This window comes from Ruminococcoides sp., from assembly GCF_057037865.1.
The window spans coordinates 1-57,671 of the sequence record NZ_DBLZMS010000005.1; the positions used below are offsets into that span (position 1 = coordinate 1).

48 protein-coding genes and 1 pseudogene (1 of these 49 running past the window's edge) are annotated in these 57,671 nt (G+C 43.2%); 42 read left to right on the forward strand and 7 right to left on the reverse strand.

The genetic code is table 11. The annotated features are described in order from the left end of the window. Positions 1-534: 534 nt before the first annotated feature. From AC2HW8_RS05530 to tenpIN, 4 genes are all read left to right on the forward strand, one after another. Entirely contained in the window at positions 535-1,800 is a 1,266-nt protein-coding gene (locus AC2HW8_RS05530; protein WP_021883226.1) for a replication-associated recombination protein A, read from the forward strand. Between the two features lie 278 nt (positions 1,801-2,078). Next, on the forward strand, positions 2,079-3,725 hold the full coding sequence (locus AC2HW8_RS05535) for a starch-binding protein (protein ID WP_484327260.1): 1,647 nt from the start codon (positions 2,079-2,081) through the stop codon (positions 3,723-3,725). Between the two features lie 38 nt (positions 3,726-3,763). Then, positions 3,764-6,178 (forward strand): alpha-amylase family glycosyl hydrolase, encoded by a 2,415-nt coding sequence (locus AC2HW8_RS05540; RefSeq protein WP_296666412.1) that lies wholly within the window; start codon positions 3,764-3,766, stop codon positions 6,176-6,178. Positions 6,179-6,659: 481 nt separating this feature from the next. Then, positions 6,660-7,133, forward strand: coding sequence for a type III toxin-antitoxin system TenpIN family toxin (tenpIN, locus tag AC2HW8_RS05545; RefSeq protein WP_484327261.1), 474 nt, complete (start codon positions 6,660-6,662; stop codon positions 7,131-7,133). A gap of 66 nt (positions 7,134-7,199) precedes the next feature. Here tenpIN and AC2HW8_RS05550 read toward each other — a convergent pair whose 3' ends face one another. Further along, the gene (locus AC2HW8_RS05550; protein WP_484327262.1) at positions 7,200-7,667 is read right to left on the reverse strand and encodes a GNAT family N-acetyltransferase; all 468 of its coding nucleotides are present in this window, start codon (positions 7,665-7,667) and stop codon (positions 7,200-7,202) included. Positions 7,668-7,977: 310 nt separating this feature from the next. After that, positions 7,978-8,331, reverse strand: coding sequence for a helix-turn-helix domain-containing protein (locus tag AC2HW8_RS05555; RefSeq protein WP_484327263.1), 354 nt, complete (start codon positions 8,329-8,331; stop codon positions 7,978-7,980). A 721-nt stretch (positions 8,332-9,052) separates the two neighbouring features. Here AC2HW8_RS05555 and AC2HW8_RS05560 point away from each other — a divergent pair. The 19 genes from AC2HW8_RS05560 to AC2HW8_RS05650 all read left to right on the forward strand — a co-directional run bounded on the left by AC2HW8_RS05560 (position 9,053) and on the right by AC2HW8_RS05650 (position 20,347). Beyond that, positions 9,053-9,253, forward strand: coding sequence for a ferredoxin-thioredoxin reductase catalytic domain-containing protein (locus AC2HW8_RS05560; RefSeq protein ID WP_015522873.1), 201 nt, complete (start codon positions 9,053-9,055; stop codon positions 9,251-9,253). A 23-nt stretch (positions 9,254-9,276) separates the two neighbouring features. Then, positions 9,277-9,585, forward strand: coding sequence for a thioredoxin (gene trxA, locus AC2HW8_RS05565; protein ID WP_015522872.1), 309 nt, complete (start codon positions 9,277-9,279; stop codon positions 9,583-9,585). A gap of 249 nt (positions 9,586-9,834) precedes the next feature. Continuing rightward, positions 9,835-10,314: a terminase small subunit gene (locus AC2HW8_RS05570; RefSeq protein ID WP_117519333.1), complete on the forward strand. Its 480-nt coding sequence runs from the start codon at positions 9,835-9,837 to the stop codon at positions 10,312-10,314. Then, positions 10,304-11,563, forward strand: a complete 1,260-nt coding sequence (locus AC2HW8_RS05575; protein ID WP_215639488.1) for a PBSX family phage terminase large subunit — start codon at positions 10,304-10,306, stop codon at positions 11,561-11,563. The genes AC2HW8_RS05570 and AC2HW8_RS05575 overlap by 11 nt, the downstream gene beginning before the upstream one ends. Continuing rightward, on the forward strand, positions 11,560-12,714 hold the full coding sequence (locus AC2HW8_RS05580) for a phage portal family protein (protein ID WP_118102215.1): 1,155 nt from the start codon (positions 11,560-11,562) through the stop codon (positions 12,712-12,714). The genes AC2HW8_RS05575 and AC2HW8_RS05580 overlap by 4 nt, the downstream gene beginning before the upstream one ends. Next, a complete protein-coding gene (locus AC2HW8_RS05585) occupies positions 12,704-13,699 on the forward strand; it encodes a hypothetical protein (protein WP_118099860.1) in 996 nt (331 codons plus the stop codon). The genes AC2HW8_RS05580 and AC2HW8_RS05585 overlap by 11 nt, the downstream gene beginning before the upstream one ends. Before the next feature lie 13 nt (positions 13,700-13,712). Next, positions 13,713-14,048 carry a hypothetical protein gene (locus tag AC2HW8_RS05590; RefSeq protein WP_118128615.1) on the forward strand — a complete coding sequence of 112 codons (336 nt, stop codon included), beginning with the start codon at positions 13,713-13,715 and terminating at the stop codon, positions 14,046-14,048. A gap of 18 nt (positions 14,049-14,066) precedes the next feature. Beyond that, positions 14,067-15,074, forward strand: a complete 1,008-nt coding sequence (locus AC2HW8_RS05595; RefSeq protein WP_015522868.1) for a phage major capsid protein — start codon at positions 14,067-14,069, stop codon at positions 15,072-15,074. A 12-nt stretch (positions 15,075-15,086) separates the two neighbouring features. Then, entirely contained in the window at positions 15,087-15,440 is a 354-nt protein-coding gene (locus AC2HW8_RS05600) for a hypothetical protein (protein WP_484327264.1), read from the forward strand. Next, complete coding sequence (locus AC2HW8_RS05605) at positions 15,437-15,796, forward strand: hypothetical protein (protein WP_147321861.1); 360 nt, start codon at positions 15,437-15,439, stop codon at positions 15,794-15,796. Before AC2HW8_RS05600 ends, AC2HW8_RS05605 begins: the two co-directional genes overlap by 4 nt. Further along, positions 15,783-16,214 carry a hypothetical protein gene (locus tag AC2HW8_RS05610; RefSeq protein WP_337806477.1) on the forward strand — a complete coding sequence of 144 codons (432 nt, stop codon included), beginning with the start codon at positions 15,783-15,785 and terminating at the stop codon, positions 16,212-16,214. The genes AC2HW8_RS05605 and AC2HW8_RS05610 overlap by 14 nt, the downstream gene beginning before the upstream one ends. Beyond that, on the forward strand, positions 16,215-16,580 hold the full coding sequence (locus AC2HW8_RS05615; protein WP_303688817.1) for a hypothetical protein: 366 nt from the start codon (positions 16,215-16,217) through the stop codon (positions 16,578-16,580). Then, positions 16,577-16,726 (forward strand): hypothetical protein, encoded by a 150-nt coding sequence (locus AC2HW8_RS05620; RefSeq protein ID WP_015522864.1) that lies wholly within the window; start codon positions 16,577-16,579, stop codon positions 16,724-16,726. Before AC2HW8_RS05615 ends, AC2HW8_RS05620 begins: the two co-directional genes overlap by 4 nt. Next, positions 16,723-17,238: a LysM peptidoglycan-binding domain-containing protein gene (locus tag AC2HW8_RS05625; RefSeq protein ID WP_101070197.1), complete on the forward strand. Its 516-nt coding sequence runs from the start codon at positions 16,723-16,725 to the stop codon at positions 17,236-17,238. Before AC2HW8_RS05620 ends, AC2HW8_RS05625 begins: the two co-directional genes overlap by 4 nt. Beyond that, positions 17,232-18,188, forward strand: coding sequence for a hypothetical protein (locus AC2HW8_RS05630; protein WP_484327265.1), 957 nt, complete (start codon positions 17,232-17,234; stop codon positions 18,186-18,188). Before AC2HW8_RS05625 ends, AC2HW8_RS05630 begins: the two co-directional genes overlap by 7 nt. Beyond that, the gene (locus AC2HW8_RS05635) at positions 18,172-18,492 is read left to right on the forward strand and encodes a phage baseplate assembly protein (protein ID WP_173019045.1); all 321 of its coding nucleotides are present in this window, start codon (positions 18,172-18,174) and stop codon (positions 18,490-18,492) included. The genes AC2HW8_RS05630 and AC2HW8_RS05635 overlap by 17 nt, the downstream gene beginning before the upstream one ends. 1 nt (position 18,493) lies before the next feature. Continuing rightward, positions 18,494-18,823, forward strand: coding sequence for a hypothetical protein (locus tag AC2HW8_RS05640; protein ID WP_117967152.1), 330 nt, complete (start codon positions 18,494-18,496; stop codon positions 18,821-18,823). Further along, entirely contained in the window at positions 18,810-19,868 is a 1,059-nt protein-coding gene (locus AC2HW8_RS05645) for a baseplate J/gp47 family protein (RefSeq protein ID WP_215639487.1), read from the forward strand. The genes AC2HW8_RS05640 and AC2HW8_RS05645 overlap by 14 nt, the downstream gene beginning before the upstream one ends. Continuing rightward, positions 19,868-20,347 (forward strand): hypothetical protein, encoded by a 480-nt coding sequence (locus AC2HW8_RS05650; RefSeq protein WP_117519348.1) that lies wholly within the window; start codon positions 19,868-19,870, stop codon positions 20,345-20,347. The genes AC2HW8_RS05645 and AC2HW8_RS05650 overlap by 1 nt, the downstream gene beginning before the upstream one ends. A gap of 246 nt (positions 20,348-20,593) precedes the next feature. Here AC2HW8_RS05650 and AC2HW8_RS05655 read toward each other — a convergent pair whose 3' ends face one another. Further along, on the reverse strand, positions 20,594-22,045 hold the full coding sequence (locus AC2HW8_RS05655) for an ATP-binding protein (RefSeq protein ID WP_484327266.1): 1,452 nt from the start codon (positions 22,043-22,045) through the stop codon (positions 20,594-20,596). 256 nt (positions 22,046-22,301) lie between these two features. Continuing rightward, positions 22,302-24,929 (reverse strand): pyruvate, phosphate dikinase, encoded by a 2,628-nt coding sequence (gene ppdK / locus AC2HW8_RS05660; protein WP_303670976.1) that lies wholly within the window; start codon positions 24,927-24,929, stop codon positions 22,302-22,304. A 329-nt stretch (positions 24,930-25,258) separates the two neighbouring features. Here ppdK and AC2HW8_RS05665 point away from each other — a divergent pair, with 329 nt between their 5' ends. The 7 genes from AC2HW8_RS05665 to AC2HW8_RS05695 all read left to right on the forward strand — a co-directional run bounded on the left by AC2HW8_RS05665 (position 25,259) and on the right by AC2HW8_RS05695 (position 34,885). Then, on the forward strand, positions 25,259-26,008 hold the full coding sequence (locus tag AC2HW8_RS05665) for a sugar phosphate nucleotidyltransferase (RefSeq protein ID WP_021883153.1): 750 nt from the start codon (positions 25,259-25,261) through the stop codon (positions 26,006-26,008). Between the two features lie 62 nt (positions 26,009-26,070). Beyond that, a complete protein-coding gene (locus AC2HW8_RS05670) occupies positions 26,071-27,030 on the forward strand; it encodes a ribose-phosphate diphosphokinase (protein WP_021883152.1) in 960 nt (319 codons plus the stop codon). Positions 27,031-27,148: 118 nt separating this feature from the next. Then, positions 27,149-28,429, forward strand: a complete 1,281-nt coding sequence (locus tag AC2HW8_RS05675) for a hypothetical protein (RefSeq protein ID WP_484327267.1) — start codon at positions 27,149-27,151, stop codon at positions 28,427-28,429. 45 nt (positions 28,430-28,474) lie between these two features. Further along, entirely contained in the window at positions 28,475-29,068 is a 594-nt protein-coding gene (gene pth, locus AC2HW8_RS05680; protein WP_046433105.1) for an aminoacyl-tRNA hydrolase, read from the forward strand. A gap of 14 nt (positions 29,069-29,082) precedes the next feature. Then, positions 29,083-32,541, forward strand: coding sequence for a transcription-repair coupling factor (mfd, locus tag AC2HW8_RS05685; protein WP_484327268.1), 3,459 nt, complete (start codon positions 29,083-29,085; stop codon positions 32,539-32,541). A gap of 205 nt (positions 32,542-32,746) precedes the next feature. Next, positions 32,747-33,943, forward strand: a complete 1,197-nt coding sequence (locus AC2HW8_RS05690; protein ID WP_021883148.1) for a hypothetical protein — start codon at positions 32,747-32,749, stop codon at positions 33,941-33,943. Between the two features lie 57 nt (positions 33,944-34,000). After that, positions 34,001-34,885: a hypothetical protein gene (locus AC2HW8_RS05695; RefSeq protein ID WP_021883147.1), complete on the forward strand. Its 885-nt coding sequence runs from the start codon at positions 34,001-34,003 to the stop codon at positions 34,883-34,885. A 101-nt stretch (positions 34,886-34,986) separates the two neighbouring features. Here AC2HW8_RS05695 and AC2HW8_RS05700 read toward each other — a convergent pair whose 3' ends face one another. Then, entirely contained in the window at positions 34,987-35,211 is a 225-nt protein-coding gene (locus AC2HW8_RS05700; RefSeq protein WP_015522848.1) for a DUF896 domain-containing protein, read from the reverse strand. Between the two features lie 171 nt (positions 35,212-35,382). Between AC2HW8_RS05700 and AC2HW8_RS05705 the strand changes: the two genes are divergently transcribed. Further along, positions 35,383-37,104, forward strand: coding sequence for a MutS-related protein (locus AC2HW8_RS05705; protein WP_021883146.1), 1,722 nt, complete (start codon positions 35,383-35,385; stop codon positions 37,102-37,104). A 734-nt stretch (positions 37,105-37,838) separates the two neighbouring features. Here AC2HW8_RS05705 and AC2HW8_RS05710 read toward each other — a convergent pair. Then, the gene (locus tag AC2HW8_RS05710) at positions 37,839-38,777 is read right to left on the reverse strand and encodes an AEC family transporter (protein WP_484327269.1); all 939 of its coding nucleotides are present in this window, start codon (positions 38,775-38,777) and stop codon (positions 37,839-37,841) included. Between the two features lie 149 nt (positions 38,778-38,926). On the opposite strand from AC2HW8_RS05710, the gene AC2HW8_RS05715 reads away from it, so the two are divergent. Together AC2HW8_RS05715 and AC2HW8_RS05720 are read left to right on the forward strand one after the other, a co-directional pair. Then, positions 38,927-39,307, forward strand: a complete 381-nt coding sequence (locus AC2HW8_RS05715) for a hypothetical protein (protein ID WP_021882622.1) — start codon at positions 38,927-38,929, stop codon at positions 39,305-39,307. A 66-nt stretch (positions 39,308-39,373) separates the two neighbouring features. After that, positions 39,374-39,598: a DUF378 domain-containing protein gene (locus AC2HW8_RS05720; RefSeq protein ID WP_021882621.1), complete on the forward strand. Its 225-nt coding sequence runs from the start codon at positions 39,374-39,376 to the stop codon at positions 39,596-39,598. Positions 39,599-39,782: 184 nt separating this feature from the next. Here the strand turns inward: AC2HW8_RS05720 and AC2HW8_RS05725 are convergent, their stop codons facing one another. Next, a complete protein-coding gene (locus AC2HW8_RS05725; protein ID WP_021882620.1) occupies positions 39,783-40,991 on the reverse strand; it encodes an acetate/propionate family kinase in 1,209 nt (402 codons plus the stop codon). Positions 40,992-41,195: 204 nt separating this feature from the next. Here AC2HW8_RS05725 and AC2HW8_RS05730 point away from each other — a divergent pair, with 204 nt between their 5' ends. From AC2HW8_RS05730 to rpoC, 9 genes and pseudogenes are all read left to right on the forward strand, one after another. Next, a complete protein-coding gene (locus AC2HW8_RS05730; protein ID WP_484327270.1) occupies positions 41,196-42,332 on the forward strand; it encodes a tRNA(Met) cytidine acetate ligase in 1,137 nt (378 codons plus the stop codon). A 279-nt stretch (positions 42,333-42,611) separates the two neighbouring features. Beyond that, positions 42,612-43,403 carry a leucine-rich repeat domain-containing protein gene (locus tag AC2HW8_RS05735; protein WP_303786596.1) on the forward strand — a complete coding sequence of 264 codons (792 nt, stop codon included), beginning with the start codon at positions 42,612-42,614 and terminating at the stop codon, positions 43,401-43,403. A gap of 76 nt (positions 43,404-43,479) precedes the next feature. Further along, positions 43,480-46,101: a bifunctional acetaldehyde-CoA/alcohol dehydrogenase gene (adhE, locus tag AC2HW8_RS05740; protein ID WP_015522840.1), complete on the forward strand. Its 2,622-nt coding sequence runs from the start codon at positions 43,480-43,482 to the stop codon at positions 46,099-46,101. Between the two features lie 420 nt (positions 46,102-46,521). Then, the gene (locus tag AC2HW8_RS05745) at positions 46,522-47,271 is read left to right on the forward strand and encodes a phosphotransferase (RefSeq protein WP_021882616.1); all 750 of its coding nucleotides are present in this window, start codon (positions 46,522-46,524) and stop codon (positions 47,269-47,271) included. A gap of 496 nt (positions 47,272-47,767) precedes the next feature. Continuing rightward, entirely contained in the window at positions 47,768-49,360 is a 1,593-nt protein-coding gene (locus tag AC2HW8_RS05750; RefSeq protein ID WP_443951103.1) for a peptidoglycan-binding protein, read from the forward strand. 365 nt (positions 49,361-49,725) lie between these two features. Continuing rightward, a complete protein-coding gene (locus tag AC2HW8_RS05755) occupies positions 49,726-51,369 on the forward strand; it encodes a PP2C family protein-serine/threonine phosphatase (RefSeq protein WP_484327271.1) in 1,644 nt (547 codons plus the stop codon). 10 nt (positions 51,370-51,379) lie between these two features. Beyond that, entirely contained in the window at positions 51,380-52,534 is a 1,155-nt protein-coding gene (locus AC2HW8_RS05760; protein WP_484327272.1) for a PP-loop family protein, read from the forward strand. Between the two features lie 795 nt (positions 52,535-53,329). Continuing rightward, entirely contained in the window at positions 53,330-57,055 is a 3,726-nt protein-coding gene (gene rpoB / locus AC2HW8_RS05765) for a DNA-directed RNA polymerase subunit beta (RefSeq protein WP_046433009.1), read from the forward strand. A gap of 12 nt (positions 57,056-57,067) precedes the next feature. After that, a pseudogene (rpoC, locus tag AC2HW8_RS05770) lies at positions 57,068-57,671 on the forward strand (DNA-directed RNA polymerase subunit beta'); its annotated part runs 2,880 nt beyond the window's last position; the annotation flags it as partial.

Sequence of the window (57,671 nt, forward strand, 5' to 3'; positions counted from 1 at the left end):
AGCTCCTTCATTTGCTATTTTCTTGCCATTTATTTTATCATAAAACTGTATACTATGTCTTTGCACTGTTGTATACTATGTTACTACACTGCACACATCGGCCGCCCGCCTTGATGAAATATTTTGCTTAATCACATATGTTTTGATGTGATTATAATTGTGTATTGAACCTTGCACGCATTGCGTGCAATCGTATGCGTTGCATACGAACGGGCGAACATGGTTAGCTCCTACAAAATAGCGGTAACTTTGTGATATTTATACAGTTTATTTCTATCACAATGTTTGTGTCTTTACTTGCGGGCGTCCAATGAACGCCCCTACTGGATTGTGGGAACAATTACAATACTACGCTCGGGCATAATATGTTTTTTTGACATTACAAACTATCTGCACGAACATAAAAAGTCGGCTCGCCGTGCGGACTGTAACTTTTGCTTGACAAATCACCCGAACAAATGTACTATATTAGAAGAGCCGAGAACAACGAGGCTTGACATAAAATACGCAACTTGAAGTCATGGGAGAAAAATTATGAACAAACCGCTTGCGGACAGGATTCGTCCAAAGACAATTGATGACATTGTGGGACAAAAGCATCTTATTGCGCCCGACAGACCTTTGCGTAAAATTATTGAAAGCGGAGATATTCCGAATCTTATTTTCTACGGTCCTTCGGGGGTTGGAAAAACTACGCTTGCCACATATATTGCCAAAAAGACAAACCGTACACTCAAAAAGCTTAACGGCACAACGGCTTCAACTGCCGACATAAAGGAGATTGTTGCACAGCTTAACACTTTTTCGGGGCTTAACGGAATTCTGCTCTATCTTGACGAAATTCAGTATTTTAATAAAAAGCAACAGCAGACTTTGCTCGAATACATTGAAAACGGCAGCATCACGCTGATTGCCTCAACAACCGAAAATCCGTATTTTTATGTATATAACGCAATTCTGAGCCGTTCGACTGTTTTTGAATTTAAGCCGGTTGAGCCGGATGAGGTTGAAAAGGCGGTTTACCGTGCAAGTGATTTTCTTGCCGAGGAGAGCGGTACGGATATTGAAATGCCCGAAGAATGTGCAAAGAAAATAGCATCGGGTTGCGGAGGAGATGTTCGCAAGGCTATGAATGCCGTTGAGCTTTCCGTGATTGCAACAGATGAAATTGACGGAAAAAAGGTTGTAAGACTTGAAACCGTTGAACAGCTTGTGCAGAAAAGTGCGGTCAGATATGACCGTGAGGGCGATGAGCATTACGATATTATTTCGGCTTATCAGAAAAGTATGCGTGGAAGCGATCCCGATGCCGCACTTCACTATCTTGCAAGACTGCTTGAGGCAGGCGATCTGCCGAGTGCGTGTCGCAGACTTATGGTGTGTGCGAGCGAGGATGTGGGACTTGCGTATCCACAGCTTTTGCCGATTGTAAAGTCGTGCGTTGATATAGCACAGGCTGTCGGACTTCCCGAGGCGAGAATTCCGCTTGCCGATGCCGTGGTTATGGTGTGCAATGCCCCAAAATCCAACTCGGCATATATGGGTATAAACAGAGCTTTGGCTGACATAAGAACGGGTAACTCGGGTCCTGTACCCAGACAATTGCAGAACAAGCACTGTGACGGAGATGACAATCCAAACAAGGGACAGTTCTATCTTTATCCCCACGACTTTCCAAACCATTATGTTGAGCAACAATATCTGCCCGATGCCCTAAAGGACAAGAAGTATTACGAATACGGCAGGAATAAAAACGAGCAGGCGTTCAAAGCCTATTGGGACAAAATCAAAAAGAAGTAATCAAATGAAAATTTTTTGACATGAAACTGTAAATAAAGTCAGATGTTGCTAACCGAACATCTGACTATTTGCTTTTATTATCCTGTTTTTTTGCTAATTATTGTTTCATTGTCTATTATGCACAATTTGAATGTGAATAATTTGTGACGCAAGAAATTTTATTATTCTTTAAAGGAAAATTATTAGCGGTTCAATAATGTAGAATTAAAGAGTAATTGTGGAGTAGTGTTGAGTAGCTTCACACGTGCAACAAAAAAATAATTCTGGAGGAAATCAAAATGGTAAAAAGACAACACAAAATCATGTGCCTTGTGCTTTGCCTTATGCTGGCGGTTTCAACCGTATTCGTCGGTGTAGTCAGTGCTTCTGCTGCAACAGGCGATACTGTTTACGTTAAGGTAAACAACGGCTGGTCAAATGTTAACTGCTATATGTGGACTGACGGCCTCGGCAACAACGCATCTTGGCCGGGCAAGGCAATGACAAAGGTTGAAGACGGCGTATATTCCTACACTCTTGACAAGGATTATACAAAGGTAATCTTCAACGACGGCTCAAATCAGACAAAAGACCTTACATACCCGGGTCACGGCAAAATCTATGACCTTTCAAAGGGTACATGGTCGGATTATGCAGGTGCTCCTTCACAGGGTCCAACTGTTCAGACACCTACAAGCGCAACAACAGCAACAACTGCTACAACAGCAACAACTCCCAGCGGTGAAGGCACAACTGTTTACCTCAACAACGAGGCAGGTTGGGCAACACCGGTAGTTTATATGTGGAACGGCAGTACTGACAGCAACGGCTCATGGCCGGGCGTAAAGATGACAAGCATCGGCGGCAACATCTATCAGTACACCGCATCAAAGTCATATGCAAAATGCATCTTCAGCAACAGCGGTCAGTCACAGACATCAGACCTTACTGCAAAGGACGGCTATATATACAACAACAAGACTAATCAATGGTCTGTTTACGATACAAGCCCTCTCCAGGTTAAGGAATTCACTGCTGATCCTGCATCAAACATCTACACAGGTACAGATGTACAGCTTTCTGCAACTGCTGCCAATAAGAGCGGCGCAGCAGTAAGCTACAAGTTCTCTGTTACTAACGCACAGGGCGGAACATCAACACTTTCCGACTTCTCTTCTGCTAAGTCAGTAACATGGACTCCTACAGTTGCAGGTGAATACACAATTACATTTGACTTTAAGGACACAGACGGCAACACAAACAACCGTACAATGACTCTTGAAGTTAAGGACGACTCAGCACTTGTTAAGCCAATCATCAAGAGCGTTACTCCTGCAAACCTTAACCTTATCAAGGTTAACTCAACTGCTACTGTAACAGTTAAGGCAGGCGGCGGTAAGACAGGTACTAACCTTCTTTTCTACAAGTATGTTGTAACTGATCCTAACGGTGCTCAGAACACACCTTACTACACACTCAACAACATTTACACATTCGTTCCTAAAATGAAGGGTGAATACAAGGTTAATGTTTATGTACAGAGTTCTGACAACAGCACAATAAACAAGACTTATGCTTACACAGCTGCAGACGATGTTACTGAGCCTACAACAGTTGTTGTTCCTACAACTGCTCCTCAGCCAACAACAGTTCAGCCTACAACTGCTAAGCCTACAACTCCACAGCCCACAACTGTTAAACCTACAACTCCTCAGCCAACAACAGTTCAGCCTACAACAGCTCCCGAAAGACTCCGTGGCGATGTTGACGGTGACGGAGATGTAACTGTTGTGGACACAACATATCTTCAGAAGTCAATTGTAGGACTTCCGGATGTTCCGGCTCTCGAAACACTTGACCTCAAAATTTGCGACCTTGACGGTGACGGTGCAATCAGTGTTAAGGATGCAACAATCATTCAGAAAATCGTTGTAAACCTTGAATAATCCAAACATTAAGTAAAAGAAAGATTGGAGATATACCTATGACAAGAATAAAGAAGCTGTGCGCACTTGTTCTTGCTGTGATGATGGTTGTAACCGCAGGAGTAATTTCTGTAAATGCAGCTCAGAGTTCCGACTCTGACGCTGTATCTGCGGATACAACAGAAACAGGCATCACAATTCATGTAAGAATGAGTGACGGTACACAGCCATATGTATATTTGTGGAACTCGCTCCCCACAAACAGCGCCATGTCAAAGTCTTACCCCGGTGAGAAAATGACAAAGGGTGACAAGTGGTATAACTACCATGTAGCAGATGTTACAAAGGTAAATGCCATTGTTACAGACGCTGACGGCAAGCAGTATTCTTCGGAGAAAAAACTTGAATCTGCTGCAAGCGCAGACTGGTACTGTGAAAACGGTAAATGGTCAAAATACAACCCTGACGAGCCGGATCCGGTTGGCAGCGTTGATATGCGTGAAGAAACAATTTACTTCGTTATGACAACACGTTTCTATGACGGCGATACAGGCAACGATGTTCACTGCTGGGATGACGGCACAGCCGGCAACGGTGATGACGACCCTGCATGGCGTGGTGACTTCAAGGGTCTTGGCGAAAAGCTCGACTACATCAAGGCTCTCGGCTTCAGCGCAATCTGGGTAACACCTGTTGTTACAAACGGATCAGGCTATGACTACCACGGCTATCATGCTATGGATTTGTCAACAGTTGATGCTCGTTATGAAAGCTCAGACTACACATACGAAGATCTTATTCATGATGCTCACCAGAAGGGCATGAAGATTATTCAGGACGTAGTTCTTCAGCACACAGGTAACTTTGGTGAAGCACACTTCTGTGATCTTTTCACAAAGGATACAACTAAAGACCTTGGCAACCTTCAGGAGTCATTGATTCCTACACAGTATCTTCTTGATACATACGGCCTTAAGTCACCTGAGGAATACTGGGCTCAGAAGCCGGGTGTTCAGTATCAGCAGAGACTTAATCTTATGAAGAATGTTACTTACTCAGGCGACAACGGTAACTCAACCGGTCCTCAGCCTGCAGCTCAGGACTTCTCTATGAATAAGATTTCACAGAGTGATACTTACAACCCGAACAACTACTATCATACAGGCTATTTCCAGAGTCCTAACTATGATGACTGGACAACAAAGTTCAGCCAGATTGCAGGCGACTGCGTTGACCTTAACACAGAGAACCCTGCAGTTGCGGAATATGTTGTAGATTCATATTCAAAGTATATGGATATGGGCGTTGACGGCTTCCGTGTTGATACTGTTCGTCACATTCCGAGAGTATCTCTCAACATTATGTTCAATGATCAGCTTATGGACGCTGCTAAGGCAGCAGGCAAGCCTAACTTCTATATGTTCGGCGAAATCTGCACAAGATACACATCAGTTTGGTATCGTGGCCATGCCGAGGAGTCAACTCCTTACTACACATGGAAAGAGTCTAACTCTAAGTGGGCAGACAGCTGGAACTGGGGCACATCAGCTTCAGAAATCAACGACAACATGAACCTCGTTCTTCAGCATTATCTTGAAGAAGATAATTACAACGGTGATATGGATTCTACACAGCCAAAGAGCGACAACGCTTTCCTTGACGGTATTACATATCACGGTTCCGACCGTTCTATGGCATCAGGCATGGATGCAATTGACTTCCAGATGCACAGAATGTTCGGTAGCGCTAAGAACGCTTATAACTTCGCTGTTAACAACGACCAGTATTACAATGATGCAACATACAGCGTAATGTATGTTGATTCACACGACTATGCTCCTGAACAGCCGGATGAAACAACTCGTTTCACAGGCGGTACACAGACATGGGCAGAGAATATGGATCTTATGTTCACATTCCGTGGTATTCCTTGCGTATACTATGGTTCGGAAGTTGAGTTCAAGAAGGGTGAGCTTATTGATAAGGGTACACTTATTTCTCTTGAAAACTCAGGTCGTGCATACTTCGGTGATTATCTTGAGGGTACTGTAAAAGCTACTGACTTCAGTGAGTACACAGCATCAGGCACTGTTGCTGACACTCTTGCAAGCCCGCTCAGTAAGCACCTTTCAAAGGTTAATGCTATTCGTCGTGCTATCCCCGCTCTCCAGAAGGGACAGTACACAGCATCAAGCACATATGTAACAGGTGGCGATATGTCTTATGTTCGCCGTTATACTGACGACAACACAGACAGCCTTGCACTCGTTTCAATTTCTTCAGGTGCAACATTCAAGAACATTCCTAACGGCAAGTATGTTGACGCTGTTACAGGTGATGTTAAGTATGTTACTGACGGTACACTTACAGTTCCGGAACTTGCTAAGGCTAACATGAGAGTTTATGTATGCTGCGCAAGCGGATTTACAGGTATCGACGGTCAGATCGGCGGAGATTCTGCTTACGCTAAATAATGCGGAATATTCCACACTCAACACGATTCTGATTCTGTAATCAAAATTAATTACGGCACTCCGAGTAAAATCGGGGTGCCGTTTTTTTGTTATTTTATTTGTTCGTAATATTTTAAAAAAATATGCTTATAATAAAAGTGTATCCGAAGTGTTATGTCAGCATAAAAATGCTTGACAAAAAACTATATTTCGGATAAAATAATAATAGAAAAACCGATATGGCTTTTCGTTTGATGACGAGTGACGGTTCTGACTCGTGACTAAATAAAAATGACCGATTGACGATGATGTGTGACGGTTCTGACACATCGGTAAAATAAAAATTGACCGAGCGATGATTTGGAGCAGACATCTTGCGGTGTCTGCTCTTTTTTCAATAGTGGGTTAGCCCTTTAGCGTTTAGTGGAAATTTATAACTTCAACTGAGATTCTAAAATATTTTTGACATCTTAGATGTGGTCAGGTATAGGGGAATTTTAAAGTGATATTCAGCGTTATTTATCTGTCAAAACAATTTATAGCAGACTATCCTCAGTCGCATTACAGAGAATTGATGTTAAAAGACAAGCGCCCATATGGATGTTTGTTAATTGAAACTCATAATGATTATTATATTTGTGTTCCGTTTAGGTCGCATATTCATCATAAAAATGCGTTCCTGTTTAAAAATACAGAAAGGTCAAAAGCCGATTCATCGGGGCTTGATTATTCAAAAACGGTTCTTATCAGACCTGAGGATTATGATAAATATTTAATTGAAAATGCAGTCGTTGATACAGATGAATATAAGGCTGTCAGAATGAATATTTATAAAATTGAAAAACAGATTTCAAAATACATAGAGGGCTATGTCAAATCGGTTTCAGATTTTGAAAACGCTGACAAAAAATCTTTTGAACGAAAATACAAATATTCCACGCTTAAATATTTCCATGATGTTCTTGGTATAGAATAACAATCGGGTAGCAGAAGTTTACATTCAGTAAATCTGTTACCCGATTGTTCTCTTATATTTTTATTGTTATAATCTGCACTCAAAAATTTCGTTGGTGTCGGAAAACCCATGAGATTTATACCATTCTGTCGAATTTTCGCTTGGCCATGCAAAGACAAGTTCGCAGTTGATTGACGAAAGATAGTTCTTTACATAATCGAGCAGTCGAGTGCCGATGCCCTTGCCACGATATTCTTCAAGCGTGAACACCTTTGTGAGATACGCAATAAATTCACGCTTTGCATTCGGGGTGGGAATTGTCGGAATAAGATATACAAACATTGCGGAAAGAATTTTCGCATTCTCATCTTCCGCAACGAAGATTTTATATTCCTTGTTTGTGTATAAAAAGGCAATGAACTCCTCGATAAATACCGATTTTGTTACACCGTCGGTGTTGTGTTCACCGTAAGTTTCGTCGTCCTCAACAGCATGTGTCCATCTCATTTCCGCAAGCTGAACGAAATCTCTGTCCTGAACCTCTCTTATTACCATGCTATCACCTCATCAAATTATTTTCAACTTAAGTATAACACAGATTTCTGCAATTACAAGGATGCAATTCGTCAGTATTCGCTCTCAATTCCACTCATCGCAGTTATTAATTTGGTATTGTTCCTTGGGTATTTTTCTCTTAGTCTTTTTCTATGGGTATTATTAGGCTTCAAATTCTGAAGGGGACGGGTTCAAATTCTGAAGGGGGGAGGTGTAAATTCTGAACCCCATGGGTGTAATATTTGAAGCAGGGGGGTGCAGTATTTTGCATGGGGTATGAGGTGATATTCGCAGAGTGTGTTGTTGCAGATTATGAGGTGGCAGAGTTTTCGTTTTTGTAATATTCGACAAGGTTGTTCCTGCCGAAACCTTCGTCATAAAAATTCGGGTTGAGCGAGAACAGATAGGACGATGACTGAATCTTGCCGTATTTGCCGACCGTGAAACCGCCCGATTTGGTAATGATTTTTCTTTTGCAAAGGAATTTTATGCTTTCCCTAACGGTGTTGTCGGAGATTGCACAGGCCTCTGCAATGGTGTGTATGGACGGATAACAGGTGTTCGATTCGTCACAGCATTTGAGTATGTAGCATAAAACAGCGAACTGTTGCGGTTTTAGATTGAGGTCAAACACCTCGTTTGGTACCATAAAAAAGTTAGTCATAAAATCGCCTCCGCTTATAAGCACAAAAGGCGAAAAAATGTATATTTTAATGCATTTTTTGAAAAATTTAACAGAGTTTTTTTATACGGCAAATAATAAAGATAATTTTAGTTACTGTTTTCACAATTCAGTAGGTGCTCCGATGAACACTTGCAAGTAACGGTACAAATTTTATGGTAAATTAAATTATATAAATGTCGGAAATTTACCGTTATACCGTAGTGGCGAACATCGTTCGCCAATCAATTCGTGTGCAAGCACGAATTGAATAAAAGCTAATTTCAATTTGACATTATAATTTTTTGAAAAAAATAGATTGTGTGTTTGTTCGTTTTGGTTTTGTAACCAAAACGATTGGCGAACACTGTTCGCCGCTACATTGAATGGTGCAGAAGGTGGCAATGTTACGCTCGGGCATAATATGTTTTGCATTACAGAAACTATCTTCACGAACAGAGAGCGATTAGCACAAAGCAAATCTCGGGACTTATAGTTTTTACTATATCAGACTGTCTACACGAACAGGGTGCGAGGCACTCGTATGCATAGGGTAATATTAGCACAAAGCAAATCTCGGGAGTAGCAGTATTGACTGTTTCAAACTATCTACACGAATTGAGAGCGAGGCACTCGCATGCTTGACAATTTTAAGGTTGCGATATATAGTATAGTCAAGGGAAGAGATTAACGGCAAACACCGTAAAAATTGTGGGGTGAGCAGATGAAAATAACACTTAATCCCGACAAAGAAACAGTAAAGACAGTTAAAGAGGGCTTGAAGAGGACAGGCGGTTACTGCCCGTGCAGAATTCAGCGTACAGAGGAATACAAGTGTATGTGCAAGGAATTCAAAGAGCAGATTGCCGATCCTGATTTTGAGGGCTTTTGTCATTGTATGCTTTACTACAAATCTAAAGATTAAAATAACCGAACAGGAGGATTGTTATGGAAATAGAGCTTTACAAAGAAACTTTTGAGCAGGAGGTTTTGCAGTCGGATATCCCTGTGCTTGTAGACTTTTGGGCAACATGGTGCGGTCCGTGCAAGATGATTGCCCCGATTGTGAAAGAAATCGCTGACGAATATGACGGCAAAATTCTTGTCGGCAAGGTTAATGTTGATGAAGAACCCGACCTTACAATGCAGTACAATGTGTCGAGTATCCCGACTCTTATGGTGTTCAAAAACGGTCAGCTTGTCAACAAGGCAGTAGGCTATCGCGAAAAGGACGAAATCCTTAAAATGCTCAAGTAAATATACCGACTATAACACAAAACCGTGTGTACAGAAAAAGTACACACGGTTTTTTTATTATCTGATTTGGAAAAGCCGGTTTTTTTGAGGGGGGGCAGGCGGATATCTTTGACTATTGATTTTTGGTTGTGAATAATTATTTTTAAAAATATTTTTGAAAAATGCATTAAAGTATGCAATTTTTTTGAATTTTGCAGGTATAAGTGAGGGGCGTTGATAAAGCCTCTCGAAAAACGGAGGTGACGAGATATCAGAAAATTAACAGGTAGGGAAAAGAAGTTTTGCAGTTTATTTCTCGGTTCGGGAAATTCCGAGCTTGCCGCAGAAAAGGCAGGCTACACGGGGGATTGTGAGCAGAAGGGGGAAGAGCTTATCTGCCGTCCCGAAATTTCAGCCGAGCTTGAACGGCTGTCACGGTTAAGAGAAAAATCCCTTGCCAACATGGCGGCGGCAGGGTATCAGCGGTTGGCTTTCGGGAGCATTTGCGATGCAATTTCTTTGCTTTACAAAAGTGATCCGAGCAAGGAGGATCTTGAAGGCATGGATTTGTTCCTTGTGTCGGAGATTAAAAGACCAAAGGACGGTTCAATGGAAATCAAGTTTTTTGACAGGCTAAAGGCACTTGAAAAACTCGGTGCAGGCGGTGAGCATGAAACAGGCGCCAAACAACTTTTTGACGCCATTTCAAACAGCGCAAGGGCGGTGAATGACAAGGAAAATGGAAATTAAAGCTTTTTCTAAAAAACAGCTTACCGTGCTTTCGTGGTGGAACAGGGAGTCGGCTTTTCGTGACAGGGACGCAATCATCTGTGACGGTGCTGTGCGCAGCGGTAAGACATTTTGCATGTCGCTGTCTTTTATTCTGTGGAGCTTTTACGATTTTGCAAATTCGGACTTTGCACTTTGCGGAAAGACAATCCGTTCTTTAAGGCGAAATATGATTACGCCCGTGATTCCGATTTTGAAATCACTCGGTTTTAAGTGTGAAGAAAAGCTGTCGCAGAATATTTTGACCGTGAGCGTTAACGGAGTGATGAACAGGTTTTATCTTTTCGGAGGCAAGGACGAGTCATCCGCATCGCTCATTCAGGGCATGACGCTTTCGGGTGTGCTTTTTGACGAGGTTGCGTTGATGCCGAGGTCGTTCGTTGAACAGGCATTGGCGAGATGTTCCGTGTCGGGTTCAAGATTTTGGTTTAACTGCAATCCCGAATTTCCTGAGCATTGGTTCTACCGTGAGTGGATTAAAAAGTGCGGTGACAAAAATGCGTTGTATCTGCACTTTACAATGCAGGACAATCCGTCTTTGAAGCCCGAGGTTATCAAGAGGTATGAAAGTCTGTATTCGGGTGTGTTTTACGAGAGGTTCGTAAAAGGCAGATGGGTAGCCGTTTTCGGTGCGGTTTATCCGTTTATGGACAATGAAAGGATGTACTGCGATATTCCGTCAGACATTGAAAGCTGGGCGGTATCGTGCGATTACGGTACTGTAAATCCCGCATCATTCGGTTTGTGGGGCAGAAAAAACGGTGTGTGGTACAGGGTTGACGAATACTACTTCAACTCACGCACTCAGGGCTTTCAAAAGACCGATGAGGAGCATTATGACGGACTTGAAAAGCTGATTGACGGGCGGAAAATCGAATGTGTGATTGTCGATCCGTCTGCCGCAAGCTTTATTGAGGTTATAAGACGGCACGGAAAATACACGGTTGTGTCGGCTGAAAACAATGTTATCAACGGCATAAGACAGACTTCGCAGGCTTTGAAGGACAGAAAAATCAGAATCTGCAAAAATTGCAGAGCCGCAAGAAGAGAATTTTCGCTTTACCGTTGGGACGGTTCGGGGCGCAGTGACGCACCTGTTAAGGAAAACGATCATGCAATGGACGACATAAGATATTTTGTCGCTACGAAAATTTACGGTTGTGACGGATTCTTTGCCGTTGCAACCAAAAGACAGGAGGAAACAGCTTGAGGCTTGGCAGAAAAAATAAAAAGACCGAGAGCATAAAGACGGTGCAGACCGTTTTGAGAGAAACGAGAAATAATTCGCCGATTTTCTCACGATTTGCCGTTCAGACAAGAACGGAAAGGCAGTTGTACACAACTTTGCGTGAGTCTGTGCCGATTATTGATGCGGCACTCTGCAAAATTATCAGACTTATCGGCGGGTTCAAAATTGTGACTTCATCGGCTGAAAGTCAGAAGATTGCCGACAGCTTTGTTAAAAATGTCCGCACAAACGGTGAAATGATGGGGCTTGAAAGTTTTGTGCTTTGCTATCTTGATTCGCTTCTCACCTACGGACAGGCGGTTGGTGAGATTGTTCCCGATAGTGACGGTGAAGGAATTTGCGCATTGTACAATGCAAGCCTTGACGATGTTGAAATCAGAGCGGATTCTTCTCCGCTGAAGCTTGCGGTTTACACACTCGGCAACGGTACAGCCGAAGAACCTAAGCATCCGGAAAGGATTTTTGCAACCCTGCTTAATCCCAAGCCGGGTACGGTGTGCGGTACTTCCATACTCAGCGGTCTGCCGTTTGTCAGCTCAATACTTTTGAGGATTTTTGAGTCGGTAAAAACAAACTGGGAGAGGGTTGGCGATATCCGTTTTGCGGTTACTCTCAATCCCGATTCAAACGGTTCGGCTGTGAGCAGAGAAAATGCACAGGCGGTTGCCGATGAGTGGAAAAAGGCGATGAGAAGCGACAGCGTGTGTGATTTTGTGTCGGTCGGCGATGTCAGCATTAAGGTTATCGGTGCTGAAAGCGATATGCCCGACTGCGACATTCCCGTAAGGCATATTCTTGAACAGATTATCGCAAAGCTTGGTATTCCGCCGTTTTTGCTCGGTATTTCGTGGTCGAGTACGGAGAGAATGAGCGAACAGCAGGCGGATATTCTCACAAGCGAGCTTGCCTACTACCGCACAGTGCTTGAACCCGTGATTACAAAAATTGTGTCGGCTCATCTTAAAATGTGCGGTTATAACGACAGCTTTAAGATTGAGTGGGACAAGATTAATCTTCAGGATGCGGTTGAGCTTTCTCAGGCAAGACTTAACAATGCAAATGCGATGAACATTGAAAGACAGATTGGAGCGGAGGTGCAGAATGAAGGATAACAAACTTATTAAAAGCGGTGTTTCGGGCGTTGTTGACGGTGAAAATCAGACTGTCGGTGATGATGAACTCGAACTGATTAACCGTTTTACAAGGCGAAATCTTGCAAAAAATGAGGTGTATGCGTTTTCGGTTGTGTTGTGTGACAACGATGTTGACCGTGACGGCGAACGCTTTACAACAGATTCGCTTTATGAGCTTGAAAAGCTTTTTGTCGGCAAGACAGGAATTATTGACCACAATCCGAGTGCCAAAAATCAGACGGCAAGAATTTTCAGCTGTAAGGTTGAGAAAATTGACGGTCAGAAAACGGCTTTGGGTGACGATTACTACAGGCTCAAGGCAAGGGCGTATCTTCCCGTTTGTGAGAGCAACAGGGATATTATCCTTGCGATTGACAGCGGAATTATCAAGGAAGTAAGCGTTGGCTGTGCCGTTGGCAGGGTTGTGTGCAATGTGTGCGGTGAGGATATCTCAATGTGTACTCACAAAAAGGGCGAGGTTTACGGCTCAAAGCTTTGTTGCGGTGAACTTGTGAACCCGTATGACGCATACGAATGGAGCTTTGTTGCCGTGCCGTCACAAAAGAGGGCAGGCATTACGAAAGGTCACAAAATTTTTGGAAAGGAAAATGATATGGAGAAAATTCTTAAAGCCATTGAAAACAAAAAGGCTTTTGCACTTGATGAGAGCGACAGCAGAAAGCTGTGCGAATATATTGACGGGCTTAAAAAGTCGGCTAAGGACGGTGTGTTGTACCGTGAAAGCCTTACCCGTGATGTTGTGGGACTTGCCGCTTTTGTTCAGCCTGACATTTCGGGTGAAACAATGGAGAGCGTTGCAAAGAGCATGACAATTGAACAGCTCAGAGAATTTAAGTCAGCATTTGAAAAGAAAAAGAAAGCAGCTTTTGAGCCTGTTCCGCAGCTTTACTGCAAGCAGGACAAGAGAAATAACACCGTGGAAAACGGTCAGTTCAGTATTTAACGGAGGTATTATTATGAATGTAAATTTTAACGGATTCGGCGAAAATGCCGCAACATTTATTGCAGACAAAACAATTACGGAGGCAGGCGTGCCTGTTAAGATGAAGGACAACGGCACTGTTGCAAAATGTGACGCAAGCGAGAACTTTTGCGGTGTGTGCGTAAGCGTGAGAGGCGGTTATGCGGTTGTTCAGCTTTCGGGCTATGTAAAGGTTAAGAGCGACAAGAAAATCGCCGTCGGCTACAAAAAGCTTTCTGCAACGGCAGTCGGCGGCGTGTCGGTTACAACAACCGGCAGAGAGTACCTTGTGCTTGACTCAACAGACACATCAGTCGGATTTATTCTTTGATAAGGGGAGGAAGATATTATGGCAAATTTTGAAAATATTACAATTGAAAAGGGTATGTATCAGACAAAGGGCGGAATTTCGGGCGCACTTGAAAAGCTTGATCCGTCAGAAAATTACAGAGGTACTGCACTTGAGGGACTTGACGCATTTTCCCGTCAGCTCAAACGCTTTGACATTAAGGTTAAGGGCAGAAACAGCGACTGTGTTGAAAAGTTTTTTCAGAGTTCAAACTCTGCGGCACTTTTCCCCGAATATGTGAGCAGAGCCGTTATGCAGGGCATGGAGAGAGCGGATATTCTCCCAAATCTTGTGGCAACCGTGACAGATATTGAGGGTATGGATTACCGCAGTATTGCATCTGTTCCGAGTGAGGATGACAAGAGTCTTAAACTCGTCGGCGAGGGTGCAAAGATTCCGCAGACTGAGGTTAAGACAAGAGAAAACCTTGTTAAGCTTCACAAGCGCGGCAGAATGCTTGTTGCATCATATGAGGCACTTCGCTTCCAGCGTCTTGACCTCTTTACCGTAACACTCAATCAGATTGGCGCATATATTGCAAGAGCACAGCTTAAAGATGCGATTGATGTGCTTGTGAACGGTGACGGCAATGAAAATCCCGCCGGCACACTTAATGTTGCAACAGGCGGCAAGGTTACATATGAGGACCTTTTAAAGCTCTGGACGGAGCTTGCCCCGTATGAACTCAACACAATTCTTGCGTCAACTCCCGAAATGCAGAAGATTCTTTCGCTTTCTCAGCTTCAGGATTCAAACGCAGGTCTTGATTTTCAGGCTACGGGCAGAATGATTACACCTCTCGGTGCAAGCCTTCTTCACACTCCCGAGCTTGAGGGCGGTAAGATTATCGGTCTTGACAAAAACTGTGCGCTTGAAATGGTTCAGGCAGGCGGTGTTGTTACAGATTACGACAAGCTTATTGACCGTCAGCTTGAAAGAGCCGCAGTTACCTGTACCGCCGGTTTTTCAAAAATCTTTACAGAGGCGTCAAAGGTGATGAGCTGTTAAGGAGGGATTGCCTTGAACATTGCAAACATTACAAAGCGTTTTGCATTATACAGCGGTATTGACGGTGCTGAAGCATACAAATGGAAAAGCATTATTGACGATGCCGTGGTGTATGTTAATTCGATTGTTACGAAGGAAAATCTTTCGGAAGATGACGAATTAAGACTTGAAAACCTGTGTGCCGTTTACGCTTTTAGGTTGTATTCCCTTTGCAATGATGACAGCATTTCTTCTTTTTCCGCAGGTGATTTGAAAATTTCATCATCTGCGGACGGCGAAAGCCGTGCCGAAAAGCTGTGGAGGGAATATGCCGACAAGTCGCAGGATCTTATCGGCAGAGAAAAATTTTTGCTTGGGGTGATATGATGAATATTTCACCGTCTATCGGGAAAATATTAAACAGATACGGCTGTGATGTTACCGTTAAAAACGGCGGTAAATCGGTTAGGACAAAGGCCTTTATTTCACCTTTGAGATATAACTATAATCAAAACTCCGACAATGTACGGCATAAACTGGGTATGAGAAAAACGAAGCTGTTTTTATTTATTGCACCGCCCGATGTTCTGCTTGATTCGGAAAAAAGCGTAATAGAAAGTGAAAACGGTAAATATACTGTTAAAAGGTGCGAAAAATATTATGTGAAGGACAATCCGATTTATGTAAGGGCTGTTCTGTGTGCATACAGAGAAGAAACGAGGGATGATTTTGAATCGAATTGAGAAACAGGTTGACCGTATTATTGCAGGATTAAAGTTAAATGAGGCTTTGAAAAATGTCAGATTTATAAGAGAATACGGCTCTGATGAAGCACCGTCACCCGTGAACGGAATGATTGCCGTTGTGTCGGTGAGAGATATGTCAACGGAGAAAAGTTATATCGGCGGATACCTTTCGCCGTCTATCAAGGGTGAAAGCTACAATGCAGGAGTTGAAATCAGGGTGTATGCTCCTGCAACCGAGAACGGAAGCGGTCTTTCGGAAGTGGTAAGTGAAATTCTTCTCGGACTTAAAACTGCCGATGCGGAAAAGACGATTACCCACAGCGAGGCGGCGTCAATTGAATTTGATCCCGATATGAACGCAATTTACAGAACGGTGAGTTTTAATATGGAATTCTGTCTTTGCGAGGAGGTTTAAATGGACGGCTTTGAATTTGAAAATTGCGGAAATGCCGTGTTGAAATGTGAGGGGAAAATTCTCGGCGGCGTTGAAAAGGCAACCTGTACAAGAAAGAACTCCTTCACGGAAATCAAGGAATTTTTCAATGACAAGCCCGTTGAAAGGATTGTTTCAAATGAATGGGAACTTACCTTTGTGATGAAGATTACGGATAAAACTCCGTTTTTGGAGCGTGACAGCTTTAAGAGTCTTGAACTTGACCTTGCAAAGAAGAAAATCATTTACACGGATTGCAAAGTGCTTGAATTTTCAAGCGTTACTCAGGGCAGCGGAAGTATTCTTGCAACCGTGAAAATCAGTGCCGACGAGAGGAAAATTATATGAATGATAAAAATTCAGACGAACTTTACAGGCTTGCGGAGTCTGAGAACGGCGGTAAAGATACCGAAATGTTCGGTGAATTCCTTGAAAGGGAAAGCCGTCGTTACAGTCGCAGACTTGACGAAGAAGAGGAGGCGAAAAGCCTATGAAACCGGTGCCGATGAAATTCGGTGAATATGTGTGGCATCACAATCCGCAGAATATCAGCTTTGAATGTGACAGGAGCGTTGCAGAAATGAAAAGTCCGTTCGGCGAATCTTCCGTTCAGGATATGGGGCGGAAGAATATGAAAATCAGCGGTTCGGGACAGCTGTACGGCGAGGATTGTGCAGAACAGTTTGAAAGGCTGTTTGAGGTGTTCAGAAACAGCGGAAAAGAAGTGCTCTCCGTGCCAAACCTGCCGAGCATTTATGCTGTGTTTGAAAAGCTTGAAATAAAGGGCGAGCCAAAGCCGAATGTGCTTGAATACAGCTTTGTGTTCCGTGAGGTTATGGAGAAAAAGCAGAAAACGGTAATTACATATTTTGACTGTGAAAACGGACAAACCCTGTGGGACATTGCATACAAAACAGGGGTAAAAATTGACGAGCTTGTGCGACTGAATCCCGATGTTAAGTTCCCCGATGAAAACCTCGGAACAAGGAGGGTTAAGCTGTGCTGACTTACTTTTTTACTGATAAAAACGGCAAAAGGTGTGAAATTAAAAATGTTCTCACGGCAGAAATTTCGGCAGATGTCGATGTGCCTGCCGATGAGCTTGTGATGACTGTGCCGTATGACGAGAAGTTCGGAAATGCCGATATGCTTGAGGCTTATGACGGCAAGTCGCTTGTGTTTGTGGGACAGGCTGACGAGATTGTCAGCATTGTGAGAACCGACGGTGCGATTGTAAGGCTGAGTGCAAGAAGTCTTGCCGGAAGGCTTCTCGATAATGAGGCAGAGCCTGTTACATATGTGAACCCGGCGGCAAAGTTCATTTTTGAAAGGCATTTAAAGCCGTTCGGAATTGTCGGATATGACGGTGACGAACATCCGTTTATGGGCACAATCAAAATTGAAAAGGGCATGACCGAGTGGCAGGTGCTTGAAAAATTCTGCAACGGCAGATACGGGAAAAGTCCGAGAATTACGGGTGCGGGATTTGCTTTGATGTGCGGAACTTACGGCGGTGCAAAGCCGATTGTGTTCGGCAGAAACGGAGTAGGTTATACATCTCTCCGTGAGTACATAAAGCCGTGCAAGGTGATTTCGCAGGTGAAACTACGCACCGAGGAATACGGCGGTTACAAGAGCGTTATAAGCAACAAATGCGTTGCCGACAGGATTAAAAGGGTGAGATATGTAAACGCTTTTCTCGACAACAATGCGGTAAAAACAGCCGACAGAATGATTGAAAACGGCAACAGGCAGAGCTTTGAAATAATGCTTGAATGTGCAGAATGTCTGTGCGGAGTTGTCGGCAGAAGGGCTGTGATTGACGACTCTCTCATCGGAAAAAGAGAGGGCTTGATTGTGAAAAGCATTAAATATTTACTTGGGAAAAACGGTGAAAGCACAACGGTTGTGCTTGGAAAGGAGAACGGCGATGTGGCTGATGAATTACATAACTAAAAATTCGATTACCGCCCCGAAAGCCGAAAAGGGCGGTGTGAAAAGTTCGGGAAACACGGTTTCGGTGGATTCCTCGGAAGAACACAGGGGGATAAAATGTTGCGTGCCGTATGGCTTTGCAAGCGTTGTTCCCGTGGGAGAGTCGGCGGTTGTCTTGCCGCTTGCTAACGGTGAAGTGAGCCTTGGCGTGCTTGCAAAAAATGTTGAACTTGATGAGGGCGAGGTTATGCTCTCGTCAAAGGGCGGAGCGAGTATTGTGTTGAAAAATGACGGCAGGGTTCTTATCAACGGCAAGGCGGTGTAGTATGAGGGATACGATGATTAAAAACGGTGATATCGTTATCGGCTCTTCGGGCAATACGGTATTGCTTGAGGGGAGTGACGCAAAATTCCAACAGGCTGTGCTTTGCATTTCGGCAAAACTCGGCGGATTTGTCTATGACAGAAATTTAGGTTCAAAGGTGCTTTTGCAGGACAAAACACTCTCGGCAAAGCAGACTGAACTGCTTGCCAATGAATCGCTTGCAAAAATGAAAAATACCTATGCAAGCGTTAAGTCGGTTGGCAGACAGATTACGATTGACCTTACGGTTGACGATATTACAAGGAAGGTGCAGATAAATGGAAACCTATGATGAAATTTACGGCAGAATGAAGAATGCCTATGAGCATGAAACGGGTGACAGCTTTAACGAGGTGAGCGACATTGCAATCAGGCTCAAGGTGCTTGCCGGCGAGATTTTTAAGCTGCAGACGAATCTTGAGTGGTGGAAAAGACAGATGTTTGCAGTGAGCGCAAGCGGTGAATGCCTTGACAAACTCGCATCGCAGAGAGGTATTGAACGCAAAAAGGCGATGAAGTCAACGGGCGAAATTACCTTCAATATTTCTCAGCCGTGTAGTCACGATATTGTAATTCCAAAGGGGTGCGTTGTGGCTACTGCCGACCTTGTGCCGATACGATTTGTTACGACCGAGGATGAAGAAATCAGTGCCGGAAACACGCTTGTGAGTGTTTATGCCGAGGCTGAACAGGCGGGGAGTAACGGTAATATCGGGCTTAGCTGTGCGGTTGTTCCCGTGAGTGTGCCTACAGAGATTGAAACGGTTACAAACCGTGAGAAATTTACGGGCGGTTGCGATGCCGAAACGGACGATGAACTTCGCAAACGTATAAGAGATACATATATAAACACCTCCAACGGCACGAATGCGGCATATTACGAACAGCTTGCACTCACGGTTGACGGTGTTGCAAAGGCGAGTGCCGTCGGCAAAGTGAGGGGCGTAGGTACGGTTAATGTCTATGTTACGGGTGCGGATGCATCATTGGGTACGAATGTTGTTGCAAAGGTTCAGTCGCTTTTGGAAAAGCAGAGAGAGCTTAATGTTGATGTTATTGTGGCGAATGCCCAGCGTACCGCTTGCAATATGAGTGTTGTTGCCTATGCGGAGGACGGATATTCTTCAGGTGAAGTCAAGGAGTTGCTCAAAAATGCCTTTGCGGAATATGTGAATTCAATCCCTATCGGCGGAACTTTCAGATTGTCGGAACTCGGCGCAAAACTGATTGACACGGGTTGTATAACCAACTACAACTGGAACACGGATATGCAGGATGTGACGGTGGCAAAGTCGCAATGTTTTACTGTCGGTACAGTTACGATTGGGGTGAAGTGATGAACAGCTTTGATTCGATGAAAACCAAATTAGAAAGTACGGGGCTTTACAAAGTTACGGCAAAATCAAATATCAGAGCGGAACTTTTGGCATATGCAGAGGGTTTGAACACGGAATTTGATATGCTTGAAACTATGGAACGGGAGTTGTTTATTGACACAGCGGAAAACTGCGGAATTACCGAAAGGGAAAGATTTGTCGGTAAAATCAATGCCGATTATCCGCTTGAAAAACGAAGGGAAATGCTTAAAATATCTGAGCAGAAGGTTGGCGGAAAATGCACTCCCGACGATTTCAAAAGAATTGTCAGAGGTTACGGTGTGGAAAATTTTACAATTGCTGAAGCTCCCACAAGAAACCGTGTGGACATTAAAATTTCGGATACAAAAACAGACGCAGAGAAGAAGCTCATAGAAAAGCGTGTGAAAGCAGATTTTCCGTTACATCTTAATGTGATAATTTCTTATGTAAATGCATAAAATCCTGATTAAAATTTTAATCAAGCTATGTTAATAAATTTTGCAGCTTTGCAAAACCATTCAAATAATTAAATAACCATGACCAAAAATAAAAATGACAAGTTGAAAAATCTCAGCTTGTCATTTTTCTGTGTGAATATAAATCCTTATAAAAAGCACTCTGCAAACGCTTAGGCTTAATTATATTTTTTGCTATTATTATACCTCATATTCGAGAGCGGTTTTTAGGTTAATTCAAAATATATGTCAACTGTAATTGACAATTTGTTCAATGGAAAAGAGAAGTGTGCCACTTGATTTTGTATCGGCTTTTATCTTTTCATCAAAACCGTTTTCAGAGAACAGTGCATAATAAAACTGTGTCTTTTCCTTCAATGGTGTTAATTTTGCAAGTGTGTTCAGATATTCTGCATAGGTAAATGCTTCTTTTTTGAATTTGCATTCCCCAACTAAATAATTTTCTGCTTTTTGGTCGATACATAAAATATCTATTTCTGTTTCTCCGATTCTAAGTCCGTTTGCTGTGTTTTTATCCCTTATTGTTGTCTTTCCTGTCCACCGTCCCATTTTGGAATATCGGAACGGCAGTTCGTTATTTTTCTGCATTTTCCGAACAAACTCACGGCATACATCTTCAAATGCGACTGATGCAAATTTATGGAGTTCGGGCTTTACAATATATTCGTAAACGCCGTCAACATCGCCGTCCTCAAGCTGTGAAAAATTTGCAAAACCGAATGCATACCAGAATCGGAAGAAGTTATCTGTTAATTTATATGTTCCTCTGTTACCGTTTGCCTGTTCTTTTATCTTTGCATCAACAGAAAATTCTCGTTCCACAATGCCTAGTTCAATCAGATTTTTTAAATAAACGCTTGTTTTGGAAGTATCCTCAATGAGTGACTTTTGACTGATATTGTTTAAAGTTGTATTTCCAAGTGCTACCGCTTCAATGATAGAGTTATATACAGGCGTTTCCCGAAGTTCCTGATGAAGAAGAAAATCAACCTCGCTGTATAGAACACAACCTTTGGTCAAAATGTTTTGTTTAATATTTTCTTCAATAGTTAGTTTCGGATTCCATTGCCTTAAATAGTGGGGAATACCGCCAAGAACAGAATAAGCAATAACTTTGTCCCGTTCGGAATATGCGGTAAAGAATTTAGCTGCATCGTAAAATCCCATTTCTTTCATTTTGAAAATTCCGGTAGCACGACCGTAGAGCGGATTTTTTTCGGCAAGAATTTCCTTTTCAATAAAACTCATTGCACTGCCGCACAAAACAATCATAACATTTGAATCCCGAAGTTGTGTATCCCACAAATTTTGCAGAATAGAAGGAATGCTCTTGTTCCCTTTGCACATATACGGGAATTCATCTATGATAAAGAGTTTCTTTTTATCCCCATACGGCAAATCGAGAACAGCGCCGAAAGCTTTTTCCCAATCGGCAAATTCGGTAATGTAATTTTTTGCGGGAATGTTTTCTTTTAATATTTGTTTTGAAAATTTTTGAAGTTGCACCCTGTCGGTTGTCTGAGTACAGGAAAAGAATACATGTGGTTTTTCTTTGCAAAATTCTCTTAAGGTTTCCGTTTTGCCGACACGCCGTCTGCCATACAAAACTACAAGCTGTCCGCCATCTGAATTGTATTTATCGTTCAGAAATTTTAGCTCGGTTTCTCTGCCTATAAACATAAAAACACCTCTTATGCTATCTAATCTTGATTTACTAAATCGTGATTTGGTATTATTATACCCAAGAACAAATGTAAAATCAATAGATTTTGCAAAAACAATAAAAATTTTCAAAATACGCCGTTATATAAATTGTGGGAAACCTTTAAAGATTTTTATAAGACATAAAAAGACCTTGCAGAGTAAAATCTGCAAGGTCAATTTTATATCAGAAATAAACTTGTATTAAGTTACCTGTCAATACATCCTGTGTGGATTACTTGTTTGCGATAGCAGCCTGAGCAGCAGCAAGACGAGCAATCGGAACACGGAACGGTGAACATGATACATAGTCAAGACCGATCTTGTGGCAGAACTCAACAGAAGAAGGATCGCCGCCGTGCTCACCGCAGATACCAACATGGAGCTTGTTGTTTACAGGCTTACCGAGTTTGATAGCTGTTTCCATGAGCTTGCCAACGCCTGTCTGGTCAAGCTTAGCGAACGGATCGTTCTCGAAGATCTTAGCATCATAGTAAGCGTTGAGGAACTTACCTGCGTCATCTCTTGAGAAGCCGTATGTCATCTGTGTAAGGTCGTTAGTACCGAAGCAGAAGAAGTCAGCTTCCTTAGCAATCTCATCAGCTGTAAGAGCAGCTCTTGGGATTTCGATCATTGTACCAACTTCGTACTTGAGGTCGATGCCTGCAGCAGCGATTTCAGCGTCAGCTGTTTCAACAACAACCTTCTTAACGAACTTGAGTTCCTTAACATCGCATACGAGCGGAATCATGATTTCAGGCTCAACTGTCCAGTCTGCGTGTGCCTTCTGAACATTGATAGCAGCACGGATAACTGCCTTTGTCTGCATCTTTGCAATTTCAGGATATGTTACTGCAAGACGGCAACCACGGTGACCCATCATTGGGTTGAACTCGTGGAGTGAAGCGATGATTGTCTTAATGTCTTCAACGCTCTTACCCTGAGCAGCTGCGAGCTTCTCAATGTCAGCTTCCTCTGTAGGAACGAACTCGTGAAGCGGCGGATCAAGGAATCTGATTGTTACAGGATTGCCTTCGAGTGCCTCATAAAGAGCCTCAAAGTCGCCCTGCTGATAAGGAAGAATCTTGTTAAGAGCAGCTTCTCTTTCTTCAACTGTATCTGAGCAGATCATCTCTCTGAATGCAGCGATTCTGTCCTCTTCAAAGAACATATGCTCTGTACGGCAAAGACCGATACCTTCAGCACCGAGCTCACGAGCCTTCTTAGCGTCAGCAGGTGTATCAGCGTTTGTTCTAACCTTAAGAGTTCTGTACTTGTCAGCCCAAGCCATGATTCTGCCGAACTCACCTGCGATTGTAGCGTCAACTGTTGGGATAACGCCGTCGTAGATGTTACCTGTAGAACCGTCGATTGAAATGTAGTCACCCTCGTGGAATTCCTTGCCAGCGAGTGTGAACTTCTTGTTAGCTTCGTCCATTGCGATGTCGCCGCAACCAGATACGCAGCATGTACCCATACCACGAGCAACAACGGCAGCGTGTGATGTCATACCGCCACGAACTGTGAGGATACCCTGTGAAGCCTTCATACCTGTGATGTCCTCAGGTGAAGTTTCAAGACGAACGAGAACAACCTTTTCGCCCTTAGCGTTCCAGTTTTCAGCATCTTCGGCTGTGAATACGATCTTACCGCAAGCAGCACCAGGAGAAGCGCCGAGGCCCTTACCGATTGGTGTAGCAGCCTTAAGAGCAGCAGCATCGAACTGTGGGTGAAGAAGTGTGTCAAGGTTACGAGGATCAATCATTGCAACAGCTTCTTCTTCTGTTCTCATGCCCTCGTCAACGAGGTCACAAGCAATTTTAAGAGCAGCCTGAGCTGTTCTCTTACCGTTTCTTGTCTGGAGCATATAGAGCTTCTTGTTTTCAACAGTGAACTCCATGTCCTGCATATCTCTGTAGTGGTTTTCGAGTGTCTGACAAACATTCTGGAACTGCTCGAAAGCTTCCGGGAACTCTTCAGCCATCTTAGCGATTGGCATAGGAGTACGAACACCTGCAACTACGTCTTCGCCCTGTGCGTTGATGAGGAACTCACCCATGAGCTTCTTCTCACCTGTAGCAGGATCTCTTGTAAATGCAACACCTGTACCGCAATCGTCGCCCATGTTACCGAATGCCATTGACTGTACGTTAACGGCAGTACCCCATGAATAAGGGATATCGTTGTCACGACGGTAAACGTTTGCACGAGGGTTGTCCCATGAACGGAATACAGCCTTAACTGCGCCCATGAGCTGTTCCTTAGGATCGTCAGGGAAGTCCTGACCGATTTTTTCTTTGTATTCAGTCTTAAACTGGCCTGCAAGCTCCTTAAGATCGTCAGCTGTAAGCTCTACATCATAAGTAACGCCTCTCTCAGCCTTCATCTTGTCGATGAGCTCTTCAAAATATTTCTTACCTACTTCCATAACTACATCGGAATACATCTGAATGAATCTTCTGTAGCAGTCCCAAGCCCAACGAGGGTTGTTTGACTTCTTAGCGATAACTTCAACAACATCTTCGTTAAGACCGAGGTTAAGGATTGTATCCATCATACCCGGCATTGAAGCACGAGCACCTGAACGAACTGAAACGAGGAGGGGGTTCTCCTTGTCGCCGAACTTCTTGCCTGTGATCTCTTCCATCTTCTCGATGTACTCGTTGATCTGAGCCTGAATTTCAGCGTTGATTTCTCTGCCGTCCTCATAATACTGAGTACAAGCTTCTGTTGTAATTGTGAAGCCCTGTGGTACAGGAAGTCCAAGACCTGTCATTTCTGCAAGGTTGGCACCCTTACCGCCGAGGAGCTCACGCATGTTAGCATTACCTTCTGTAAAAAGGTAAACCCATTTGTTTGCCATAACTGGTAATCCTCCTAAAAATAAATTAAGATATACGGCTGTGGCAGACTTACCCCTTGGTAAAACCTGCCTGCTTGTATAAGCCTATCGAATATTATAACAAACTTTGGTCAAAATAGCTATATTTTTTCAAACTTTTTTCTTATAAAAAACGAGTTTTATTTTCGACAATATTGTATAAATCGTTTAAAATGCCTTTTTTTGCCCGATTTTTGTAATTTTCTCTTGAAATTTGTGATTTTTGTGAGATAATATTATGGTATGAACGAGTGCCTTGTGACAGGACTGTCTGCATCTTTGTTGTTTTGTCACAGATAAAAGGAGAAAAAATGAAGAATTGTGCCGTTATCCTCGCAGGCGGCGAGGGCAAAAGAATGAAATCCGACAAACCGAAAACATTGTCGGAGGTGCTCGGCAGACCGATGCTCTGCTGGGTTATGTCGGCTTTAAGGAAAGCCGGTATTGACGACATCTGTGTTGTCAAGGGCTTTAAAAAAGAGTGTGTCGAAGAGTATCTTTCAACCCTCGATTTTTCCGTTGAAAGCGTGTTTCAGGCTGAAAGACTCGGAACAGGTCACGCTGTGATGATGGCAAAGGATTTCCTTAAAAAGCACAGCGGCAATGTTGTTATTCTCAACGGTGACGCTCCGTTTATGGACAGCAAGACTATTGAGGATTCCCTGAAGGCTCATATTGAGAACGATTGTGCTGCAACGGTTATTTCCGCAAAGGTTGACGATCCGACAGGTTACGGCAGAATTGTCCGTGACGAAAACGGAAATCTGCGTGCAATTGTTGAGCAGAAAGACGCCGATGAGGAAACTCTCAAAATAAATGAAGTAAACTCGGGCGGATTCTGGTTTGACTGTCAGCTTCTTCTTTCGGTTCTCGACAGAATCAAGTCGGATAACAGTGCAAAGGAATATTATCTTCCCGACGCAATCAAGCTTTTGCTTGAGGACGGAAGAAAGGTCGGAGCATTCACGGCTCAGTGCAGTGATACGGTTCTGGGTGCAAATGATCCGGCTCAGCTTGAACAGCTTAACGAAATTGCAAGGGCAAAGGGTTACAGCTGTTAATTGCTCGGTTAATCATTGGTAAACATATACTACACACATTAAAATTCAAAGGAGTTATTGCAATGAATTTTCACGGTAAGGACATTAAAATTTTCACCGGCAGTTCAAATGTTGATGTAGCTCAGGGAATTGCAGGCTGTCTCGGTCTGCCGCTTGGTAAGAGTGACTGTACACAGTTCTCAGACGGCGAAATCTCTGTTTCTCTTCACGAATCTGTTCGTGGCAGCGACTGCTTTATTGTTCAGTCAACCTGTGCTCCCGTCAACGACAATCTTATGGAAATGCTCATAATGATTGATGCCATGAAGCGTGCATCTGCTGCAAGAATCACAGTTGTTATGCCATACTTCGGCTATGCAAGACAGGACAGAAAAGCTAAGGCAAGAGATCCGATCTCGGCTAAGCTTTGTGCAGACATCATCACCTGTGCAGGTGCTGACCGTGTGCTTACAATGGATCTTCACGCAAATCAGATTCAGGGCTTCTTCAACATTCCTGTTGACCACCTTCAGGGCGCATCACTTCTCGCAAACCATATGAGAGAGAAAATCGGCGGCAACAATGATGATTATATCGTTGTTTCTCCCGACCTCGGTTCTGTAACCCGTTCAAGAAACTTCGCTTCAAAAATCGGCACAGGTCTTGCTATTATCGACAAGAGAAGACCAAAGGCTAATGTTTGTGAAGTTATGAACATCATCGGTGACGCTAGGGGTAAGAAAGTTATCCTCGTTGACGATATGATCGACACAGCAGGTACTCTCTGCAATGCCGCTAACGCTATTGTTGAAAAGGGCGGTGCAACAGAAGTTTACGCTTGCGCTACTCACGCAGTTCTTTCAGGTCCTGCAATCGAGAGAATTCAGAACAGTGCCATCAAGGAAGTTGTTCTTCTTGACACAATTCCTGTTCCGAAGGAAAAGATGATTGACAAGTTCACAATTCTTCCTGTTGCTCCTACATTTGCAGAGGCTATCGCTAGAATCTACAACGACAAGCCGTTCACAGCCGCTTTCGGTTGATAAGCGAACAATTTAATTATGTAATTAAACAGGCGGGTTTTAACTAACCCGCCATTTCGCTGTTTTACTGCAAATTTTTCAGGAATAAAACGGTACAATATGTGAGGGTGATTTAATTTTGTTTGGTATAGTTTACGGCTCCGATTCAGATAACAAAATAATGAACCGCTTTGTCGATGAGTACGAATTGTGGTGCAATGAGGGCAAAAATCCGGATATTGCGTCAATCGACCTTGACTTTGCGCTTGACCTACAGAAGAAAAGACTTGACGAAAAGGGTGTAAAGATTCAGACCGCTTTTACCGATAAGGAAACGGTGAAGAATGAAGTCCCCATAAATGCTTGTACTGCCTACGATATGGGCGAATGTAAGAGTAACATTGCGTCAAAGACATATGAGGTTACGGAGAAATACTTTAAAGACGGAAAGAAAAAGAAAAAAATCAAGGACAGATTTTTCTTTTACACAATGATTACAAGGCTTGAAAACCAAAATTCCGAGGTTGCGTGTTCGTGTCCAAACTGCGGTGCGGTAAGCAGTGTAAGAGAGCTTCTCAACGGTTGTAAAAACTGCAAAACTCGCTTTATTATGGACGATTTGTTCCCGAAGGTTACAAACTTCTACTTTGTAAAAACCTATTCGCTTGCGAACAAGTCAACGAAAAAAGTGCTTGCTCCGTACCTTCTCGGCGGAATTGTCGCCGTTGCGGCATTTACGGTATGGGTGGTTGTAAAGGACGGAACTTTTGATCCCGCAACCGCAAATATGGTCTATGAAATCGGCGTAAGAGCAATCCCCGTACTGCTCGGCGGACTTTTGGCGGGGTACCTTGCATGGGCATTAAAAACGCTTTTCGGACTTTTTGTCGGTGCGGCAAAGAGCATTCCGATGATAGGTCCGCACTTCAATTGCCAGAAAAGACTTCCGTGGCTTATGAAAGAGGTTAATCCCAACTTCTCATATGAATACTTTATCGGCAAGGTGCTTGCTTTGCTCAAGATTATGATTTTCAGCGATGATTACACAAACCTCGCAGTCTATGAGGGCAATCCGATGAAAAATCCTTTCGGAGATATTGTTGACATCAAGTACAGAGGAGTGTCAAAGCTTAATTCATTCAATGTCACAAACGGCTGTTGCTATGTTGATATGACCGTTTATGCAACGACCGTGAAAAACAAAAATTCTTCATTTAGGGTTAAAAACGAAAAGTTCAGACTTACCGTTTGCAGAAGTGTGAACGCCATGGATGACGGAGTTTTCACAATGAAAAAAGTAACCTGTAAAAGCTGCGGCGCAAGCTTTGATGCAACAAGAGAACGTAACTGCCCGTATTGCGGAAATCCTTATCATCTCGGCAACGATGACTGGGTTGTTGTAAGCTTCGGAAAAGGTTAATTTAAATTTCAGAATACATATAATATAAATAAGAGGAAAACGGATATGTTCGGAAAAAACAAATCAACGGGTTCAATCGAGTACATTGTAGTGGGACTCGGCAACCCCGACAGAAAATACGAAAACACTCGTCACAACGCAGGCTGGCTTGCAATTGACCGCATTGCCGACAAGCTCGGTTGTGATGTGAACAAAATAAAATACAAAAGCTTTATCGGCACTTGCACTGTAAACGGCGCAAAAGTTATGCTGATGAAACCCACAACATATATGAACAACAGCGGTCAGGCAGTTGTTGAGGCGATGAACTTCTACAAAATCCCACCCGAAAATGTCATTGTAATTTTTGATGACATTTCGCTTGATGTCGGAAAAATGCGTATCCGTTCAAAGGGCAGTGACGGCGGTCAAAGGGGAATGCGCAGTATCATCTATCTCAGCGGAAGCGATAAATTCCCTCGCATCAAGGTTGGCATAGGCGCAAAGCCAAATCCCGACTGGGACCTTGCCGACTGGGTGCTTTCAAAGTTCACTCCCGATGAAATGAAAAAGCTTGATGAAATTTTTGACAATGCCGAAAAAGCAATCGAGCTGATTATTGACGGCAAAACCGACCGTGCTATGAATTTGTTCAACTGAAAAGGGACAAAGAAATGAATAATCTCAACTTTCTTGTTGATGTCCTCAAAGAGTCACCCGTTTTCAAAACACTTGAAAAGAATGTCAAGCCGGGCAGAACGGTCTGTGCTTCGGGACTTTCAACAATTAACAAATCAAATATCATCTATGCGCTGTGCCGCCTCAAGGGCGTCACGGCATTTTGTCTTGCCTCCGATGAAAAAGAGGCGCAAACTTTGTGCAACGACCTTTCGTGCATGGGACTTCGTGCCTATGTTTATCCAGTGCGTGACTTCAACTTTCTTGACTTTCAGAGCCGTTCGCACGAGTACGAGCACGCAAGACTTAAAGTCTTGCTCAAACTTCTCAACCACGAATGTGATGTTGCAATTGCGTGTGTTGATGCGGCGGCACAGCTCACCGTTCCGAGAAATGTGCTTGAACAGTCGGTTATTGAATTTGAAGAGGGCAGGGAGCTCTCGCTTGAAAAGGCGACAAAGGCACTTACTCTGCTCGGCTACGAACGCTTTGATGCGGTAGAGGGCAGCGGTCAGTTTTCGCTGAGAGGCGGTATTCTCGACTTCTTTATGCCCGACAGCGACTATCCCGTGAGATGTGAATTTTGGGGCGATGAAATTACCGACCTCAGCTATTTTGACATTGAAACACAGAGAAGATTTAAAAAGGCTGACAAAATTACGCTTTCGCCCTCAACCGAAATCGTAATTGAGGACAGAGCCGCTCTTGCAGATAAAATTGAACACAAGGCAAAGCTCCTCCGTTCCAAGAACAGCGCCAAAGCCAAGGAAAAACTTTTTTCAGAGGCAGAGCTTATCCGCAGCGGTGCAATGATTGCCAATGCGGACAAATTTATCAATCAGATCTACGATAAACCCGAGTCGCTTTTTGATTATCTTGACAGAAACACCCTCGTTTTTGCGTCCGAATTTACTGCAATTCAGGAACGGGGAAAGTCAATGGACTTTATCAGCAATGAAACCCTTATGCAGGGCTTTGAGGACGGAACTCTTTGCAGAGGTTTTGACCGCTTTGCGCTCACATTCAACGAATGTACCGAGTTTTTGCAAAGTCACGGAACAATCGTGCTTGAAAACTTTGTTCACGGGAGTATGCCTATCAAGCTGTCGGAAATCATCAGCTTTTCAACAAAACAGCTCTCGGCGTGGGGCGGTTCGTATAAACAGCTAAAAGAAGATGTTGACGGACTTTTTACCCCCGAAAGCAAGGGCGTTATATTTGCAGGAACAGAAAGAGCCGCCAAAAATCTTTGTGACACCTTTAACGCAGACGGCATAAACGCTGTTTACAGCGAGGGTGCGGATAAGATTTCAAAGGGCGAACTGCTTGTTATGCAGGGTGCATTGAGTGCGGGCTTTGAGTATCCGTCACAAAAGTTTTTTGCAATAACCTACAGTCAGGTTTCGTACCGTCCCGAAAAGTCAAAAAAGAAGAAGAAAAAGACGGGACAGGAAATTTACAGCCTTTCAGAGCTTGCCCCAGGTGATTATGTTGTACACAATGTTCACGGTATCGGTGTGTTCGGCGGTATAAGAAAAATTGATACTCACGGAGTTATAAAGGACTATATCAAGATTGACTACGCAAAGGGCGATGTGCTTTATGTGCCTGTCACACAGCTTGATATGGTTGCAAAATATATAGGTCCGAAAGAGGATTCAAGGGTTAAGCTTAGCCGACTCGGTTCGGGTGACTGGCAAAAGGCAAAGGCAAGGGTTAAAACCTCTGTCAAGGACATTGCCAAGGAGCTTATTGAGCTTTACTCACAGCGTATGAAAGCCAAGGGCTATGCCTTTTCGGCTGATAACGAGTGGCAGAGAGATTTTGAACTCAGCTTTGAATATGACGAAACTCCCGACCAGTTGCGTTGTTGTGAGGAAATCAAGCATGATATGATGCGTTCGTCGCCGATGGACAGACTTCTCTGCGGTGATGTCGGATTCGGCAAAACAGAGGTTGCACTCCGTGCCGCTTTTAAGTGTATTGCAGATTCAAAGCAATGCGCATTGCTCTGCCCCACAACAATCCTCGCATGGCAGCATTATCAGACGGTAATCAAGCGTTTTGAGGGCTATCCCGTTCGTGTGGAACTGCTTTCAAGATTCCGTACCGCAAAACAGCAGAAAGAAATTCTCCAAAAGCTAAAGCGAGGAGAAATTGATATGATTGTCGGAACTCACAGACTTGTGCAGAAGGATGTTGAATTTCGTGACCTCGGACTTGCAATCATAGATGAGGAACAGCGTTTCGGTGTTGCTCAAAAGGAGAGGTTCAAGGAACTGTGCAAAAATGTCGATGTGCTTACGCTCTCGGCTACTCCTATTCCGAGAACCCTCAATATGGCGATGAGTGGTCTGCGTGATATGAGCGTTATCGAAGAAGCTCCGACAAACCGTCAGCCTGTTCAGACCTATGTGCTTGAACACGATGATGCGGTTATCAACGAGGCAATCCGCCGTGAGCTCCGTCGTGGCGGTCAGGTGTTCTATCTTCACAACAATGTTGAAACAATTTCTTCATGTGCCGCAAAAATTCAGGAGGCTGTTCCCGAGGCAAAAATCGCAATCGGTCACGGCAAAATGAAAGAGGGCGAACTCAGCGAAGTTTGGCGACAGATGCTTGAACAAGAGATTGATGTGCTTGTCTGCACGACAATTATCGAAACGGGTGTCGATTTGCCGAATGCCAACACCCTTATTATAGAAAATGCCGACTGTATGGGACTTTCGCAGTTGCATCAGCTCAGAGGCCGTGTGGGCAGAAGTTCACGAAGGGCATATGCCTACTTTACCTTCAGACGGAACAAGGTTCTCACGGAGATTCAGCAGAAAAGGCTTGCCGCAATCAGGGAATTTACAGAATTCGGCAGCGGTTTCCGCATTGCAATGCGTGACCTTGAACTGCGAGGTGCGGGCAATATTATGGGCGCACAGCAGCACGGGCATATGGAATCGGTCGGTTACGATATGTACCTCAAGCTTCTTGATGAGGCAGTAAGCGAGGAAAAGGGCGAGCAGAATGTCACAAAAGACCTCGACTGTCTTATTGATATTTCGGTTGACGCTCATATCCCCGAAAGCTATGTTGAAAGTCTTACACTTCGTCTTGATGTTTACCGCAGAATTGCCGATATCCGCAGTAACGAGGACGCAGACGATGTTATTGACGAGCTGCAGGACAGATTCGGCAAGATTCCGAACTCGGTTCTCGGACTTATCGACATTGCCCTTGTGCGTAACAAGGCTTACTCAATGGGTATTTACGAAATCAGACAGAACGGCACAACGCTCATGCTCTTTGTAAACGAACTCAAATCCCCTCAGGTTGCCGACTTGCTCATTGCTTTGGGCGGAAAGGCAAAGCTTGTTGCCGGAGCAAAACCGTGCGTTGCGGTTGAGTGCAAAAACAGTTCCGCTCCGCTTGAAATCCTCACCAAAATTTTCGGTGTGCAGTAATTTTACGGCATGAAACCGTAATTTGTTAAGAAAAAACCTCCCGAAACTACAAAAATGCTGTTTTTCGGTGGAAATTCTCAACAAAATTTTATAAAAATGTAGACAATGACGATTTTTTTGTGTATAATCGTAAGGTACATTATCCTGTGAAAGTGTGTTTGCAGGACACTTTGCATTTAATTTTTCAGAAGGACGGTAAAAAACTATGAAGCCTAATATCAAGGTTGGTTCATTTTTACTTGCAATTGTTATGATGTTCTCAGTTTTTGCAATTGCAGGTTGTACACCCACAACTCTTAACAAAGAATGGTCGTATAAGACAAGCGACAACGAGCTTGCCATCGGCGTTTATATCTACTCACTCAATGCAGCTTACAGTCAGGCTGAGTCATTTGCTAAAAAGCTTGACGATTATGATTCGACATCTGACAAGTGGCTTGATGAAAAAATCAAGGACGATGACGGCAACGAGCAGGTTGCAAGAGAGTGGATTAAAGATCAGGCTAAGAAAATGTGCCTCAGCTACCTCGTAGTTGACGAACAGCTTAAAAAGGAAAATGTAAACATCGGTCAGGCAACTCTTGACTCCGCAACAAGTCAGGCTGAAACATACTGGAATGTCGGCCCGTATGCGTCACAGGGTTATGTAATGCCGATGAAGAAGCAGTATGAAAAGTACGGCGTTTCACTCGACAGCTTTGCATACTGCACAACTCTCTACAACACAAAGTATGAGGCTCTCTTCAAAGCAGTTTACGGCAAGGGCGGTTCAAAGGAAGTTTCCGACACCGACCTTACAAAGTATTTCAAGGAAAACTATACGGACTACTCATATCTTCCCGTGAACCTTTATACATCAACAAAAGATGAGGCAGGTTCATCAAAGAATGTTGCAATGAGCGACAAGGAAATCAAGAAGGTTGAGGATCAGCTTAACGGTTACAAGAATGACCTTAACAAGGGCGGTTCTTTTGATGATGTTATTGCATCATACAAGAAGTCAAGCGGTTCGGGAACAGATTCTTCTGTTTCAAAGGTAGAAGTTCTCGACAAGAGCTCAATCGGTGACGAGCTTAAAAAGGCTATCGGCAAGCTTGAAACAGGCAAGGCTGAAACTCTCAAGGTTGGCAGCGGCGACAGCGCAATCTACTATCTCGTTTATAAGAAAGACGTCAACAAGGATGTTGACAGTTATATCGGCAACGAATCAAACAGAGCCGGTGTACTTGCGTCAATGAAGTCAGACGAATTTTCAAAGTACATTGACAGTCTTGCAGAGAAACTCAAGTATGAAGAAAACACTTCGGTTATTGACAAGTATAAGCCCGAACTCTTCTTCGTTGCGGTTGAGCCTACAACATCGGCGTCAACAACATCGGCATCCGATAAAAGCTCAAAATAATTGATATCGGACATACAACAGACGCATTTTCAGATTATTCTGAAGAAAGGGGCTTTTATGAAAAAACATTCAAAGCTTTGCGCAATTTTTCTGACGGCACTTTTGAGCATTTCTGCTGTGAGCTTTTCCGTATCGGCAGTCGGTGAGGAGGTTGATCCCGGCGGAGATTCAAGCGTTATTGTTGATCCCGTAGAGCCGGAGCCCGAGCCCGAGCCCGAACCGGAACCATCACCGGAACCATCACCGGAGCCTGAGCCACAGCCGCAGCCCGATCCTGTGTATCCGGATTCTTCGGACAGTTCATCATCATATGTAGATCCCGGCTATTCGTCAAGTGATTCGTCATATGACAACAACTATAACTATGACAGTAGCTATGACTACAACAATAACAGTTATGACAATAATTACAGCAGCAGTCAGACTTACTACTACTCTGAGCCGTCATATGTAGGCGGCGGTCAGTCCTATGTTGCTCCGTCAAATACTGCTCCGTCAGCGTCGCTCATCAAGTCTGACGATAACATTGACGAAAAAACTCTTTCAAGCAACGACTGGTCGGATATCGCAAAAAATCTTAAAAATACCGACACATCGAGTTCTGACGGTGATGACTTTAACTTCATCAAGAACAATAACAGCAAGGGTGACAACGGTCATTGGATGTTCTATGTTTCACTCGTTTTACTCTCACTCGGTGTTGCAGGCATTGTGTACTTTGTAATTTCAACTGTTCTCAACAGAAAGAAGAGAGTCACGGTTGGCGGCAGAAGTAACGCTCCAAAGAGCAAATCTGCACAGCCACAGCGTTACAGCAGTAACGATGATTATGCCGATGATTACTCATCTTCAGGCAGAAAGTCCGAAAGACGCAGTAAGTACGATACTGCCGAAATTCAGCTTCCAAAGAACAACCAAAAGGGCGGAAGAAGATACAAGTAATTAGATAACTTTATAAAACAAAAGCAGTTCCAAAATCGGAACTGCTTTTTTGTTTGACTGTGTAATTAAATTTTCGCATGACTTCTGTTTGAATGACAAAATCAGTTTTTGTCATAGGGCTTTTTGTATGCCTCTTTGAACGGTTTTACAGTGCCGTCCTTTTCTTCAACGCTTACATTGTCAAGTGTTGCGTTGAACTGTGTGCGGATTTCACCGAGATAAATTTTGTACAGCTCTTTCTGCTCTTTTTGCTCAGCCTCGGTAAGTCCCTGTTCCTTTTTCTTTTTTGCAAGCTCGTTAATTCTGTCAAGCATCTTTTTATCCATAAGTCAATCCTCCCGACCGTTATTTTGGTTTTGAGAGCAATCTGCTCCAAAGCTATGATATCACACAATCAGCCAAAGTGCAAATTTTCGATTTCTCGGTTGAAAACAAAAATTTTTTGTGCTATCATGCAATTAAAGCCGTTATACGGCAAATTTTTTCGGCGGTGAATTATGGAAAATTTCAGTTTATTACACCCGACAAATTCAAATGCATCCTACAGAACTCTCAACAAAGAGGCGCTGAATGATTTGTCGGTTGATTATATATGTGACGCTCTCACAAAAGAGCAGTATGAACGCAACAGCATAAAGCAGCTGCTGATAAATATTACGGATGACGAGGAAGTTATAAAATATCGTTGCGATGTTTTTGAGGATTTTCTTCGTTTTCCGAAACTTCGTGATGATCTATCCGCACTTCTTGTAAAGCTGAACGATTTGCGTGAAATTGAGCGCTTTCAAAAGGATACCGAGGCATCTTCCTTGTGGCAGCTTGTAAACCGACTTCGTGAAATGGACGGCTATGTCGATTGCATTACAAGAATAAAAAACACGCTTGAAACAATTGAAGTAAAGTCGCAGGGTCTGCTTGAGCTCAAGAAAAATGTTCAGTCAATTTACAATGACAGCGGTTTTCCCGAACTAAAAAAGGATATAATAGATACGCTTGCAAAGGCTCAAAAGCTCAAGAGCATTACCCTCGGTGTGAATCTTGACGATTTGCTCCGCCCAAAGAGTGTGGGTGTAATCTCACTCAATGACAAAGAATTTACCGACAGCGGTATTCTCAAAAGATTTATGAAGTTTACAAACCGTGACAGCGAACTGCATCACGGCAACGATGTTTCGGGATTTTTAAGCTTTCATCCGGCCAATCCGTCAACCTCTCAGTTCGGGCTGGGACAGTTTGTTGTGGGCGCTCAGCAGGATGTAAACCACACTATGAACAGCTCGCTGACCGGCGCAGATCCTATGTCTGACGCACTCAAAAATGTTGTGACCGATATCCTCCGCAGAACCGTAAATGACATAAAATCAATGCTCAACAGATATGTCAATGTCAACGGCTACTCGTTCGTTTCGCTTATGCCCGAAATCATTTTCTATATTCGTTTTGCAGAGCTTTGTGATAAGATGAAAAAGAAAAATCTTCCGCTGTGCAAGGCAGAAGTTTTGCCAAAAGAGGACAGAAACTGCTGCCTTAGAGATGTTTACAACCTCAAACTCGGCATAAAATCGGCAAACGGTGAGAATTTGGATATTGTCACAAACGATATTGATTTTAACGATGACAGGCGAATTTACATTCTGACAGGTCCGAATCGTGGCGGTAAAACCACGATTACTCAGGCGGTCGGACTTGCGTTTCTGCTTGCTCAGAACGGGATATATGTTCCCGCAACGCAGATGAAATTCAGCCCATGCGACAGCATTTTTACGCATTTTCCTGCCGATGAAAACGATACCGTTGACCTCGGCAGACTCGGTGAAGAAAGCAAAAGACTTGCCGAAATTTTCTCCGCGGCAAGCCGTTACAGCCTGCTTTTGCTCAACGAAAGCCTTGCAACAACCAATGTTGCCGAGGGCTTGTACATTGCCCGTGATGTTGTCAAATCAATGCGATATCTCGGCACAAGGGCGATTTTTAATACCCATATGCACGATTTGGCTCGCAATCTTGACGAGGTGAACACAACCGTAAAGGGCGACAGCAAGATTGAAAGTCTGGTAACAGGTGTCGAAAACGGACAGCGTTCGTTCAAGGTTTTCATCGCTCCGCCTCAAGGTGTAAGCTATGCCAAAGACATTGCCGAAAAATACGGTGTAACCTTTGACAAAATCAAAAAACAGATTGATCGGCAGCGTGTCGCTGCACCCGGTTCGGGAAGATAGTATGTAATATTAAAAGCATATTATGCCCGAGCGGAAGTTTTAATTAAATGTAAAATTGAAAATTGAAAATGGAAAATTGCGGTCGGGCAGACAGTTTGCAAAATGCAAATCATTGTCGCCCGACTGTTTTTGTATATATGAAAGTTGTTAATATACTGTAGCGGCGGTCAGTGACCGCCATTTGTTTTGGTTGTGAAACCAAAACAATCGGTAGGGGCGTTCATTGGACGCTCGCACGGCGAGCCGCCGTTCCCAATTCGTGAAGATAGTTTGTAAATGTCAAAAAGCATATTATGTCCGAGCGGAAGTTTTAATTAAATGTAAAATTGAAAATTACGGTCGGGCTGACAGTTTGCAAAATGCAAATCATTGTCGCCCGACTGTTTTTTGTATATATAGAAGTTGCGTTTAAATGTATGGGCGGATGCTACGGTGTTGCAATTATTTTGTTGTATTCAGAAAATTCGTATAAAAGAAAACGGAGTGCATTACGCACTCCGTTTTCTTACGCCCACAAAATAATAAAAAAAGAAGGAAATAGCTGTTTAATAAAGTAACAGTTTAACCTTGCAGGATTTCAAGTCATTTCCTGTAAACCGTTATCCTATGCGAGTATTCTAACACTAACAGTAATAAAAGTCAAGACTGTTATGATATTTTTTGTTATTGATAGTAATAATATCGTTTAACTTTACACATTGAATAAATCATGTGTCTGAAATTCGTGCAGATTATCAAAAGAAACCTGCCTGTCTGAAGAAGAAAATCCACAAAAACATCGTGAAACACGCTAAAACCGAAGTGAACACAACCGCCGCACCTGCAAGTTTGAAGTCGCTGTCCATTTGCTGAGCCATTGTGAATGATGAAACCGCACACGGCGATGCAAAAAGTCCGATAAGCGACACAAAGTCAACTCCTCTGATTCCTATAAGCGCCGCCGTACCCAGACAAAGTGCCGGCACAACAACAAGTCTTGCGATTATGCAGATTATGAGGTTGCGTGAACAGCCTTTTATGCTGTCAAATGTGACAGACGCACCGAGTACAATCAGCGCAAGCGGAGTTGCAACCGCCGCAATATCCGAAACCGTTTTGTCAATTGTTTCCGGAAGGCTTATATTGAACGCAACAGACAAAAGTCCGAGTGCAGAGCCGATAATCAGCGGATTTTTGGCAATGCCTTTTAAAATTTTCAGCACATTTATCTTTTGCCCTCTGAAAATTTCAAGCGTGATGACGGCAAGCATATTGTAAAGCGGAACAACAACAGCAACAAGCACGGCTGTCGTGCCAAGCTTATCCTTGCCGAAAATATTCGCCGCAATCGGAAGTCCCATAAGTACAAAATTACTGCGGTAAATCGCCTGAATCATCGCACCACGGCTGTAATTTGACTTTTCAACAAGTAGTGTAAACCCGATTGACAAAAAGTAAATCGTGAACACGCCAATAACCGCAAAGGCAAGCAGCTTCGGGCTGAAAACGCTTGAAAAATCTGAGCCGTAGATGTTATTGAACATCAGAAACGGAAAAAATACATTGAAAACAATTTTGTTAAGTTGAGGCAGAAAGCTGTCCTGCAAAATTTTTAATTTTCTCACAAGAAAACCGATGAAAAGCATTATGAACATCGGCAGAACCGCATTAAGCGCAACGAAAAAGCTCTCCATAAAATCACCTCTTTTCAGCATACCACATTGCAAAAATTTTTTCAACAAAGCATATACCCGAAAATGTACATTTATTCAAGTTGAAATATGTCGATTTGTGTGTTAAAATATTCCGTGAACGATTTAAAATGAAACAACGAGGTGTGCCCATGAAAAAATGTGAATTCTGCGGAAAACAGATATCGTATTTTGACCAGTATTGTGATGATGAGTGCCATATTAAAGCAAATAAATTTTACGAAAAGGGCGAGCGTTTCGGCAAGCTGTTTGCGGTAATCAATATGATTTGTGTGTTCGGAATTCCAATCGGACTTTTTATGCTCTCATTTGCAAGAGAGGTCGGTCTTACCGTCGCACTTGCAAGCTGTGTAATTCTCGGAATTATGCTCATTATTCTTCCGTTTCCTACGGAAAATATGATTTCAAAATTCAAAATTCAGAAAGCCGTAAAAATCACAAGAATAATCGGCGGTGCGGTAATTTTCCTCGGAGTGCTGATTTTGCTCCTTGCATTGTTGATTAAATTCTGATTTAAATTGAATAAAACGAAAAATTGCGTCAATACTATTTTCAGCAAATACAAAGGAGGACTTTGAATGCTCGATAAAATAGCATTGACGCTTCTTATTATCGGCGGACTCAACTGGGGAAGTGTCGGCATTTTTCAGTTTGATCTTGTTGCGTGGATTTGCGGCGGACAGACAGGAATCATAAGCCGTATTGTTTATATCCTTGTCGGACTTTCCGCAATCTGGTGCATTACACTTTTATTCAGGGACACAAGCGACACCGTGACGGACGGAACAGTTGCGGATTCGTAGATTTTATGAATTATTGTAATGTAGGGGCGAACCGTGTTCGCCGGCCGTGTGTGTTGCACACGGTTGAACGCAATGCGTTCAAATTTAAAAATACGGATAAGAAATAACCATAAACAAAAAACAGGCTGTCAATTGACAACCTGTTTTGTTATGTAATATTTACTGCGTGGCAGATTTATTTCAATTAAAGTGCCTCAACAATGGCTCTTGTATCTCTTGCAATAACCATTTCTTCGTCGGTTGCAATGAGTTCAACTCTGATTGCAGAATCAGGAGTTGAGAGTGTGCCTGTAACACCGCATGTGGCCTGCTTGTTGAATTCCTTATCCAACTTAACGCCAAGGCATTCAAGATAGTCGCAAACCTTTTCACGGAGCATAGGCTGGTTTTCACCGATACCTGCTGTAAATACGATGCCGTCACAACCGCCGAGCGCTACATAATAACTGCCGATGTACTTTGCAATCTGGTAGTAAAGCATTTCGTGGGCAAGGTGAGCTCTCATATTGCCGTCTGCCTCGGCTGCACAAACATCACGGTCGTCAGACGAAACGCCTGAAATGCCCAAAAGACCCGATTCCTTGTTGAGAATCTTTGACATTTCCTCGGGGGTGAGATGCTCTTTTTCAGCGATAAATGTGATGACAGACGGATCAAGTGAACCTGAACGGGTACCCATCATAAAACCACCGAGAGGAGTAAGTCCCATTGTAGTGTCGATAACCTTACCGCCCTTTACGGCTGTGATTGAAGAACCGTTGCCGATGTGACAGGTAATAAGCTTGAGCTCTTCCTTTTTTCTGCCCATAAGGTCAGCCATTTTTTCGGAAACATAACGGTGAGATGTGCCGTGAAAGCCGTACTTTCTTACACCGAACTTTTCATAATATTTGTAAGGCACTGCATACATAAATGCTTTTTCGGGCATTGTCTGGTGAAAAGCAGTATCAAAAACCGCAACCTGCGGAACTTTCGGACCGAAAACTCTTGTGCAGGCCTCAATGCCCTGAAGGTGTGCAAGGTTGTGAAGAGGTGCAAGAGGAGCAAGCTCTCTGATTTTGTTAATTACCGAGTTATCTACAAGCACCGACTTGTCAAAGTACGCACCGCCCTGCACAACTCTGTGACCTACGGCGGAAACCTCGGACAAATCGCTGATTGCACCGTATTCGGGATCTAAGAGTGCATTTTTAACAGCCTCAAAAGCCTGAGTGTGATTAAGCATCTGTGTTTTGCGGTTGATTTTTTTGCCGTCGGGTGTTTTAAAACCAATGAAAGCACCGTTCTGACCGATTCTTTCACAGTTACCCTTTGCGAGAACTGCCTCGTTGTCAGTATCAATAAGCTGGTACTTGAGCGAGGAACTGCCTGCGTTGATTACGAGAATTTTCATTACAATCGTCCCCTTTGGTAGTTGTTTTCAGTTTAAAATATAAGAAATATATTTGCCTGTCGTCATATTTTATACTATAATGTAAATCAGAAAAAGACTTTTCAAAATTGACAGGTCACACATACATATGATACTCCAAATTATGTATGTTTTCAAGTGTTTTTTACAATATGTATGCGAAATAAAGGCTTCGGAGGAATAGTTATGGCAACAGCTGTCATCTGCGAATTCAATCCGTTTCACAACGGTCATAAATATTTGCTCGAAAGTGCAAAAAATGTGCTTAAAGAGCCGGTCATAGCAATTATGAGCGGCAGCTTTACCCAGCGTGGTGAGGTTGCCGTGTGCGACAAATTTGTCCGTGCAAAATCTGCCCTTGAAAACGGTGCGGATTTGGTGCTTGAACTGCCCGTTGTGTTCTCACTTTCGGGGGCTGAGGGCTTTGCAAAGGCAGGTGTTGCGATTGCGTCGGCTTTTGACTGCACAAATCATCTTGCCTTCGGCAGTGAAAGCGGTGATTGCGAACTGCTCAAAAAATCCGCAAACGCTGTTTGTGATGAAAGGGTACAGGCTCTTGTGCGTGACGGAATGAAAAACGGCGGATACTACCCTCGTGAACTTGAAAACGCCGTCAAAACGGTTTTCGGTGATGAGATTTCGTCCGTACTCTGCGAACCGAACAATATTCTTGGCGTTGAGTATATAAAGGCATTGAACGGTACGGGTGTTGAGCCGTTCTCGGTTGCAAGAACAGGTGTTGCACACGACAGCCGAATTGCGGGCGAGGGCTTTGCGTCTGCGTCACACATAAGAGAAATGTTGCGTAACGGTGAAAATGCGAAGAAGTACGCTCCGCACATTCCCGATGAAATCACATTTTCCGAAAATCTTGACAGACCGTTACTGTACCGCCTGCGTACTATGACAAGAGAGGACATTGCAAAACTGCCCAATGTGGGTGAGGGGCTTGAAAACAGAATTGCCGATGCGGCAGTGCGTTGCAGTACCTCATCAGAAATTGCCGACCTTGTAAAGACAAAGCGCTACACTCATGCACGCATACGGAGAATACTCGCCTGTGCATTGCTCGGAATTGAAAAAGCTCATACGCAAATCCCGATTGAGTATGTCCGTGTTTTAGGCTTTACAAACGAGGGTGCGGAATTGCTCAAAGACTGCCGACTGAATATTGTCACTTCTGCAAGCAACGGTATCAGAACAGGCGGCAACACAAAGGCATTGCTTGAAAAGGACATTTTAGCCTACGATATTTCGGCACTTGCGTATGAAATTCCAAAAAGGAGCGGTCTTGATTTTACAACGCCTATTGTGAAAATATGACATTGGTCGATTGATTCGTCAATGATATGCCGAAAACGGCAGTTTCTGAGGATTTTTCTTACATTTTTTACCGCAAAAAACAGCGGATTTTACGGGATTTTTATCTTTTTTGTGAGAAGTGCAACAATAAGTGTGTAATCTTTTTGTAATTATTATTGAACCCGATAAAAGTAGAAAAATGGTCAAAAAAACATTGACAAATATTTAACAAAGATGATAAAATAGAATCAATCGAGAATTAGCTAAATTCTTAAACAACGATTGAAAGGATCCAGAAAAATGAAAAGAATTCTTTGCTTTCTGATGGCGTGCACAATGTGCGCATCAGCAGCGGTCGGACTCTCGGGATGCGGTTGTGACGACAACACATCATCAAACAGCAGTAAGCCCGGCTACAAGGTTGAGCCGACAGAGCCTGACCTTACAAACGGAGATTTCGGATTTTTCATTATCAATCAGGAAGAACTTATGATTACAAAGTACACAGGTTCTGACACGGTTATTGAAATTCCCGAAAGCTACAAGAACTACAAAGTTACCGTAATCGGTGCAAGCGTGTTCAATAACTCTAAAATTACGGAAGTAACAATTCCGTCAAGTATCAAGCAGATTGAAGATTATGCCTTTTCAAGCTGTCACAGCCTCACAAAGGTAAATCTTTCCGAAGGTCTTGAAATCCTTAACAACAGTGTGTTCTTTAACTGCTCTGAGTTAAGAGAAATCAAGCTTCCGAGTACACTCAAAGAAATCGGACCGAGAGCTTTTTCGGGTGCGGCACTTAACAATGTTGTTCTTCCCGACAGCGGTAAACTTACAAAGATTGATGAATATGCTTTTTATCAGTCGCGTGAGCTTACAGACATTACAATTCCGGCTTGTATTACAAGTATTCCCGACAATGTATTCGCAGAATGCAGTAAGGAAGTTACAATCCACGGAGCAAGCGGTTCATATGCCCAGAGCTATGCTAAGAAAAACAACCTTAAATTCAAGGCTGACTTAGGCAGTTCTTCAAAAAAGGCAACAAAGGCAACAAAGGCAAGCGGTAAGGCTGCCGAGAAAGCCGAGTAATTGAGGCAAATTAATTTGATATCATTTTCAGCTTTGCTGAATCTAATATAATTATGCAAGATAAGAGGTAGATTAAATGAGTACAAAAGAGTATCCTATCGTAGATAACGCAGAAAGCTTTGAAGCTGCCCTTGCAAGAGTAAGAGAAGCTCAGAAAATTTTTGCTACCTACACACAGGAGCAGGTTGACAAGATTTTTCTTGCTGCCGCTACTGCTGCTAACCAGATGAGAATTCCGCTCGCTAAGATGGCTGTTGAAGAAACAGGCATGGGCGTTGCAGAAGATAAGGTTATCAAGAACCACTTCGCATCTGAGTATATTTACAATGCTTACAGAAATGTTAAGACTTGCGGCGTTCTTGAGGAAGACAAGGCTTACGGCATTAAGAAGATTGCTGAGCCAATCGGTGTAATCGCTGCCGTTATTCCTACAACAAACCCAACTTCAACCGCTATCTTCAAGACACTCGTTTGTCTTAAGACAAGAAACGGTATCATCATCAGCCCGCATCCCCGTGCTAAGAAGAGCACAATTGAGGCTGCCAAGGTTGTTCTTGAAGCTGCTGTTAAGGCAGGCGCTCCGGAGGGTATCATCAGCTGGATTGATATTCCTTCACTCGAACTCACAAACACACTTATGCAGGAAGCTGACTGCATCCTCGCAACAGGCGGCCCCGGCATGGTTAAGGCTGCTTATTCATCAGGTAAGCCTGCACTCGGTGTTGGCGCCGGTAACACACCTGCTATCATTGATGAAACAGCTGACATTTTACTCGCAGTTAACTCAATTATCCACTCAAAGACATTTGATAACGGTATGATCTGTGCTTCAGAGCAGTCTGTTATCGTTGAAAAGAAGATTTACAGTAAAGTTAAGAAGGAATTCAAGGCTCGTGGCTGCTACTTCCTTAACGAGGAAGAGACAGAGAAGGTTAGAAAGACTATCATCATCAACGGCGCTCTTAACGCTAAGATTGTTGGTCAGAAGCCTGTTACAATCGCAGCTCTTGCAGGTGTAACAATTCCTGAGGAAACAAAGGTTCTTATCGGTGAGGTAGAATCAGTTGACATCAGCGAAGAGTTTGCTCACGAGAAGCTTTCTCCTGTACTCGCTATGTACAAGGCTGAAGATTTTGAAGATGCTATTGCAAAGGCTGAGCATCTTATTGCTGACGGCGGTTACGGTCACACATCTTCACTTTATGTTGACGCTGTAAACGAAAGAGCAAAGATTGACGAGTTCGCATCAAGAATGAAAACTTGCCGTATCCTTGTTAACACACCTTCTTCACAGGGTGGTATCGGTGACCTTTACAACTTCAAGCTTACTCCTTCACTCACACTCGGCTGTGGTTCATGGGGCGGCAACTCTGTTTCTGAGAATGTTGGTTGCAAGCACCTTATCAATATTAAGACAGTTGCCGAGAGGAGAGAAAATATGCTTTGGTTCAGAGCACCTGAAAAGGTTTATATCAAGAGGGGCTGTATGCCTGTAGCTCTTCAGGAACTCAAGGATGTAATGGGTAAGAAGAGAGCATTCATCGTTACTGACTCATTCCTTTATAAGAATGGCTACACAAAGCCAATCACAGACAAGCTCGATGAAATGGGCATCACATATACAACATTCGCAGATGTTGAGCCTGACCCATCACTTATTTCAGCTCAGAAGGGTGCAGAGGCTATGCGTAAGTTTGAGCCTGACTGCATTATCGCACTTGGCGGCGGTTCAGCAATGGATGCCGGCAAGATTATGTGGGTTCTCTATGAGCATCCGGAAGTTGACTTCCAGGATATGGCTATGCGTTTCTGCGATATCCGTAAGAGAGTTTACACATTCCCGAAGATGGGTGAGAAGGCATACTTCATTGCTATTCCAACATCATCAGGTACAGGTTCTGAGGTTACTCCTTTCGCAGTTATCACAGACCAGAATACAGGCGTTAAGTATCCGCTTGCTGACTATCAGCTTATGCCTAAAATGGCAATCGTTGATGCTAACAACATGATGAGCGGTCCTAAGGGACTTACAGCTGCATCAGGTATCGACGCTGTTTCTCACGCACTTGAGGCTTACGCTTCAATGATGGCTACAGATTTCACAGACGGTCTTGCACTCCGTTCACTCAAGCTTATCTTTGAGTATCTCCCTGCTTGCTATGACAACGGTATGAACGAGCCTGTTGCTCGTGAGAAGGTTGCTCACGCTGCTACAATGGCAGGTATGGCATTCGCTAACGCATTCCTCGGTGTTTGTCACTCAATGGCTCATAAGCTCGGTGCTTTCCATCATGTACCGCACGGTATTGCTAACGCACTTATGCTTGAGCAGGTAATCAGATTCAACTCAGCAGAAGTTCCTGCTAAGATGGGTACATTCCCACAGTATGATCACCCGCACACACTCGCTCGTTATGCTGAAGTAGCTCGTTACCTCGGCCTCGGCGGCAAGAACGATACAGAGAGCGTTGAAAACCTTATCAAGGCTGTTAACGACCTCAAGGCAAGAGTTGGCATCAAGAACTCTATCAAGGATTATGTTCCGGACGAAGAGGACTTCCTCAACCGTCTTGACGCTATGACAGAGCAGGCATTTGATGACCAGTGCACAGGTGCAAACCCAAGATATCCGCTCTTCAAGGAAATCAAGCAGATGTACCTCAATGCTTACTATGGCAACAACAGCGAGACTGTTTAATCTATCTCGTAATGCATAATTATAAAACACCCTGCCCCCGTGACAGGGTGTTTTGTTGTATATGGATAATACCGCAATTTTCCATTTTCAACTTTCAATTTAAATAAACTTCCTCTTGGGCGTAATATGCTTTTAATATTACATGATGTTATGCACAATGCACAAAAGAATGTTAAAAATTTCACAAATATTTAGTTAAAAGTTTAACGAGTTTTTATGCACTTCGCATAAAATATCTTGTTCTTTTTGTTTGAAAGGTAAAAAATATTTTATTTGTATTTGCTAAATGCACAAAGAAAATTAAAATTATTTTGTTATTTTTACACTGTACTAACCCCTGAAATTGTTGTATAATATAACCGAAGCAATGAAAGATTGCTTGATGAATTTTTAATATTTTAAAGCGAAAGGGGCTTTATTATGAAATTAGATACAGTTCTTGCAAAAAGAGAGAACAAGGTAGTTTATAAAGACGGTGCGCTTGCAGCCAAAGTTTTTGACGAGTGTTATCCGAAATCAGATATTCTTAACGAGGCTCTTAATCAGGCGAGAGTTGAGGAAACAGGACTCAATATTCCGAAAATTGAAGAGGTTACAAAGATTGACGGAAAATGGGCAATCATATCCACCTTCATCGAGGGCAAAACTCTTGCGGAGCTTATGGCAGAGCATCCCGAAAAAGAGGACGAATACCTCAATCTCTTTGTTGACATTCAGGTTAAAATTCTCAGCCAAAAAGCGCCGTTGCTTAACAAACTCAAGGATAAGATGAAACGCAAAATCAGCGAAACCGACCTTGACGCAACAACAAGATATGAGCTTGAAACCCGTCTTAACGGTATGCCGAACCACACAAAGGTTTGTCACGGCGATTTCAACCCGAGTAATGTTATCATTGACGAGTCGGGTACACCGTATGTTATTGACTGGTCACACGCAACACAGGGTAACGGTTCAGCCGATGCCGCAAGAACTTACCTCTTGTTCCGTTTGAATCATCAGGAAGAGCTTGCAGAAAAGTATATGAAGCTTTACTGTACAAAGACCGACACAGCTCGTCAATATGTTGACCGCTGGCTTCCGATTGTAGCCGCATCACAGTCTGTTAAGGGTAAACCCGAAGAGAGAGAGTTCCTTCTCAAATGGGCAAGTGTTTGCGAATACCAGTAATGTCGTATAAATGTATTTTTAATTCATATTTTACTCAGCAAAATTTCATTTTGAAATTTTCTCTCCTCTGTTTTTTTCATAATTGTATTACGGAAACCGAATAAAAGCAGCTCCCGCTCCAATGCTTGGTGCGGGAGTTGCTTTTTTAATGCGAAATTTATGTTGACGGTACGCTGTAAATATTACAAAAGGTTACAAATTTTGTAATAATTCGCTTTAATTTGGTGCTTGAAATGAAGATTTTGTGAGTGAAACTGCATCAAATTTTCTGAATTAGCAAAAAATACGGGCTTTGGGGTTGATTTTTTAAAAGAGTGATGTTATAATGGTTACAATGTTGTTATCAAGGTGTAACCTGATTTGTAATTTACTGTCAGATTTGGTAACAATTTTTCGGTCAAATCTTTCGTACAGATTAAAACGGACTGTACTTTGAGTCGGTCGTTATTTTTCTGTAAGAGCTTTGACTCTCTGATAAAAATGGAGGTAATTAACGATGCAGAGAATAAAAAAGATTACTGCAATCATTCTGAGTGTTCTCACACTTTCAAGTGTATGCGTATTCGGTTCTTCATTTTCTGCCGGTGCAAAAGGCACGGGTGCAGGTCTTGCAGAATGGGCACTCAATGCCTATAACAGCGGATGGTCATATGTTTACGGCGGTTCAACCCCCGGAGCGGTTGACTGTTCAGGTCTTATCTATTCATATGCCGGCGGCGAAAGATGCGGTAATCCACAGCTTGAAACGGCTACCGAAACAGGTTCGGTAAGCGCAGGCATTCCTAATGTTCACGGTCTTGGACTTTGGCGTCCCGGTCATGTTGGTGTCTATGTCGGCAACGGTATGGAGGTTGACGCAAGAGGTGATGAATACGGTGTTTGCTATGAGGCAATCGGCGGTTATAACAATTGGACATACTGGTTCAAGCTTGCCGCAGTTTCATATGTAACAAACGGTTGGGAAAGCTTTAACGGCAACTACTACTACTACGAAAACGGCGAGTACATTGTAAATACTTCAAGAACAATTGACGGTACTACATATTACTTTGACTCACAGGGCAGATCGAGCAAGACTCCTTCAAACACTTCTTCAAGCAGTTCATCGGGTTCAAGCTCGTCAGGCTCATCAGGTTCTTCAAGTTCATCAGGCAGCTCATCATCTTCAAGCAACACACCGAGTGTTTACAAGAACGGTTCATCGGGTGCTGAGGTAAAGAAGATTCAGCAAAGACTTGCTGACCTCGGCTATTATGACGGTGCAGTTGACGGTTACTTCGGCGATGCAACAGAAGAGGCTTATAAGGCATTCCAGAAAGCCGCAGGTCTTACAGTTGACGGTATTGCAGGCGATTCGAGAAATACACTTTATTCGGAGAATGCTCCCGAAGCTCCAAAAGCCGATACAACAACAAAGACTGAGGACAAGCCCGAAGAAGAAACAACTGCTCCCACAGAGGCAACAACAGAGCCTGTAACAGAGGCAGTTCAGTATCAGAACGGTGATGAAAACGATGAAGTAACTGCAATTCAGCAGCAGCTTATAAAGCTCGGCTACTTTGCAATGGATGCAACAGGCTACTACGGTGAATATACAGCGCAGGCCGTTGCAAATTTCCAGAATCAGAATTCACTCGATTCAACAGGTATTGTTGATGAGAAAACATACAACGCATTGTTCAGCGACAACGCAGTTGCAAACCCCAAAACAGAGGTTGTAAGCGGTGAGGTTTCTCCGGCGGTTTCAGCCGCTCCGATTGAGATGCCTTCTTCAACAGGTGCGTCGCAGTTCATTCTTTCAAATGAAAAGAATCAGAACTACTCGGACACAGCGTCAAGCGTTGCTGTTCAGTCCGTAAAGTCTGCCGACAAGGCTCTTGCAAAGTCAAATGCCGCAAGCACACCGACTCTTGTTGCCGCAGTTCAGAGATCCGCAAATGTAGGTCTTTGGTTTGTGCTTGTTGCAGTTATCCTCGGCGCAATTGCTTTTGTATTCTTCCTTCGTGACAGAAAGCTTTCAAGATATTCAAGATATGTCGCAAGAAAGAAAAAAAAAGCCACCAAAGCCGAACTTGACGCAAGATGGTAATTGATATATAATCCGATTATTAAACAGTCGATTGCAAAGCAGTCGGCTGTTTTTGCTTAATTAAAAATGGAAAATTGAAAATGGAAAATTTAAAATGGAAAATTTAAAATGGAAAATTGTGGTCGGGCAGACAGTTTGCAAAATGAAAAGCATTGTTTCCCGACTGTTTTTTTGTTAGATGAAAGTTACCTTTTAATTGTAGGGGTAGCCTTGCGACTATATTTCAGACGGGAGGATATTATCCGCCACTACGACAGGAACTGTGAACGGTGACATACCGTACGAATAAAAATGTGGACATTTATTGCACATTCGTGTTAAAATACAAGATGAAAAAGTGTGTGGAAAGAAAGCGGTGACTGTTAATGAAAAAATCCGAAAAACCAATCGGCAAAATAAAAGTCAAAAAGTCGATTTTCAAAAGGCTTTTCTTTCACATACTTGTGCTGTTTATTTTGGCGGTGATTGTTTCGGGTACGCTCAATTGCATTGAAAACATTCAGCGCACAAGGCGGTTTACACGACAGCTGACCGAAAGTGCGTCAAAGGTTGCAACAGAAACTTTTGAACGCTGCGATATAAACGCATTGCTTGATAATCCCGATTCCGAAGAATATCGGAAAGCCGTTAAGACCTTGAGGTGGATTTGTCAGACGAATCACCTTGAATATATGTACATTTACATTCCGAATTTTGACGAAAACAAGGTTACATATGTTATGACTGTTGCCAATGATGACAGCGAAAACGAGAATGCTTTAAATGTGAGAAGTGCAGGTGCAGAGGTTGACCACAGCTTGTGGGACGCTGAAAAAGAGGCGTGGGAAAATCCTAACCTTGTCACGGCTTACGAATATCAGAACGACAGCTTCGGCAGTTTTTACACGGCATTTTCAGCGATTCAAGGCAAGGACGGCAAGCCTGTTGCATTAATCGGTGCGGACTATTCGCTGACGCAGATTTATACGGAAATCATTTTTTATACTGCAATGCGAGTTCTTGCGTTGTTTGTTGTGCTGGCAATTGTATTCTTGCTTGTAATGCGGTTTGTCAGAAAAAAGATGTATAATCCGATACATTTGATTTTTGAAAAAATTCGAGGATACTTTTCCGACAAGGCTGACGGCACAAATACAAAGAAAGCGTTTGTGCCGATAAAACTCGGCTCTGACGATGAAATTCAGCTTTTGGCTGATTATTTCAACGATATGGCCCACGATGTAGAAACTTATGTTGAAAAAAATTCCGCCCTTGCGAGTGAAAAGGCTAAAAATGAAACCGAGCTTGAGGTTGCAAGGCGGATTCAGTACGGAATAATTGCGAGAGAAAAGAATGTTGTCTTTGCCGATTGTTTTGATGTTTCGGCAAGAATGGAGTCTGCAAGACAGGTAGGCGGCGATTTTTACGATTGCTTTGCATTGCCTGACGGCAGAATATGTGCCGTAGTCGGTGATGTGTCGGGCAAGGGTGTTGCGGCGGCAATGTTTATGGCTTTTGCAAAAACTCTTATCCACGAAAAAATGACCGAAAATGCAGAACCCGACAGGGCATTTGAAGAAATCAACAGGGAACTCTGTTCGTCAAATCCCGAGGGAATGTTTGTAACTGCATTCGCCGTGATTTTTGACAAAAACAGCGACAGCTTTTTGTACATAAATGCAGGTCATAACAAGCCTGTTACGGTGAGCAACGGCAAGGCTGAATTTTTAGAATGTAAGCCGTGTATAATGCTCGGTGTGTTTGATGATGCAAGATATGTTGTGAACAGCGCTGAATTTGGGAACGGCGATATAATTTGCCTTTACACCGACGGTGTGAATGAGGCAACAAATGCGGATAATGAATTTTTCGGCAACGATAGACTTGTGTCTGCCTGTCAAAATGCCGAACAGACTGCAAAAGGTGTGTGTGACGGAGTTTATGACGCTTTGACGGACTTTACCGAAAATGCGGAGCAATTTGACGATATAACAATTGTTGCAATAAAAAACAGCAAAAACAGAGATTGAAGGGTTATGAATGTTTAAATCGGAAAACAATCAGATTACAATAGACCAGGTGAGAAAGCTTGACGAGGAATATACTCTTGTCGATATCAGAGATGAAATTTCGTTTGAATACGGTCACATTGACGGTGCAAAGAATATTCCGCTTGCAAAAATCAAAGAGGATAATTCACTTTTGCCAAAAGACAAGCTTGTTGTCCTCTGTTGCAAAAGCGGTCAGATAAGTGACGAGCTTGCAGAAAATCTGCGTGATGACGGATTCAATGCCGTGAATCTTGAGGGCGGTTATTACAGTTGGTTGAGAAGTCAATTCGAGAATGAGGACTATGCAACCGATGTTGAAAAGAGCATCCGCAAAAAGTTCAGCAAGACGATTTGGAGCAGATTTACTGCGGCGATCATTGAATACAAGCTTGTTGAGCCGAACGATAAAATTGCCGTCTGCATTTCGGGCGGTAAGGATTCAATGCTTATGGCAAAGCTTTTTCAGGAGTTGAAAAGACACAATAAATTTCCGTTTGAGCTTGTTTTTCTTGTAATGGACCCGGGCTACAGCGTTGAAAATCGTGATGTAATTGAGAGCAATGCCCGTAGGCTGAACATTCCGATAACTGTTTTTGAAACAGATATTTTTAATTCTGTTTACAATGTTGACAAATATCCCTGCTACCTTTGCGCAAGAATGAGGAGAGGTTATCTCTACAAAAAGGCAAAGCAGCTCGGCTGTAACAAAATCGCACTCGGTCATCACTATGACGATGTTATAGAAACTATTCTTATGGGTATGCTCTACGGCGGTCAGGTTCAGACGATGATGCCGAAGCTCCACAGCACAAATTATGAGGGAATGGAACTTATCCGCCCTCTCTACCTCGTTCGTGAGGCTGAAATCAAGCATTGGCGAGATTACAACAAGCTGAATTTCATTCAATGTGCGTGCCGTTTTACGGATACCTGCACAACCTGTTCCCCAAACAGCAACACAGGCTCAAAACGACAGGAAATCAAACAGCTTATCGCAAATCTGAAGAAAATCAATCCCCAGATTGAAAGCAACATTTTCCACAGCGTTGAAAATGTCAACCTCGATACGATTATTTCATATAAACAAGGCGATAATAAAGTTTCGTTTCTGGACAGATATGATGATATGGGGAAGGATAACTAATTGAAAATTAAAAATTGAAAATTGAAAATGAATGTCGGGAAGACAGTTTGCAAAATGCAAAGCAATGTCTTCCCGACTGTTTTTGTTTGTGTAAAAGCTGTTGTTTAAATGTAGGGGAGAACCGTGTTCTCCCGTTAGTAACGGTAGAAATTATATTTAAAAACAAACTTTATAAATTCGACAAAGCAATTGTTATACTGTAGCGGCGAACAGTGTTCGCCAATCGAAACGATTGTAAAATCGGTTCGACTTAATACAAATCGTTTGTTATATGAAATTTATATTTGCTATTTACCAAAAAAATTGGTTTTGCTTGATTTGTGTTTGCACACAAATCAATTGGCGAACCGTGTTCGCCGCTACAGTTGAACAATGACTTTGCGACATCTATACACTTTGTATTTATCATAATGTATGTTCTGTTACTTGCGGGCGTCCGATGAACGCCCCTACTTGTAAAATCATACACCGTGTCGGGTGTTGCATTGGGATGTAAAAAATAGCCCGAAAAGAAAAATAATTCTTTTCGGGAAATAAAACCTGTAAAAATATAAAAAAGTCAGTAAAATCCGAAAAAAATCCGAAAATTCTCTTGACTTATTGATTATTTCAATATAGAATAATAAAATGTACCATAATGGGGATATGTACCGAAGAGGTCGGGAAAATCCGCAAAAAACTTTATCCGACAAGGGGATATTATCACAAAAATCCTTTTGTGTCAAGAGCTTTTTATGAGCAGATTTTCAGTACCGCTTGCCCCGTTTCATAGATTTTTTAAGGAGTGATACGCCTATGGTTAATGTCAAACCCGTAAAGCTTGGCAACACCGAAAGAATGAGTTTTGGTAAAATCGATGAAGTAATTGATATGCCTAATCTTATCGACATTCAGAAAGCGTCATACAAATGGTTGCTTGACGAAGGTCTTAAAGAAGTATTTAAAGATGTTTCGGGCATTACCGATTATCAGGACAACCTTGTTCTCGATTTTATCGACTACACACTTGATGTTGATCACCCGAACTACAGCGTAATTGAGTGTAAGGTTCGTGATGCAACATATTCAGCTGCTCTCAGAGTAACCGCAAGACTTTTGAACAAGTCAACGGGTGAAATCAAAGAGAGCAATGTATTTATGGGCGATTTCCCGCTGATGACCGCAAGCGGCACATTCGTTATCAACGGTGCTGAGCGTGTTATCGTTTCACAGCTTGTAAGAAGCCCGGGCGTTTACTATAAAATGGATCACGATAAAACCGGTAAGGAACTGTATTCAACAACAGTTATCCCGAATCGTGGTGCATGGCTTGAGTATGAAACCGATGTAAACGATGTTTTTTATGTTCGTATTGATAAGAACCGTAAGCTTCCCGTTACATCATTTATCAGAGCACTCGGTCTTGGCACGGATGCCGAAATTCTCGACTATTTTGGTGACGACGAAAGAATGAGAGCTACTATCGAAAAGGATGCCGCTTCAAATGTTGAAGAAGGTCTTATCGAGGTTTACAAAAAGCTCCGTCCGTCTGAGCCTCCGACAGTTGACAGTGCGCAGACACACATAAACAACCTGTTCTTTGACCCCGGTCGTTATGATATGTCAAGAGTAGGCAGATATAAATACAACAAAAAGCTCGGTATTGCAAACCGTCTTGAAGGTCAGGTTCTTGCAGAGCCGATTGCCAACCCACGCACAGGCGAGGTTATGGCTCTTCGTGATGAAAAAATCACAAAGGAAAAGGCTTTTGAAATCGAAAACGCAGGTGTTAAGATTGCCTATGTAAAGGCTGCCGATGAAACAATCGTTAAGGTTATTTCAAACGGTATGGTTGACATCGCTTGCTATGTTGATTTTGACGCAGAAGCAGAGTGTGATATCAAGGAAAATGTTCGTTTTGATGTTCTTTGCGAAATTCTTGATTCCTGCGAGAATGAGGATGACCTCAAGGAAATGCTCAGAAGCCGTGCAGATGAGCTTGTTCCTAACCACATTACGGTTGACGATATCTTTGCAACAATCAACTACCTCAACTGTGTTGCTCACGGTGTCGGTAATACAGATGATATCGACCACCTCGGCAACAGAAGAATCCGCTGCGTAGGCGAACTTCTTCAGAACCAGTTCAGAATCGGTTTCTCCCGTCTTGAAAGAGTAGTAAGAGAAAGAATGACAACCCAGTCACAGGATATGGAGTCGCTTTCGCCTAACTCACTCATCAATATCCGTCCCGTAACAGCGGCAATTAAAGAATTCTTCGGTTCTTCACCGCTTTCACAGTTCATGGATCAGGGTAACCCACTTGCAGAGCTTACCCACAAGCGTCGTCTTTCAGCCCTCGGTCCGGGCGGTCTTTCAAGAGATCGTGCAGGATTTGAGGTTCGTGACGTACACTACACACACTATGGCCGAATGTGTCCTATCGAAACTCCTGAAGGCCCTAACATCGGTCTTATCTCATATCTTGCTTCATTTGCCCGTATCAACAAGTACGGCTTTATCGAAGCTCCTTATCGTAAAATTGACAAGGAAACAGGCGTTGTAACCGACGAGGTTGTTTATATGACAGCCGATGTTGAGGATAACTACGCTGTTGCACAGGCTAACGAACCGCTTGATGAAAACGGCAGATTTGTTCATTCAAGAGTTGTAGGTCGTTACCGTGACGAGTTCGTAGAGTATTCTCCCGAAAGATTCGACTTCATGGATGTATCTCCTAAGATGGTTGTATCTGTTGCTACGGCTATGATTCCGTTCCTTGAAAACGATGACGCAAACCGTGCTCTCATGGGTGCGAACATGCAGCGTCAGGCAGTTCCGCTTCTCCGCAGTGAAGCTCCTATCGTTGGTACAGGTATGGAGTACAAGGCAGGTACAGACTCAGGCGTTTGTATCCTCGCTGAGGAAGACGGTATCGTTATGAGCGTTGACGCCCGTAACATTCGTGTACAGTATGACTCGGGCAGAGTTCAGGACTTTGAGGTTATCAAGTTCCTCCGCTCTAACCAGGGTACATGTATCAACCAGCGTCCTATCGTGTCAAGAGGACAGAGAGTTAAGAAGGGCGAAGTTCTCGCAGACGGTCCCGCTACCGAAAACGGTGAAGTTGCTCTCGGTAAGAACGCTCTCATCGGCTTTATGACATGGGAAGGTTACAACTACGAGGATGCTGTTCTTATCAACGAAAAAATCGTTCGTGATGATGTTTATACATCAATTCACATTGAAGAATATGACACAGAGGCAAGAGATACAAAGCTCGGACCCGAAGAGATTACAAGAGATATCCCGAATGTAGGTGAAGATGTTCTCAAGTATCTTGACGAGGACGGTATCATTCAGATCGGTTCTGAGGTTAAAGCAGGCGATATCCTTGTCGGTAAAGTAACTCCAAAGGGTGAAACAGAGCTTACAGCCGAGGAAAGACTCCTTCGTGCAATCTTCGGTGAAAAGGCAAGAGAAGTCAGAGATACATCTCTCCGTGTGCCTCACGGTGAATGCGGTACTGTTGTTGATGTTAAGGTGTTTACCCGTGCAGACAGCAGAAACGAACTCCAGCCCGGTGTAAACAAGGTTGTAAGAGTTTACCTTGCACTCAAGAGAAAAATCAGCGTAGGCGATAAGATGGCAGGTCGTCACGGTAACAAGGGTGTTGTTTCAAGAATTCTCCCAATGGAAGATATGCCGTTCCTTCCTGACGGTACTCCGCTTGACATCGTACTTAACCCGTTGGGCGTACCTTCTCGTATGAACATCGGTCAGGTTCTTGAGGTTCACCTCGGTTATGCCGCAAAGGCGCTTGGCTGGAAGATTATGACTCCTGTATTTGACGGTGCTCATGAGCAGGACATTTTCCAGTGTCTTAAAGACGCAGGTTACAGCGAGGACGGTAAGACATGGCTTGTTGACGGCCGTACAGGCGAGCGTTTCGATAACCCTGTAACAGTAGGTTATATGTACTACCTCAAGCTCCATCACCTCGTTGATGAAAAAATCCACGCAAGAAGCACAGGTCCTTACTCTCTCGTTACACAGCAGCCACTCGGCGGTAAAGCCCAGTTCGGCGGTCAGCGTTTCGGTGAGATGGAAGTTTGGGCACTTGAGGCTTACGGCGCTGCTTATACACTTCAGGAAATTCTTACAGTTAAGTCGGACGATGTTGTCGGCCGTGTTAAGACCTACGAGGCTATCGTTAAAGGTCAGAATATTCCTGCTCCGGGTATTCCTGAGTCATTCAGAGTTCTTATTAAGGAACTCCAGTCACTTTCACTTGATGTTCGTGTTCTTAACTCTGACGGTGAAGAAATTGACATTAAGCAGAAGTTTGATGAGGACGAGGATATTGTTGATGCAACAAATCCGGAATTTGAAGAAGACCATGTAATGACATCAATGGACGGCTACACTCTTGACGAGGGCGGCGAAGAAGGCAATATGTTTGACGATTCACTTGCCGATGTTGAAGAGGACAGCTATACATCGGATGATTTCAGCGATGACTTTGGCAGTGACGATATGTAAGGAGGAAATGCAATGATAGATAATAATGTTTTTGACTCAATTAAAATCGGACTTGCTTCTCCTGAGCAGATGAGAGAATGGTCTTACGGCGAAGTTAAAAAGCCCGAGACAATTAACTATCGTACTCTCAAGCCTGAAAGAGACGGCTTGTTCTGCGAACGCATTTTCGGACCGACAAAGGACTGGGAATGTCACTGCGGTAAATACAAGAGAATCCGTTTTAAGGGTAAAATCTGTGACCGTTGCGGCGTTGAAGTAACCCGTTCAAAGGTCAGAAGGGAGCGTATGGGACACATTGAGCTTGCCGCTCCCGTGTCGCACATTTGGTATTTCAAGGGAATTCCTTCAAGAATTGCCCTTATGCTTGATATTTCTCCCAAGCTTTTGGAGAATGTACTCTATTTCTCACAGTACATCGTAACAGATCCCGGCGACTGCCGTGACCTTGCAAAGTATCAGTGCCTTACCGAGGGTGAGTACAATGATATGCGTGAGAAGTATGAAAACGACTTTGAAGCAGGTATGGGTGCCGAGGCAATCAAAAAGCTCCTTGCCGAGATTGACCTTGATGCTCTTTCCGCTTCACTTAAAGAAGAACTCGAAACTGCATCGGGTC

Excerpts from the sequence above, each read along its gene's own strand:
- AC2HW8_RS05530 (WP_021883226.1), top strand. The coding sequence starts at position 535 with ATGAACAAACCGCTTGCGGACAGGATTCGTCCAAAGACAATTGATGAC.
- AC2HW8_RS05535 (WP_484327260.1), top strand. The coding sequence starts at position 2,079 with ATGGTAAAAAGACAACACAAAATCATGTGCCTTGTGCTTTGCCTTATG.
- AC2HW8_RS05540 (WP_296666412.1), top strand. The coding sequence starts at position 3,764 with ATGACAAGAATAAAGAAGCTGTGCGCACTTGTTCTTGCTGTGATGATG.
- AC2HW8_RS05550 (WP_484327262.1), bottom strand. The coding sequence starts at position 7,667 with ATGGTAATAAGAGAGGTTCAGGACAGAGATTTCGTTCAGCTTGCGGAA.
- AC2HW8_RS05555 (WP_484327263.1), bottom strand. The coding sequence starts at position 8,331 with ATGACTAACTTTTTTATGGTACCAAACGAGGTGTTTGACCTCAATCTA.
- AC2HW8_RS05560 (WP_015522873.1), top strand. The coding sequence starts at position 9,053 with ATGAAAATAACACTTAATCCCGACAAAGAAACAGTAAAGACAGTTAAA.
- trxA (WP_015522872.1), top strand. The coding sequence starts at position 9,277 with ATGGAAATAGAGCTTTACAAAGAAACTTTTGAGCAGGAGGTTTTGCAG.
- AC2HW8_RS05575 (WP_215639488.1), top strand. The coding sequence starts at position 10,304 with ATGGAAATTAAAGCTTTTTCTAAAAAACAGCTTACCGTGCTTTCGTGG.
- AC2HW8_RS05585 (WP_118099860.1), top strand. The coding sequence starts at position 12,704 with ATGAAGGATAACAAACTTATTAAAAGCGGTGTTTCGGGCGTTGTTGAC.
- AC2HW8_RS05590 (WP_118128615.1), top strand. The coding sequence starts at position 13,713 with ATGAATGTAAATTTTAACGGATTCGGCGAAAATGCCGCAACATTTATT.
- AC2HW8_RS05595 (WP_015522868.1), top strand. The coding sequence starts at position 14,067 with ATGGCAAATTTTGAAAATATTACAATTGAAAAGGGTATGTATCAGACA.
- AC2HW8_RS05605 (WP_147321861.1), top strand. The coding sequence starts at position 15,437 with ATGATGAATATTTCACCGTCTATCGGGAAAATATTAAACAGATACGGC.
- AC2HW8_RS05615 (WP_303688817.1), top strand. The coding sequence starts at position 16,215 with ATGGACGGCTTTGAATTTGAAAATTGCGGAAATGCCGTGTTGAAATGT.
- AC2HW8_RS05620 (WP_015522864.1), top strand. The coding sequence starts at position 16,577 with ATGAATGATAAAAATTCAGACGAACTTTACAGGCTTGCGGAGTCTGAG.
- AC2HW8_RS05625 (WP_101070197.1), top strand. The coding sequence starts at position 16,723 with ATGAAACCGGTGCCGATGAAATTCGGTGAATATGTGTGGCATCACAAT.
- AC2HW8_RS05635 (WP_173019045.1), top strand. The coding sequence starts at position 18,172 with ATGAATTACATAACTAAAAATTCGATTACCGCCCCGAAAGCCGAAAAG.
- AC2HW8_RS05640 (WP_117967152.1), top strand. The coding sequence starts at position 18,494 with ATGAGGGATACGATGATTAAAAACGGTGATATCGTTATCGGCTCTTCG.
- AC2HW8_RS05645 (WP_215639487.1), top strand. The coding sequence starts at position 18,810 with ATGGAAACCTATGATGAAATTTACGGCAGAATGAAGAATGCCTATGAG.
- AC2HW8_RS05650 (WP_117519348.1), top strand. The coding sequence starts at position 19,868 with ATGAACAGCTTTGATTCGATGAAAACCAAATTAGAAAGTACGGGGCTT.
- AC2HW8_RS05655 (WP_484327266.1), bottom strand. The coding sequence starts at position 22,045 with ATGTTTATAGGCAGAGAAACCGAGCTAAAATTTCTGAACGATAAATAC.
- ppdK (WP_303670976.1), bottom strand. The coding sequence starts at position 24,929 with ATGGCAAACAAATGGGTTTACCTTTTTACAGAAGGTAATGCTAACATG.
- AC2HW8_RS05665 (WP_021883153.1), top strand. The coding sequence starts at position 25,259 with ATGAAGAATTGTGCCGTTATCCTCGCAGGCGGCGAGGGCAAAAGAATG.
- AC2HW8_RS05670 (WP_021883152.1), top strand. The coding sequence starts at position 26,071 with ATGAATTTTCACGGTAAGGACATTAAAATTTTCACCGGCAGTTCAAAT.
- pth (WP_046433105.1), top strand. The coding sequence starts at position 28,475 with ATGTTCGGAAAAAACAAATCAACGGGTTCAATCGAGTACATTGTAGTG.
- mfd (WP_484327268.1), top strand. The coding sequence starts at position 29,083 with ATGAATAATCTCAACTTTCTTGTTGATGTCCTCAAAGAGTCACCCGTT.
- AC2HW8_RS05690 (WP_021883148.1), top strand. The coding sequence starts at position 32,747 with ATGAAGCCTAATATCAAGGTTGGTTCATTTTTACTTGCAATTGTTATG.
- AC2HW8_RS05695 (WP_021883147.1), top strand. The coding sequence starts at position 34,001 with ATGAAAAAACATTCAAAGCTTTGCGCAATTTTTCTGACGGCACTTTTG.
- AC2HW8_RS05700 (WP_015522848.1), bottom strand. The coding sequence starts at position 35,211 with ATGGATAAAAAGATGCTTGACAGAATTAACGAGCTTGCAAAAAAGAAA.
- AC2HW8_RS05705 (WP_021883146.1), top strand. The coding sequence starts at position 35,383 with ATGGAAAATTTCAGTTTATTACACCCGACAAATTCAAATGCATCCTAC.
- AC2HW8_RS05710 (WP_484327269.1), bottom strand. The coding sequence starts at position 38,777 with ATGGAGAGCTTTTTCGTTGCGCTTAATGCGGTTCTGCCGATGTTCATA.
- AC2HW8_RS05715 (WP_021882622.1), top strand. The coding sequence starts at position 38,927 with ATGAAAAAATGTGAATTCTGCGGAAAACAGATATCGTATTTTGACCAG.
- AC2HW8_RS05720 (WP_021882621.1), top strand. The coding sequence starts at position 39,374 with ATGCTCGATAAAATAGCATTGACGCTTCTTATTATCGGCGGACTCAAC.
- AC2HW8_RS05725 (WP_021882620.1), bottom strand. The coding sequence starts at position 40,991 with ATGAAAATTCTCGTAATCAACGCAGGCAGTTCCTCGCTCAAGTACCAG.
- AC2HW8_RS05730 (WP_484327270.1), top strand. The coding sequence starts at position 41,196 with ATGGCAACAGCTGTCATCTGCGAATTCAATCCGTTTCACAACGGTCAT.
- AC2HW8_RS05735 (WP_303786596.1), top strand. The coding sequence starts at position 42,612 with ATGAAAAGAATTCTTTGCTTTCTGATGGCGTGCACAATGTGCGCATCA.
- adhE (WP_015522840.1), top strand. The coding sequence starts at position 43,480 with ATGAGTACAAAAGAGTATCCTATCGTAGATAACGCAGAAAGCTTTGAA.
- AC2HW8_RS05745 (WP_021882616.1), top strand. The coding sequence starts at position 46,522 with ATGAAATTAGATACAGTTCTTGCAAAAAGAGAGAACAAGGTAGTTTAT.
- AC2HW8_RS05750 (WP_443951103.1), top strand. The coding sequence starts at position 47,768 with ATGCAGAGAATAAAAAAGATTACTGCAATCATTCTGAGTGTTCTCACA.
- AC2HW8_RS05755 (WP_484327271.1), top strand. The coding sequence starts at position 49,726 with ATGAAAAAATCCGAAAAACCAATCGGCAAAATAAAAGTCAAAAAGTCG.
- AC2HW8_RS05760 (WP_484327272.1), top strand. The coding sequence starts at position 51,380 with ATGTTTAAATCGGAAAACAATCAGATTACAATAGACCAGGTGAGAAAG.
- rpoB (WP_046433009.1), top strand. The coding sequence starts at position 53,330 with ATGGTTAATGTCAAACCCGTAAAGCTTGGCAACACCGAAAGAATGAGT.